We start from the raw sequence: 57,671 nt of genomic DNA on the forward strand, positions 1-57,671 counted from the left end.
CGCCGCTTCCGTGGCGCCGCCGGCCGCCACGACGCGGGCGGTCGGCGCGCAGGCCCGGACCCGCCCCGGCAGGTCGACGGGGATCCAGTCGCCGGAGAGCCAGACCTCGCGGAGCGCGTCCAGACCGGGGTGGGCGGCCGTGGCCGCGCCGTCGGGGTTCCCCAGGTGCTCGACGAGCATCCGCATCAGCGCGGGGACCGAGTTCCACAGGGTGACCCGGTGCTCGGCCATCAACTCCAGCCAGCGGGCGGGGTCTCCGAGCGCCTGCGGCTCCGGGAGCACCAGTGCGCCTCCGCCACCCAGCACGGCGAAGATGTCGGCGACGGAGAGGTCGAAGCCGAGGGCGGAGAGGCCCAGGGCGCGGTCCCCGGGTGTCACCGCGCAACGCTCGGCGAAGTCGGCGACGGTGTTCAGCACCGCCCGGTGGGACTCCGCGACGCCCTTCGGCGTGCCGGTGGACCCCGAAGTGTACAGCACGTAGGCCAGGTCGGCCGGGTCCTGTACGGGGGCCAGCGGCGCGTCGTCGCCGTCGGCGTCCAGATCGACCGCCAGCCCGACCGCACCGGAGGGCCAGGTACGGCTCTGGCCCTCCGGCGGGGTGAGCACGAGCCGGGTGCCGGAGTGCTCGAGCAGCCAGTCCTGCCGGCTCCGCGGCAGGTCCGGATCGAGCGGCAGGTAGGCGGCGCCGGAGAGGTGCACGGCGAGCACCGCGACGATCTGCTCGACGCTCTTCTCCATCGCGATCGCGACCAACTGGTTCGGAACCGCTCCGAGTTCGCGCAGCCGTCGGCCGACCCGGCAGGCGTGCCGGTAGAGGTCGCCGTAGGTGAGGGCACGGCCCGAGGCGATGACGGCCGTACGGTCGGGACGGGCCAGCGCCTGCTCGACGACGGCGGTGCACAACAGCCCGTCGGGGTTCGGTCCGGCGGTGTCGTTGGCCTCGTCGATGAGCTGCCGCTGCGCTTCCGGCAGCACATCGGCGCTCTCCGGGCCCCAGGCGCTCTCCTCCTCGGCCAGGGCGTGCAGCAGCCGGTCGTAGGCGTCGAACATCTCGTCCATGACGCCGGGCAGGAACATCGCCTCGACCGCGTCCCACTTGTACGTCAGGGCGCCGCGGTCCTCGTACACCTGGTGGTCGAGCAGCACCTGCGGGGTCTGCGACACCGCGTGCACGGTCTCGCCGAGCCAGTTCGCGCCCAGGTCGCCCTGCCGGAACTCCCGGTCACGGCCCTGCTCGCGAGCGCTGGCGAACACGACGGAGGCGAAGGCCGAGGCGGGCAGGCCGCGTTCGCGGGTGATCTCGCGCATGACCTCCACGCCGCTGAAGAACCGGTGGTCGAGGTCCTTCCACAGCTGCTGCTGGATGCGCTCGGCCAGACCGGCGACGCCGCCGCCCGCACGGAGGTCGACCTCGAGCAGCGTCACGGACGTGAAGTCGCCGATGATCCGGTCGATTCCCGGGTGCAGCGGGTGCCGGTTGAACAGCGGTACGTCGATGGTGAAGTGACCGCTCCGGCTCCAGGTGCCGAGGACGGTCGCGTAGGCGGCGAGCTGCACGGCGGAGGGGGTGAGGCCGCGGGCCGCCGCCCACTCCTTGACGCGGGTCCAGCGCTCTGCGTCCAGCCGGGAGTGGCGGCGCCGGCGCAGGGCCTCGGTGCCCGCCGGCAGACCGGTGGCGACCAGCGGCAGCTGAGGGTTCGGGGGCAGCGTGCCGGTCCGCTCCAGCCAGTACGCCCGGGACTTCTCGTACGCCTCCGTGGCGCGGATGCCCTGCGCGGCGATCACATAGTCGCGGAAGGACACCTCCAGCGGGGGCAGTTCGGTGCCCCGGCCCGCGTAGAGGTCGCCGAGCTCGAGGAAGAACAGCCGGATGCCGGCCACATCGGCGACCAGCAGGTCGAGGCTGACGTGGACGCGCGCCCGGGTGTCCCCGACCCGGGTGACCCGGATGTCGAACATCGGCCAGGTGTCCAGTGGCAGCACCTGATGGCCCAACTCCTGGCGGATCTCGCCGAGGTGCGCGTCGAGGCGGCCGGGGGCGGCGGCGCGCAGGTCGTACACGGTGACGGGCACCTCGCCCACGTCGGGCAGGATGCGCTGGCTGCCGTCCGAGGACACCACAGCGCGGAGCATCTCATGGCGCTGCACGAGCGCGTGCAGCGCCCGGCGCAGCTGTTCGAGGTCCAGATCCGGACAGTCGTACTCGGTGTAGAGGTGGATGGAGGTGCCGCCGAGGTCGTACGCGCTGCCACGGCCGACGAGGTACGCGTGCTGGATCTCGGTGAGCGGGAACGGCTCGTGGCGGGCCGCGGGGTCGGCGGTCAGCTCGGGCCAGACCATGCCCTGCGGGCCGTCACCGTCCAGGTCGCGGAGGATGCGGGAGGCCACGTCGGTGACGCTGCCCCGGAGGAATCCGGCCATCGGCAAGGCTACGCCGAAGTCCCGGCCCAGCCCGTAGCGGAGTTCGACCGTGCGCAGCGACTCCAGGCCGAGGGAGATCAGCGGGCGGTCCCCCGGCACGTCGTGCGGGCTGCCGGTGCCGAGGAGGGCGGCGATCCGCCGGCGGACCTCGGCGGCCAGCACCTGCCCGCGCAGCTCCATGGGGAGGGCGAGAACCATGTCGCGCAGGGGGGCGCTGCCCTGCGCGCCGTCCGCCGCTCCTTCGGCCGGGGCGGTGGACGAGACGGGCGCGGAGGGGGCGGCGGGCATGGCGGGCGCTGTGGCGGTGTGCAGCGGGTCGAGCTCTCCGTCGAGGTAGGCCTGCCGGCACGTCGTACGGCGGATCTTGCCACTCCCGGTCATCGGGACGCCGTCGGGTGTCACGAACACCACCGCGTGCGCCTCGACCTCCTGTTCGGTGGTGATGGCGGCCCGGACGTCCGCGGCGAGGGCCGCGAGGTCCAGGCCGGCGGCGTCCTCGACGGACTGGACGAGGACGAGCCGTTCGCCCTCCTCGGCGTCGACGGAGAACGCGGCGGCGGGCGCCGTCGCGAGCGCGGGATGGGCGCGGCGTGCGGCGGCTTCCACGTCCTGGGGGTGGATGTTGCGCCCCCGGATGATGATCAGCTCCTTCAGCCGGCCGCAGACCACCAGCTCGTCGCCGTGCCGGAAGGCCAGGTCTCCGGAGCGCAGGAAGGGGCCCTCGCCGTCCGCCAGCCGTCCGGAGAAGGTCTCCTCGGTCCGGTCCGGGCGCCGCCAGTAGCCCTGGTTGACCACTGCGCCGCCGATCCATATCTCACCGGCCTCGCCCTGGCCGCATTCGGTACGGGACTCGGGGTCGACGACGAGCATCCGGACCCGTGGGTGCGGTACGCCGCAGCCGACCAACTCGGCTGAGCGGTCCGGTAATCCGGGGCCGAGCTGTTCGGCCCTGCCCTGCTCGAGCTCGGCGGCGTCGACCGTGAGCACCAGGGGGTCGGGGCCGCGGCGGCCGCTGACGCCGAGCGTGACCTCGGTGAGCCCGTACCCCGGGAACCACGCTTCACGGCGGAAGCCGTGCGGTTCGAAGGTGCGGGTGAACGCGTCGATGGTACGGCGCTGGATGCGCTCAGCGGCGTTGAAGGCGGAGTGCCACGTACTGAGATCGAGCCGTTCCCGCTGCTCGGGGGTGACGCGCTCGACGCATCGGTCGTACGCGAAGTTGGGCCCGCAGCTGAACACCGGGGCGGTGGCGTCGGAGATCGCCTTGAGCCAGCGGAAGGGTTCGGCGACGAAGTCGTCCGGCGTCAGCAGGGTGCACCGGCCGCCGATGAACTGCGACATGGTCACCGTCCCGGCGATGCCGAGCGCGTGGTAGACGGGCATCCATGTGACGACCTCGGCCCCGTCGGGGAGTTCGGCCAGATCGCGGAACACCTGGAGCTGCTCCAGCAGGTTGTCCTGGGAGACCATGACCCCCTTGGGGAGGCCGGTGGATCCGGAGGTGTACTGCATGAGCGCGAGGTCGCGGCCCTCGGTCCTGGGCGGCACCCACAGATCCGCCGGCGCCGTCCCGCCGTCGATCTCGATCCAGGCCGCCTCGGGGGCGCCGCCGTCGGTCCAGGCCCGGCGCAGCTCCGCCGACTGCTCGCTGTGGCCGATGACAGCGGCGACTTCGGCGTCCAGACCGATCTGCACGAACCGTTCGCCCTGTCCGGCGGGCCCGGCCTCGGGCGGGGCGCAGGCCACCACGCACGCGCCCGCGTAGAAGCAGCCGAACAGCGCCGCGACGAAGTCCGGTCCTGGCGGAAGCAGGAGCAGGACCCGCTGGTTTCCCGCGCCGTGCCCCTGCAGGGTCGCGGCCACTGCGCGGGCCCGGCCGTCGAGCTCCTCGCGGGTGAGGTGGCCGGGGGGCAGTTCCAGGCCGGTGCGCTGGTCGAAGGAGGGGAAGGTGAAAGCGGTCGCGCTCGGATCCCGTTCGACCCGTTCCCGCAGGATCTCCCAGAGCCTCGCGTGCAGCCCGGTGCCGCGCAGAGCGCTGACGGTCATGTCGGTGATCCCCTGTCTGATGGTCTCGGGAACGGCTCGTCAGGACGGATCGCACCGTCACTCCCCCTTTCGATCATCAGTTCTGGGGACGGCACCGCCACAGCCCCGCCCGAGGGGGCCGAATGGTGATCCGGGGGGTACCCGTACGGGCACTGCGATCCGCCAGGAACCCCGCTCGGTGGTGCGGGCACCGTCCTCGTGCGCGCGAGGCGACGGGCGCGGTGTTCGTCGCGGACCCTCCTCCCCGGCACGGCTGTCCACGAGGGCGCGCCTGTGCCGCCCGCGCTCGCCACCGCTGCGCTCAGCGGCCGAATCCGGCCCCGGGGGCAGCTCCCGGGCCTGCGTTCGCCGTTGCAGTGCGCCGCACCGGTGCTGCCGCGGCGCCGGGTGGAAAGCCGTACGGGGGTGGCCGAACGGGCACCCCCGCCCTGGCCCAACTGCCATGCACTTCGAGGCTGCCCCGGTGCTCGAGGCTCCTCGAACCTGGGGAGGCACCACCGCCGGTGTCCACGGCGGTTCCGGCACCGGGGCCGCGGTGTCGAACAGCCCACGGCGATACGTCCTCGCTCGGGACCCGAACCTGAACTCGGCCCACGGTCCACGGACTACGGGCCGCGGACTGCGGCCCCGGGCCCGGACCCGCGCCGCCCGGACCCCGGCCCGCGCGCCAGAAGGGAAGACCCGATCATGCCGCCTGAGGCGAGCACCTTCGTCACCCCGGAGCAGATCATCGACGATCTGTGGGCTCCACGGGCGACCCAAGTCCTGCTCACTGCGGTGGAGTTGGGACTCTTCTCACATCTCGCGACCGGAGCTCGCACCGCCGCCGACATCGCCGAGGCCGCCGGTGCGGCGCCGCGCGGTGTCCTGCGGGTCCTCGACGCCCTGGTCGCCCTCGGGTACCTGGAGAAGGACGGCGGGGAGTACGAACTCACGGCGGTGTCACGGCGGTTCCTGGTCCGGGATTCGCCGTCCTACCTCGGCGACATGTGCCGCGAGACCCGGCTGCTGTGGCCGTCCTGGTCGCGCCTGACCGATGTGGTGCGCACCGGAGAACCGACCGCCCTGTGGGAGGAGGAGAGCGCAGGCCGCGAACACTTCCCGCAGCTCGTATCGGCCTGGTTCCCGATGAGCTTCGGCGCGGCGCGGGCCGCGGTCGGCGCGCTGCCGGAGCGCACCCGCGCGGGCATCCGCCGGGTCCTGGACGTGGCGGCCGGCTCCGGGGCCTGGTCCCTCGCCTTCGCACTGGAGCTCCCCGAGGCACGGGTGACCACGGTCGACCACCCCGAAGTCACCGCGATCACACGGAAGTTCACCGAGCGCTTCGGCGTCGCCGACCGCTACGAGCACATCTCGGGGAATCTGCGTGAAGTGCCCTTCGGGGACGGGTACGACCTGGTGACGCTCGGATACATCGTTCACACCGAAGGGCCCGAGTGGGGCCGCAGGCTGATCGAGAAGGCGTACGCGGCTCTCCGGGACGGCGGAACGCTGCTGATCGGAGACATGATCCCGGACGACGACCGCACCGGCCCGGACATCCCGCTGGTCTTCGCGGCGACGGATCTGCTGCTCTTCTCCCGGCACGGAGACGTCTTCACCATGCGGGACTACCGGGCCTGGCTGACCGATGCCGGTTTCCGCTCCGTCGAGGCAGTCGACGTACTCGCCCCGTCGCCGCTCCTGGTCGCGACGAAGTGATCCTCGCGACCGCGACCCTGACCGAGATCACGACCACGACCGCGACCGGAACCCCGCCCGCGCCGGCCCCACCGACCGCCGAGGGAGGCCCCCTTGTACGTGACGCCCACGCCGTACATCTGGCTGGACGGCCGCTATGTGTCATCGGAGCAGGCCACGGTGCATGTGCTCACCCTGCTCTACGGCTGGGGGGTGTTCGAGGGCATCCCGCGCCTACCCCTCCCCCACCGGCCCGCAGGTGTTTTCCGGACCCCACCTCATGGCTCACCGAGGCGTTCAGCATCCAGGACCACTCACCCTGACGACATCGCCGCCCCCGGCGGCAGGCTCAGCTCCGGGGGCGGCGGCAGGCTCACCGCCGGCGGGCACAGCCGGGTCAACTGCCGATCCCCGCGCGGTGGGTTTCGTCGATGATGCCCTCCCGCAGGGCCAGGGCGACGGCCAGGGTGCGGTTGGGGCAGTTGAGTTTGGCGATGACGTTCGCGACGTGGCGCTTGGCACCGTGCTCCGAGATCTCCAGGCTCTTGGCGATCTGTTTGTTGCTCATGCCCTGGGCGAGCAGGCAGAGGGTCTGGTGCTCACGCGGCGTGAGGAGATAGGGGCGGCTGGGGCGCTGCGGTGCCCGGCTGCGGAGCCGCCGGAACATCCACTGCGCGAGGGTCGCGGGCAGTGGCATCTCCCCACGGACGAGCCGGGTCAGCGCGTCCTCCAGGGACACCACGGTGAGATCGGTCGTCAGCAGGAATCCATCGGCGGAGATCTCGGACGCCACCGCGAAGTGCGGCTCGTCGGTTCCCTCCAGGAGACACAGTGTCCTGGTACGGCGCTCGTGGCCCGCCGCTGTACGGCGCTCGTGGCCCGCCGCTGCGAGGCGCCGCATGGTGTCGTCGCCCGCGCAGGGGAAGACGATCACATCGACGCGCGCCGACTCGAGTCGGCGGCGCGCGGCGTCGGGGTCGCCGAAGTCGTCCACCCGGGCCACACTGCCGAGCTCATCCATCATGGCCGCGAGTCCGCGCCGGATCATCTCGTGCGGATGCACGACGAAGACCCGCAGGCCGCTCGTCTGCCGGGACACTCCATCGGCATCCTTCCCGCCCACCAGTCCCGGCTCCTTCGGGCCCGGCCCGCCTAACGCACTCATGCTCTTGGGCGACGACTCGCTGAGGTAGTGCATCGGTTTTCCCCTCCCCCAACCTGCAAACTCCCGCGGACTTGTCACCCGCAGTCACCAGCGGGATACGGAACTCCCCAGCACTGTTCACACAGTGCGTTCGAAAAGTGGTCAACGGGGCTGCCGGCGGTTGCGGCGCGCAAACGAACCCCGACCCCTTTTTACAGGCCGGGGTTCACGGCCCCGGGAGCGGGCCGGGGTTCATCACGGAGAGTCGAGAGGAGATTCGTCCGCGGTGCGTCCCTCCCGGGCGACCAGAGCGAAGGGGTGTCCGGCAGGGTCGGAGTAGAGCCGTACGTCCCGCGGGCCGCCGTTGTGCTTGGTGTCCAGTGGTCTGCCGCCGAGGCCGATCACTTCGCGTTCCGCTTCATCCATGTCGTGCTGCGAGACGAGGAGGTGGAGGTGTGCCTGCTGCGAGTCGTCCGGGCGCGGCCAGCTCGGCGGCGCGAGGCTGTGATCCCGGCGGATCGCGATGCTCACACCGCCCTGGCCGACGACTTCGAGGAAGTCGGGATGCATGCCCATCCGTACCTCCGCGCCGAGGAGTTCGGCGTAGAAGTCCGCCAGAGCCTCGGGCTCCGCACAGTCGAGCACCAGCACACTCGTCTTCGTTACCGCCATCGCAGCATCCCCTCGTCCCCGCCCGCAGTCCCGCGGACCGCATCACAGGAGTCCCTACCCCCGAAGCGACTCCGCACGCCGACGGGCCGGGGGCGGGACGTCGTCCTACGAGGCGGCCCTGCGCAGCAGCAGCGCCGCGACCCAGCCACCGAGGAAGACCGCGACCACGCCGACCAGTTGGGCGGCGCCGACTCCGGAGGCGAAGGCGTCCGCGACGGCTGTCCGGTCGGCATCCGTACGGGCCGCTGCCGACGCGGCCGGCAGCGAGCCCGTACCCGCGAGGGCGGCGGGGAGCAGGGCGCCGAAGCGGGAGCCCAGGACCGCGCCCAGGACGGCGACTGCCACGTGACGTCAGCCGGTCTTCTTTGCGTCCGACACGGCCTTGGCGAGGTTTTCCAGGAGCGGGGCGGCGCCCGCGTACGAGAAGCGGGGCACGGCGTCCCAGGGCGCGACCTGGCCCGCCTTGACGGCGGGAAGCTTCGACCAGGAGGGCTTGGAGGTCAGGTCCTTCGGCTGCAGCGCGGAGGTGCGCTGGTCCAGCAGGATCAGGTCTGCCTCGTACTTGTCGGCGTTCTCCCAGCTGAGGCTCTCGAAGTAGCCGCCCTTGTCGAGCTTTTCGGGGACGACGAGGTCGACGCCGAGCTCACGGAAGTACATCAGGTCGGTGTTGTTCTTCGGATTCGAGACATAGAAAAGGTCGGCGCTTCCGGAGGCGGCCATGACCTTGAGACCGCCGTTGGCCTTGGCCGCCTTGCGCAGCGTCTCGGCGGCGGCCCCGAACCGGGCCTTGGCGTCGGTGACCTTCTTGGCCTTGAGGTCGGCGCCGAGGGACTCGGCGAGCTCCGCGTAGCGCCTGATGGGCTCGGGCAGCGGGACGCGGGCGGCGGTGATGGCCACGCTGGGCGCAAGCTTCAGGATCTTCTTGCTGCTCTCCTCGGGCAGGTACCAGAGGGCGTCCGGGTCGTACATGTGCGTGACGAGCAGCTCGGGGCGCAGGGCCGCGTACTTCTCGATGTTGAACTCGCCCCAGACATTGCCGAGGATCTCCACCTTGCGGATGTCGAGATTCCCGGCCTGCGGGTCCGGCTTGCCGTTCTTCAGCTCGGTCTCGCCGAAGACGCCGACGATCTGATCGTCGAGCCCGAAGTCGTGCAGGGCGGCGGCCGTTCCGGTGAAGGCGACGACGCGCTTCGGGGTGCTCTTGGCGGTGACCTTCTTCTCGCGGTCGTCGGTGAACGCCCAGGCGCCCGCCGCGCCGCCGCCGTTGGCCGCGTCCGAGCCGCCGCTGTCGCCGCAAGCGGCGAGCAGGGCGCCGAGGCCGGCGGCGCCGCCGGCGGCGAGCAGGCCGCGGCGGGAGAGGTTCGCGGTTCTGGCGTGAGGCATGGCTGTGTCTTCTCTCGTACGCAGGGGGCCGTGGGGATTAAAAGTTAGGTTAACCTAACCTAAGTAGATATCCAGCGGCCGGATGGCTCCGGCTTTCCGCCCGCAACCGGAGCGCGCACGTGTCCTTCACCAAGTCACCGCAGACGACAGCGGATTCGGCGGCGCCGTTGCCGCCCCGCACCCGGTCACCCGGCGGGCGCCAAGCGCTGCGCGCCGCCGGACTGCTCGCTTCCGCGCTGCTTCTGCTGGCCGTCCTCTGCCTCAGCATCGCGGTCGGCGCGAAGCAGCTCTCCCCGGGCGAGGTGTGGCAAGGGCTCTTCGACAGCGGCTCCGACGGATACACCGTGGTCCACGAAATGCGGCTTCCGCGCACGGTGCTGGGGCTGCTGGCCGGGGCCGCGCTGGGGCTCGCCGGCGGCGTGATGCAGGTGCTGACCCGCAATCCGCTGGCCGACCCCGGACTGCTAGGCATCAACGCGGGCGCCTCGGCGGCCGTGGTCTCGGCCGTCTCCCTGCTGGGAGTGGGCTCTTTCAACAGCTATGTGTGGTTTGCCTTTCTGGGAGCCGCGGCCGTCTCGCTCCTGGTGTACGCCGTGGGCGGCGGGCGCGGAGCGACTCCCGCGCGGCTGGCACTCGCCGGCGCCGCGCTCAACGCCACGCTCTACTCCTATGTGAGCGCGGTCATGCTGCTGGACACGGCCTCGCTGGACAGGATGCGCTTCTGGACGGTCGGTTCGCTGGCCACCGCGCAGGCCGGGACGGTGGCGAAGCTGGTCCCCTTCATGGGCGCCGGCCTGCTGCTCGCCCTGGCACTGGCCCGCCCGCTGGGCGCCCTGGCGCTGGGCGACGATTCGGCGCGGGCGCTCGGCGCGCGCCCGGCCCGTATCCGCGCTGCCGCCATGGTGGCGGTGACGCTGCTGTGCGGTGCGGCCACCGCCGCCTGCGGGCCGATCGTCTTCGTCGGGCTGATGGTTCCGCATCTGGTGCGGGCGCTGACCGGGCCCGATCCCCGCTGGCTGCTGCCCTATTGCGCGGTGCTCGCGCCCGTACTGCTGCTCGGCGCGGATGTGCTGGGACGGATGCTGGCGCGCCCCGGCGAGCTTCAGGTGGGGATCATCACGGCCGTGCTGGGCGGGCCGTTCTTTCTTTACTTCGTACGGCATCGGAAGGTGGCACGGGCGTGAGCGTCATACGTACTTCCGGCGGGCTCTCGCTACGCTTCGCGCCGCGCGCGCCGGCCATGGGCGTGGGATGCGCACTGCTGGCGCTCGCCGCGGGGGTGCTCGCGATCGGCAGCGGGGACTACCCGATGAGCCCGGCCGACGTGCTCCGTACGCTCGCCGGCGAGGGCGCCCCGGCGGACGCCTTCATCGTCAACGAGGTGCGGCTGCCGAGGGTGGTCACCGCCCTGCTGGCCGGCGGCGCGCTGGCACTGGCGGGAGCGGTCTTCCAGTCCCTGGTGCGCAATCCCCTGGGCAGCCCCGATGTCCTCGGCTTCACCCAGGGTGCGGCGACCGGGGCGCTCACCGCGATCGTGGTCATCGGGGGCGGCAGCCTGGCACTCGCGGGCGGCGCCGTGATCGGCGCACTGCTCACCGGCGCGCTGATCCACGCCCTGGCGTGGCGGCACGGCGGGCACGGAAACCGCCTCGTGCTGGTCGGCATCGGCGTCGCGGCGATCCTCACCGGCGTCAACGGCTATCTGCTGACCAGGGCTCAGATCATGGACGCGGCACGGGCCGTGATGTGGCTGACGGGCAGCCTGGACGGGCGCGGCTGGGGCGACGCCCTGCCGCTGCTGGCCGTCATGGCCGTGCTGGTGCCGGTGGTGCTCCTCGGCTGCGGACGGGCGCTGCGCATGCTGGAGATGGGCGACGAAGCGGCGATCTCCCTGGGCGTACGGGTGGCGCGGATCCGTGTCGCGCTGCTGGTGGCGGCGGTGCTGCTGGTCTCCTTCGCGGCGGCCGCGACCGGTCCGGTGTCCTTTGTGGCGCTCACCGCACCCCAGTTGGCGCGGCGGCTGACCAAGGCGCCGGGCCCGAACCTGTTTCCCTCGCTGTGCGTGGGCGCGACCCTGCTGGTCGGCGCCGACCTGGCCGCGCAGCGCCTCATCGCCGGGCAGCAACTGCCGGTCGGTGTGGTGACGGGTGTGCTGGGCGGCGGCTATCTGGTGTGGCTGCTCGCCACGGAGCGCAGGGCGGGACGGATATGAGGGACGAGATCCAGAGACAGATCCGGAGCGAGGACGGTGTACGGGACATGGGCCACGGCGCAGCGCGGCTGAGCGGGAGCGAGCTGACCCTCGCCTACGAACGGCGGACGATCGCCGAGGGGCTGACCGTCGCCGTGCCAGACCGGTCCTTCACGGTCGTCGTCGGTCCGAACGCCTGCGGCAAGTCCACGCTGCTGCGAGCGCTGTCGCGGGTGCTGAAGCCGGCATCCGGCACCGTGCTGCTGGACGGGCAGGACATCGCCACGCTCTCCGCGAAGAAGGTGGCGCGGACGCTGGGTCTGCTGCCGCAGTCGTCCATCGCGCCGGACGGAATCACGGCCGCCGATCTGGTCGCCCGCGGCCGGTATCCGCACCAGGGGCTGCTGCGGCAGTGGTCGCGGGAGGACGAGCGGATCGTCGACGACTCGATGGCGGCGACCGGGGTCGCGGACCTGGCGGACCGTCCGGTCGACGAGCTCTCCGGCGGGCAGCGGCAGCGGGTGTGGATCGCGATGGCCCTCGCGCAGCAGACGCCGCTGCTCCTGCTGGACGAGCCGACGACGTATCTCGACATCGCCCACCAGATCGAGGTGCTCGACCTGTGCGCGCGGCTGCACGAGCAGGAAGGGCGCACCCTGGTGGCCGTACTGCACGATCTGAACCACGCGGCCCGCTATGCCACGCATCTGATCGCCATGCGGGACGGGGAGGTGGTGGCGGAGGGAGTGCCGGGCGAGATCGTGACGGCGGAGCTGGTGGAGGAGGTGTTCGGGCTGCCGTGCCGGGTGATCGACGACCCGGAGACGGGGTCGCCTCTGGTGGTCCCCGCGGCTCGGCGGCGCGACGGCGCCCGGCTTCCGGACCCGGCAGGACAGGTGATGTGAAGCGGGGCTCTACGGTGCTCCGCGGCCACGGAGGCGTTCCAGTTCGCGTCGGTCGCGCTTCGTCGGGCGCCCCGCGCCGCGGTCGCGGTCCCCTACCGCGGCGATCTCCTCGCGGGGCGGTGGCGGCGGACTCTTGTCGATGTAGCACTCCGCGGCGACGGGGGCTCCCACCCGCTTCCGGACAATGCGTGAGACTTCAACGATCCAGTCGCGTCCGGCGTGGCGGAGCCGTACTTCATCCCCGGCCCTGACCGCGTGGGCCGGTTTGACGCGTTCGCCGTTGACGCGGACGTGGCCGGCACGGCAGGCCGAGGCCGCCATCGAACGGGTCTTCGTGAGCCGCACGGACCAGATCCAACTGTCGATCCGTACGGTGCCCTCATCCGCAGCCATGCCCCCACTGTAAGGCCCGGACTTCGTGTCTCCGCGCGGCGCTGCCGAGCCGGACGCCGACGGTCCCCCTCACCGTCGGCGCCCCGCTCGCGGCACCCGGGACCCTCATCCCGGGGGGTACGGGTGGAACCCACGACCGCTCTTGCGGCCCAGCAGTCCGGCCTCGACCATGCGCTGGAGCAGCGGGGGCGGCGCGTAGAGCGGTTCCTTGAACTCCTGGTAGAGCGACTCCGCGATGGAGGCGACGGTGTCGAGACCGATGAGGTCGGCCGGCTTCAGCGGCCCCATGGGGTGGGCGCAGCCCAGTTCCATGCCCGCGTCGATGTCCTGAGCGGTGGCGAAGCCGGATTCCGCCATCCGGATCGCGGACAGCAGGTACGGGACCAGCAGGGCGTTCACGACGAAGCCGGCGCGGTCCTTCGACCGTACGACGGTGCGGCTGAGGGCCGTTTCGGCGAACTCCTCGATGACACGGAGCGTTTTGGGCGCGGTGTGCAGCGAGGAGACCACCCAGGTCGCCGCCATGCCCGACGGGCAGCGCTATCTGTGGACGGCGCGGACGGTCACCCGCAACCGTGGCGGCTGGGGCGAGCCGGGCAAGACCTTCGCCCTCGGACTGGGCTGCGAACTGCGCCACGCGTCACGGCTCGTCTACTCCGCGGGCCTCGATCTGGACGACGAGCGCGCGGCGACCCCCATCGGCATGGGCTGCAAGGTGTGCGAGCGTCTGGGCTGCCCCCAGCGCGCGGTCCCTCCGCTCGGCCTGCGGCTGGCCATCGACGAGAACAGCTCGTCCTTCGTGCCCTACCCGGTCACGTCCTGACCCGGGCGCCGGCCCGCCGTACCGCAGGCGCGCGCCCGGTCCGGGAGCCCACGAACCGCGCCTGCCCGCTGATGCGTTGGTCACGGGCCGGGCTCAGCCGCCGTAGGGATTGCCCTGCTGCGGGATCCCGTAGTTGCCCGGCTGCTGGGGCGGCGCACCGTACGGGCTGGGCTGCTGCTGCGGAGCCGCCTGAGCCGGATGTCCGTACGGACCGGGCTGCGGCGGGCCCTGCTGGTAGCCCCGCTGGTGGACGGTCCAAAGGGAGGGATGGCGACGGCGCGCATGATCTCCTCCATGCGCCGCAGGTGAGCGTCGGTAAAGACCTTGTGCCAACTCGGGCCAACCATGATCATATGACTGTTTCTGCACCTGGATAGCCGTATGGGGGCGGGGGTAGGGCTGTGCCGATCGATGCGGTACCGATCGTTCCGATGCCCAACGATGACGTCGCATCAGAGAGGCAGCCTGGGATGGGCCGAGAAGGGCAGCAGGCCACCCCGCCCGCCGTCATCGTTTCGACCGGAACGACCGGAACGACCGGAACGTCCCAGGACAGTTCGACGAGCAGAGATAGGTCGGGCAAGCGTGACACAGCCTTTTGAAATGCCGGACTTCTACATGCCGTACCCGGCGCGACTCAACCCCCATGTCGAGGAGGCCCGGGAGCACTCCAGGAAGTGGGCCCGCGAGATGGGGATGCTGGAGGGTTCCGGCATCTGGGACCAGCACGACCTCGACTCCCACGACTACGCCCTGCTGTGCGGCTACACCCATCCCGAGACCTCCGGCCCGGAGCTCTCGCTGGTCACCGACTGGTATGTGTGGGTGTTCTTCTTCGACGACCACTTCCTGGAGATCTTCAAGCGCACGCAGGACAGGGAGGGCGGCAAGGAGTATCTGGACAGGCTGCCGGCCTTCATGCCGATGGATCTGAGCGCGGGAACTCCCGTACCGGGAAATCCTGTTGAGGCAGGTCTGGCGGACTTGTGGGCCCGAACCGTACCCAGCATGTCCATGGACTGGCGGGCACGGTTCGCCGAAAGCACCGAGAACCTGCTGAACGAGTCGCTCTGGGAGCTCTCCAACATCAACGCTCACCGGATCCCCAACCCGGTGGAGTACATCGAGATGCGCCGCAAGGTCGGCGGGGCACCTTGGTCGGCCGGTCTGGTGGAGCACGCGGTGGGTGCCGAGGTTCCCGCGGCGATCGCCGGCACTCGGCCGATGAGGGTCCTCAAGGACACGTTCGCCGACGGCGTGCACCTGCGGAACGACCTGTTCTCGTATCAGCGGGAGACCGAGGAGGAGGGCGAGCTCAGCAACGGCGTCCTCGTCCTGGAGACGTTTCTCGACTGCACCACCCAGCAGGCCGCGGACGCCGTCAACGACCTTCTCACCTCCCGGCTCCAGCAGTTCGAGAACACGGCTCTCACCGAACTCGGCCCCGTTTTCGCCGAGAAGAGCCTGGATCCGCAGTCCTGCGCCGACGCCCTGGCGTACGTCAGAGGGCTCCAGGACTGGCAGTCGGGCGGCCACGAGTGGCACCTGCGCTCGAGCCGCTATATGAATGGCGGCGCGGACTCAGCCCCTTCGGCCGGCCGGTTCCTCTTCACCGCCGGCGGACTGGGCACGTCGGCGGCCGACATCAAGCAGGCCGCCGGGCTGATCGGCGCGGGCAGGGTCCGCAGCTTCACCCACATCCCGTACCAACGGGTCGGCCCGTCGCAGCTTCCCGACTTCTTCATGCCCTTCACCACCACGCTCAGCCCGCACCTGGCCGCCTCCCGCCGGAATGTGGTCGAGTGGGCGGCCCGGATGGGAATGCTCGAGCCTCAGCCGGGCATCCCCTGCTCCGGCATCTGGGACGAGCGCAAGGTCGAGGACTTCGATTTCCCCCTGTGCGCCGCGGGCATCCACCCGGACGCCTCCCTCGAGGAACTCGACCTGACGTCGGGGTGGCTGACCTGGGGCACCTACGGGGACGACTACTTCCCGGTCGTCTTCGGCCGCACCCGGGACATGGCCGGGGCGAAGCTGTGCAACGAGCGGCTGTCGGCGTTCATGCCCGTGGATTCCGCCGTCACCCCCGTGCCGGCGAACGCACTCGAACGGGGCCTGGGCGATCTGTGGTCCCGTACGGCGGGCCCGATGACGTCGAACGCTCGCCGCCAGTTCCGCACTGCCATCGAGAACATGACCTCCAGCTGGCTCTGGGAACTCGCGAACCAGGCGCAGAACCGCATCCCCGACCCGGTCGACTACATCGAGATGCGCCGGATGACCTTCGGCTCCGATCTCACCATGAGTCTGTGCCGGCTGGCTCACGGCCGGGAGGTGCCGCCCGAGATCTACCGCAGCGGGCCGTTGAGATCCCTGGAGAACGCCGCCTCCGACTACGCCTGCCTGATGAACGACGTCTTCTCCTACCAGAAGGAGGTCGAGTTCGAGGGTGAGGTGCACAACGGCGTCCTCGTCGTCCAGAACTTCTTCGACTGCGACTACCCGACCGCACTCGCCATCGTCAACGATCTGATGACCTCCCGGATGCGCCAGTTCCAGCACGTCGCCGCGAACGAGCTGCCGGTGCTGTACGACGACTTCGATCTGGGGCAGGACGCCCGCCGGATCCTGGACGGATACGTGCGTGAGCTCCAGAACTGGCTCTCCGGGATCCTGATCTGGCACCAGGGCTGCCACCGGTACGCGGAGGCCGACCTGCGGCGCAGCGCCGGAGCGGAGCGAGGGGCGGCAGTCGCCCTGGACGGCCCCACCGGGCTGGGGACTTCGTCGGCGCGGATCATCGTGCCCGCCGGATGGCACCGGTAGCGCCGCTCCGGCCGAGCCGTCTGCGCGTCGGTTGCAGGTTGCCGCCCGCGCGGCGACCTGCAGCCGGCGCGGCAAGCCGCACTCCGCTCCTCCTGCCCGGCAAGCCGCACTCCGCCCAGCCCGGCCGCTCGCCCCCTCCGGTCCGCCGCCGACGCTCTCACCAGGGCCTTCGTCCGCTCTCGTCCCGCCTCCGGCTCCGCACGGCCGGACACAGGAGGCAAGCATCCCCGGCTCCGGGCCAAGGGAAGGTCAAGGTGCCCGCCGGCCGCAGCGACGCACTGGTCGAAGCCGTGCGTGGTGCCAACTTCCCGCCGGGCTCGGTGTTCGGCTGGCTCGCCGGTGAGTCGGGGGCGGTTCGGGCTCTGCGCCGGCACCTCGTCGAAGAGCGCGGCGTGGACAAGCGGTCCGTCGAGTTCAGTGGGTACTGGCGGTTCAAGCTCACTCAGGACGACGCCCCGACCGAGGAGGATCTCGCCGAGGCGCAGGAACGGCTGGCGGACGGCGTACTCCCCCAGGAGAACGGCTGAACACCGCGCTTCCGACCGTCGCCGGGAAAGGGCCTGATCGTGGTGGGCCTCCTGCGGGCGGACGTGGCAAGTGCTTCACCCCGCCCGGCGAGGCGGGCCCGGCGCACACGCTATGTGTATCCGCCGGCTGTCGCGCGGGGCGTGGTCGGCAGGGCCTCGCGGCCCACGAAAGAGGTGAGCCGGGCGCGGAGGTTGCCGGGCGCGGGGCGTCCGCTTCGGCCGGGGCTTCCCGTACCGGGACAGGTGTTGGCGCTGCGTGGGGCCGGCGCCGGTGCGACGCCCTCTACCAGCAACTCGGCGTACAGGAATTGCAGTTCACTCCCCGGATCGACGCCGAGCCGCTCGGCCAGCCGCTGACGCACGTCCTCGTACGCCTGGAGCGCCTCGGCCCGCCGCCCCGCCGCCCGCAGTGCCCGGATCCGCAGCGCCTGCAACGGTTCGTCCAGCGGCTCCTCCGCGGCCAGCCCCGCCAGCTCGGCCAGAGAGCCCTCCGGCCGGCCCAGCGCCACCTCGGCCGCCAGCCGGGTCCGGCGCGCTTCCACGTGCAGTCGATCGGCCCGTACGGCCAGTGGATCCCCGTCAAACCGTCCCGGCAAATCCGCCGGCACGGGACCGCGCCACTGCGCGAGCGCCTCGTCCAGCAGCACTGCCGCCTTCCCGGCGTCGCCGTCGCCGAGCGCGGCGGCGCCCTGCGCCGCCAGCCGCTCGAAGCGGAAGAGGTCGATGTCGTCCCGCTCCACCGCCAGCCGGTAACCCCCGGGCACCGAAGCCACCGCTTCCCTGCCCAGCGTCCGCCGTAGCCGCCCGACCAACGCCTGCAGCGCCGCCGTCTCGTCGGCGGGGGGAACATCGTCCTCGTCCCATACCCGGGCGATCAGTTGCCCCGTCGGCACCGGCCGCCCGCCACCCATGGCCAGCGCGACCAGCAGCGCCCGAAGCCGTGCCCCGCCGAGTGACACCTCGGTGCCGTCCGGGCGGAGCGCCTGCGTGGCACCGAGTACGCGGTAGCGGTAGGTCACCTGCCCATTGTCCTCAACGCTGTCCGTGTACACCGCCCATCCCAACGGCGTGACCCGCCGGTACGTTTTCGAAGGTCCGGCGCAAGACGACGTGGCCTGGGGTCACCGTCAGCGCAGGCTCCGCGCGTGGCGGTACTCGCGACGGCCGTTCGGCAGCATATCCGCGCGGCGAGGGGCGCGCGGGGCCGGGGGCGGCCGGCCGGCCACCTGCGTCGGCTATCCGCTCGCGGCCCAACAACCGCTGTACCGCGGGCTCCTGCCCCTCCCGCGAGGCATGGGGCAGGAGCCCGAAGCCGAACCAAGGCGTCAGAATGTCGGCCCGTCTGAACGGCGGCGTCAGAACGTCGACCCCGTCCGAACGGCAAGGCGTCAGAACCTCGACCCCATCCGAACGGCAAGGCGTCAGGGCGTCCGGACGTCGGACGAGAGGTCGTCAGGGCGCCGGAGAAGGTCGTCAGCCGTCAGTCGGCGTAGATCCTTCCGTCCTCGAGGCGGTACTGCTCCGCGGCCGAGCAGCCGATCGACGGCGTGATCAGCAGGCTCACCGAGATCGGCGCGGGGTCGGTGCTCGCCGTGGAGAACTCGCACACCGCGCCGCTGCCGGTCAGCGGGAACCAGAACCAGCCCTCCACCTCCCCGACCGTGACCCGGTCCGTCTCCTTCCACGCACCGCCGCTGTAGGCGTAGACCTGCATGCGTACGGAGGCGGCGTACTGGTCGTTCTCGGATCGCAGCGCGGTCAGCGTGATCTTCTGGTCCCGGCCGAGGACGGAGGACGCGATCTGCTTGGTCTGCACCGTCGACGCCGCCCGGCTGTCGGTGGCCTGAGCACCGGCGGCGCTCACTGGGGTGACAGCTGCCGCCGCCGCGACCAGCGCCGCGCCCCGCCGTACGAGCGTCCGGTTGTTCATCCGCTTCATGTCTTCCCCCATGGGTGTTACGGCGGAGAAGGGGAAGGAAGTCCGACACTCCCGCATCAATCCCTCCATCCACGCAAGGAAGTAGACACACCACCCAGCCCAGAGGTTGTAGGGCAGATTGCGCGGGCCGCACCCCGGGAACACTTACGGACAGATGGGGCAAGCGGCGATCGTTCGTCGACCGGCGACTCGCCACGGCCGCTCCGCTCGACGACCATGCGTCGACCGCCGGGTGTGGGAGCCGGCTGACCGGCCGGCCGCGAGGCGTGAGGTGGTCTGAGGGACCGCCGTCCCATAGACGCTCGCCAGGCGGCCGTCTGCCTTGGCCGCAGCCCAAGATGATCACATAGAGTCACACACGTCTTGCTTCCGGCGCAGTGTAAAGGCTTGCCGATCGGGCAGAGGCGTCGTTGGAAGAAAGACAGCCGACACTTACAGAAACGGGGTGTATCACGCATGAACGGCAAGTACATGAGCAGCATTGCAGCCCCGTCGCGGATCGCCGTTGTGGACGGGGACCCCTCCGCCATTGCTCACGCCAGGGACGCCGCCCGCACCTTCACGGAGGGCCTCGCTCCGGCTCCGGACCCCGATGCGGCCGACACCGTCGTGCTCGTGGTCTCCGAGCTCGTCACCAACGCGCATCGGCACGCCGGTGGACAGTGCACCCTCATCCTGTCCGCCCACCCCGAGGCCATCGAGATCGCCGTCTGCGACCACAGCCCCAGGCTCCCCCGCGAGCGGGTGCCCGACCTGAACGGCGGCACCGGGGGCTTCGGCTGGCCCATGGTGCGCCGACTCGCGCACCACGTCACGATCACCCCCGGGCCCGGCGACGGAAAGACGATCCACGCCTACCTGCCGCGGTAGCTTCACGCGCGCCACCGGCCCGCCTCGTCCACCCCCACCGGGCTTTCCGCGGACACCGCTCCATCAGTGCCGCGGGCCCTCGCACCGATTCCGCGCCGGCCACCTGCCCCACCCCCGCCGCCCTGTGCTCCGGACCCCGCTCCCCCTCCGGCTCAGCCGGCCGCCGAACCGCCTCTCCGCCCCAGCTCACCGCCTTCTGTGGCCCGACGGCGCACTCTGCCCGGGTCGGCGGGCTCCATCCGCATCCGCCCGCGGACGGGCCATGTACGGGTTGAGGGCGCCGGGGCTGCTGCGGAACGGCGGGCCCGGGTGACGTCCGAGCCACCGTTTTCGCGATTCGAATCCCCCGCATGCGGCATCCAAGCGGCGATAACGAACGAATCACGCATAGCGTGCAGAGTGCAGAGAGCGAAGGTCGGCATTTTCTCCTTGGAGGGCGAACGGCGATGACAGATACCGGACAGCCGAACCGGCCCGAGACCCGCCGCGGGGAATCCACGGGCGAGCCTGCCGGTAGGACCCTCGGGGGCCGGCGCGGAAGCGATGCGGCCTCCCGTGGGCGGACCACGATCGCCGACGGCGTGGTTGCGAAGATCGCCGGGTTGGCGGCCCGGGATGTCCCCGGCGTACACGCGATGGGCGGCGGTTTCGCCCGCGGCATGGGAGCCATGCGGGAGCGTGTGCCCGGTGTCGGCGGCAAGTCCGTCACCAGCGGGGTGAAGGTCGAGGTCGGCGAGGTACAGACGGCGGTCGATCTGGAGATCGTCGTGGAGTACGGCGTGGTGATCACCGACGTTGCGGGCGCCGTCCGGGAGAACGTGATCACTGCCGTCGAGCGGATGACCGGCCTGGACGTCGTCGAGGTGAACATCGAGGTCAGCGATGTGAAGCTGCCTGACGAGGAAGAGGAAGAAGAGGGACGGCGAGTCGAGTAGCCAGGCCACCGCGAGGGCGCCGCGAGCGCGACGCGAAGCCGCCGGGCAGCTGCCCGGCGGCGGTCGCGCCCCATTGCCCGTTCCCCCTCGTCTCCGGCCGCGCCCCTGTGCAGGAGGATCGACTTCCGACCAGCGGTTCCTCGGGAGTGCGGGTCAGCCGTCGATCGCCTGGTAGGCCAAGGTCTCGAAGTCGACGGCGATGCTCGGTGCCTGCGGCGACTCCCACATCCGCTGGGTGAGCAGGATGCCGGTCAGCTCCTCCGTCGGGTCGGCGAACCACGTGGTGCCCATCCCACCGTCCCAGCCATACCGGCCGGCGCAGGCCAGGCCCTCCCGTTCGGTCCGCACCCCCACGCCGAAGCCCCATCCCCGCGCGTCCCACTCGCCGGGTACGAGGGCGGAGCGAGCCTTCTGCTCCTGGGTCAGGTGATCCATCGTCATGACCTCCACCGACGGGCGCGACAGGATCCGGGCACCTGCGTACGCACCCTTGCCGAGCATCATCCGGGCGAAGGCCAGATAGTCGTCCACCGTCGAGACAAGGTCGGCGCCGCCGTCCGGGAAGGCGGGCGGCTCGGCCCACCGGCTGTTCTCGACGCCGTCATAGAGCACGAGCGAGCGGCTCCCCGGATCGACGGCGTAGCTGGTCGCCAGCCTGTCCCGGCTCTTCGGTGGGACGCTGAAGCCGGTGTCCTTCATACCGAGCGGAGCGAACACGCGCTCCCGCAGGAAGTCCTCCAGCGGCCGGCCGCAAGCCCTGGCGATCAGGATGCCCAGGACAGCCGACCCGATGTGGTACATCCACGACTCTCCCGGCTGGTGCATCAGCGGCAGTTCCCCGAAGCCGCGGAGCCACTCGTTCGGTTCGGGGAGCGTCGCCATCCTCGGCGGTCCGGCGGCGAGCCCCCGCTCGGCGGCGGCCCGCACGATCGGGTACGTATCCGGCGCCATCAGCATGCCGAAGCCGAGACGGAACGTCAGGAGGTCGCGCAGGGTGATCGGACGGTTGGCCGGAACCGTCTCGTCGAGCGGACCGTCCAGCCGCTTGAGAACCCGGCGGCCGGCCAGCTCGGGCAGGAATCCGTCCACCGGATCGTCCAGCCGCAACACGCACTCCTCCACCAGGATCATCGCGGCCACCGCGGTGATCGGTTTGCTCATCGAGGAGATCCGGAAGATGGTGTCGCGGTGCATCGGGACGGCGCCGCCGAGCTCCTTGCTCCCCATCACCTCGATGTGCGTCTCACCCCGCCGGCTCACCGCGGACACCAGGCCGGGCACGACGCCGTCCTCCACGTACCTGGCCAGCACGTCATGCATGCGGTTGAGACTCTCCTTGGACAGCTGCCCCTTGCTCATGCCGGGATTCCTCTCTCCGGATCGGCTCGGACTGACGGGCCGTCGGCCGCCGGGCCTGCCACACCCTGCGTCGGTCGCTACCACTGTCCACCGGACCACTGACAATCCGGGGTGAACCGCGCCGTCGGACGCCGCGGAAGCTCCTGGCGCCGGGCGTACGCGGCACGCACGGCGAGCTCCGCGGGTTCGCCGCGGGGGCAGTGATACTCACTGCATTCCTGGGTCGAACCCGGCGGCCGACCCGGCGCGTAGGGGGTGGTGAGAGGCCGGCGCGGGGCGCCGGTTCCACCACCAGAGGGAGCTCGACATGAATGTCATCAGGAACCGTCGTGTGGCCGCCGGGCTCGCCGTCACCGCTGTGACCGCCGCGGTCGGCACGACCCTCGGCATCACCCCGGTCCTGGCCCGGGACGGCGGCCATCACGACGGGTACGGCGCCGCCGTCCGGAAGAGCGGGGGCGCCGACGTGGCGGCCCGGGACGGCGTGGCCGGCGAGCCGGTGTTCTTCGCCGCCGGCCTCAATGGGAGCAACGAGGTACCGGCGCAGGGCGGCCCCGCGGTCGGTGACAAGAACGGCAAGGCCGTGCAGTTCCTGCGGATCCAGGGCAACCAAGTCTCCTTCGCGCTGAAGTGGCAGGGCACCGCCGCGCCCACCGCAGCCCACATCCACCTCGGCAAGTCCGGCACCAACGGGGCCGTGAAGATCCCGTTCTTCGCCGAGAAGGTGCCCGGTGGCCTCAACGCCGTCACCGGTTCGGTCACCGTCGACGATCCCCGGCTGCTGAGAGACCTGGCCGAGAACCCGGCCGGTTTCTACGCCAACCTGCACACCGCGGAGTTCCCCGGCGGAGCCGTCCGCGGGCAGCTCCACCGCCTCAGCAAGCCCGTCGACATCGACAAGGCGCTGTCCAACTTCCAGGCGTCGGTGGTCAAGGGCGAGCAGATCTACGCGTGCACCAAGCAGCCCGACGGCACGTACGCCTTCACCCAGAACAACGTCACTGCCAAGCTCGGCCTGAACATCGACCACTCCTTCGTGAAGCCGAACGCCGGCCCGCCGCAGTGGATCGCCCCTGACGGCTCCGCGGTCACCGGCAAGCTCATCTCCAAGCGGCCGAACGGCGCGAAGAACATCCCTGAGCTGGATCTGGAGGCCACGCAGTCCGGCAAGAAGCACGGCCTGCTGGCGAACAGCGTAGAGATCCTGCGCCTCAACACGGTCGGCGGCGTCGCGCCGGCCGGCGGCTGCGACCCGCACACGCAGCCCAAGGCCGCTGCGCCGTATCAGGCCGATTACCTCTTCATCCAGCGGTGACGCAGCCCTGACCGACGCACCAGAACACCGACCGCCCCGGCCTGTCTCCACTGACCACGACCCCTGACCGCAGCACGCACACCGTGCCCCTCACCGTCCCTCCTGACCGCAGCCCCGAGACCGCGGCCCGCCTGTGATCCCCCCCCAGGCGGGCCGCTTTCGGCGTTGGCGCGCTTCCTGACGCTCCCGCCTCGTACGGCATCCCGCAGAGCCGGGCAGCGCGGGGATGCGGTGCGATTGCGTAACGCCCATTTCGTAACGGAACCCGGCCCGGCGCGGCTCCGCGTAACGCGGAGCCGCATAACTCCTGGTCAGGCCGCCCGTCCGCGCTCAACCACGTCACGCAATGAGGTGTGCGGTTCTGTCCGATGTGCAGACCTACGTGCAGATCGCATGCTTGTTGCATTCGCCAATCGAGAGGGGACCGGGGTCATGGGGGCTTTAACGGAGCAGCGCGCGGTGCCGGGGAACTGGAGCGTCATCGGGTCCACCGGCGCCTCCTGTGACCGGGAGCGGGCGCTGCGCACGCTGTACGACGAGCACGCCGACTCATTGCTGCACTTCGTGATCCGCCAGGTCGGCGGGGACCGGCAGCAGGCCGAGGACATCGTGCAGGAGACGCTGCTGCGCTCCTGGCGCAGGGCGGAGTTCGACGGCACCCGGTCCTTGCGCCCGTGGCTGTTCACCGTGGCGCGCCGGCTGGCCGTCGACACCTACCGCAGGCGCAAGGCCCGCCCCGAGGAAGTCGACGGCAGCGGCCTCGAGGACCAGTTGACGGCCGAGGCGGACGACATCGACCGCATGCTCTCCTCGGTGGTCCTCACGGACGCCCTGGACGCACTGTCACCCGCCCACCGTGCGGTGTTGCAGGAGACGTACTTCCGCGACAGGTCGGTGCAGGAGGCGGCCGATGCGCTCGGCGTCCCGCCGGGCACGGTCAAGTCGCGTATCCACTACGCCCTCCGGGCCCTGCGACTGGCTCTCGACGAGCGGGATGTCAGCACCACCAGGCGGTGACGGGGCCGCGCCGCGCCGCGCGATGGCAGGCCACGGAGTCGCTACGGGGGGCGCCATGGGGGGCGGCCGGCTGCGGAGGCGCTGGGGAGGCGCCGTGGGGCGCCGACGGGGGCCGCCGCGGTTGTGGCGTGTGGCGCAGGACGGCTGCCGCGGGGCCCCGGGCGCTGAGCGGTGTGGTCAGCCCGGAGCGGCGTCCGCGACCCCGACGTCCGTGACCTCGGCCCCCAGATGCCGGGTCGCCCAGGCCGCAAGCTGCGCCCGGGAACGCAGGTCCAGCCGGGTGCGGATGCTCTCCAGGTGCGATTCCACGGTCCGTTGGGACACGTGGATCCGCCGGGCGAGTTGACGGTTGGTCAGTCCGGCCGCGACGAGCCGGGCGATCTCGCGTTCCCGGTCGGTCAGCGGAAGCGCGTCGTCGACCGGCTCCTGCCACACGTCGTGCACCGCGTACTTCAGGGCCTGCGGCAGACTCAGCGCGCTCCCCTCCCGCTCGGCCTCCTGCGCGTCGGCCGGTGAGAGCAGGTCGCGGGCCGCGGCCAGGGCCTGCCGCAGCTCACGTTCCGTGGCCGGGTCGCTGTGCAGCCGGCGGGCCCGCCGCAGACCGGACGTCACCGCGGCGAGCCTCAGGGCGCGGCGCGGACGATCGCGCTGGGCCGCCGCGACCGCAAGGCTCTCCAGTGTGATCACACCGGTGACCGGCAGGATGCCGGAATCCGCTGAGAGCAGGTACGTCTCGAGCCCTTCGCGGAGGTGCTGTTCCGCGGCTTCGGCGTCCTTGCGCGCCAGAGCGTGAGCGCCCGCCGTGTGCAACCACTCGGGGGGCAACGGGTGCGGGGAGTGGCGGCGGTAGAGGGGAAGGCAGCTCTCCATCAGCTCGCCGGCCAGCTCGGTGTTGCCGGACTGCAGCGCCGCCCAGGCCAAGTTGTGCAGACACACCGCGGTGTCCAGGGGGCGGTCGAGTGGCCGTACGAGTTCCAGGCAGCGCGCCGAGGCCGCGTAGGCGTCGGCGTTCCGGTCACAGGACAGATGGACCCGTGCGAGGGTGCCCAGGACGCGGACGAGTGGGATGGGACGGCCCGACTGAAGGGCCAGTTGTTCCGCCTCGCTCACCAGTGCCGCGGCCTCGGTGTGGTCCCCCTGCCCCGCTGCCAGCGCCGCCGCCTGCTCGAGCGCCGCGGCGCGGCCCGGATGGGCCCCGCCGGTGGTCTCCAGCGCGGTCCGCAGGAGTGCGCGGCCCTTGGCGGCGTGGCCGTGGTGCCGCCAGCACCGCCCCAAGGCCGCCGCGAGCGGCAGATAGCGGCTGTCGCCACGCTGCGCGGCCCATTCGACGGCCGCGGTGAGGTTGGCGCGCTCGGTGTCGAGCGGCTCGAGCTCCTGGTAGCAGTGCAACATCTCGTCGCCGACGATCGGTTCGGCCAGCGTCAGCAAGTGACCGGCCAGCCGGTCGAAGGTGGCGTCGGCTTCCCCGGCGATGGTCAGCTGTTCGCGCCCGTACAGCCTGATGGACTCCAGTTGGCGGAACCGGCCGGCCACCGCCCCGCGTTCCGGCACGATCAGTGAGCGCGCCTCCAGTCCGGCGAGCAGGTCGATCATGTCCTCCGCCAGGACGGTCCGACCGTCGGCGCAGGCGGCCGTCGCGGTCGTCAGGCCGAAGCCGCCCACCAGCACCGACAGTCGTCGTAACACCGCCTGCTCGGACGGCTCCAGCAGGTCATGGCTCCACTCGATGGTGGTGCGGAGGTCCCGGTGCCGGCCGGCGGCGGTCCGCGCGCCGTTGGTGAGCAGCCGGAAACGGTCGTCGAGACGGGCGTTGATCTCCGCCACCGGCAGCAGCCGCACGCGGCGCGCGGCCAGCTCGATGGCCAGGGGTATGCCGTCCAGCCGGGTGCACAGGGCGGCAACGTCGGACACGTTGCCGTCGGTGAGCCGGAAGTCCGGGGCGGCGGCGCGGGCCCGCTCCACGAAGAGGCGTATCGCGGCGGAGGTGAGCAGTTGGGCCCGTGTGCGGTTCGGCCGGAGCTCGGGAAGCGGCAGCTCGCCCACCCGTACGACGGTCTCCCCGGATACGTCGAGCGGTTCCCGGCTCGTGGCCAGCACCCGCAGGGACGGACAGTGACGCAGCAGCGCCTCGACGAGCTGCGCGGCCGGCAGCACCAGGTGTTCGCAGTTGTCGAGCACCAGCAGGGTCCGGTGCTGGGAGAGAGTGTCGGTGAGTGTGTGCAGAACCGGCCGGCCCGCCTCCTCCCGGATACCGAGGCAGTCCGCCACGGTCTGTACGAGCAGAGCGGCGTCGGTGAGGGAGGCCAGCTCCACGAGCCACACACCGTCCGGGTAGCGGGGCTGCACCCGCAGGCCCAGCTCGACCGCGAGCCGCGTCTTGCCCGCTCCGCCGGGTCCGGTCAGCGTGACGAGCCGGTGGCGGCCCAGCAGGGACTGGAGTTCGACCAGTTCGCCGTCGCGGCCCACAAAGCTGTCCAGCGGCAGGGGCAGTCGGCCGACGGTCCTGGGGACCGGCCCCGCGGCCGGGGCAGCGGGCGCCGGTGCGGAGGTGTGCGCCTGTACGCCCCGGGACGCGGGTGCGGCCGCGGGGGCACGTACGGCCCGGGGCGCGGATGCGTTCTCCGGCATCCGTTGCGCCGGACCAGCCGCAGCGGTGTCCCCGGTCCGGTCCACGGCGGTGCGCCGCCGGTATGCCCGCTGCCGGCATGCGCTGGAGCAGTATCTGGCGGGCCGGCCCACGCGGCCGCCGGTTCTCCCGGGCTGGGCGTCCAAGCCCTCACCACAGATGGCACAACGACCGGTCGCGGAAGGCACAGGCCCTACTCTCCGTGAGGCGCTACGGTCGGAATTCAGTCGGCGGCCCCCGCCCAATGCCCCTGAATCCCCTCATGGTTGTTCAAGTCGTCACTCTAGCGGGCGCGTCGAAATCAGCGGTACGGCGCCCGACGAGTACCGGCCGGACGCCGGCCGTCGAATGGTCGGCGAAATGGCGGCGAAATGGCCGCGGACGGCCCGGCTGACAGCGCCCGGCCACCGACGCCGCCGGCCCGCAGCGCCCACCGCCACCGACGACACCCGCCCACAGTGCGCGGGCAAAGACGACACCCGCGCCACAGCGCACGGCCCGCCACGCCGCCCCCGGCCCGCAGTGCCCCGTCACAATGGCCCTCATGCCCCGACGTACGCCACGCGCGCAGCAGTCCCGCCACACCCCGACGGCCTGCCCCTGCGGGCTCCCCGCGACGTACGACGCCTGCTGCGGCCGGCTGCACCGGGGCGAGGCCCGCGCCGCCACGCCCGCGCAGTTGATGCGCTCCCGCTTCAGCGCCTTCGCCGTCCACGACGCGGCGTATCTGCTCCGGAGTTGGCACCCGTCGACCAGGCCTGCGGGGATCGACTTCGATCCCGCGATGCGCTGGCAGCGCCTGGACATCGTCGGCGGCACTGGCGGCGGCCCGTTCGGCAGCGAGGGGACTGTCGAGTTCCGCGCTCACTACACCCGGCACGGCCACGCGGGCGAGCTCCACGAGATCAGCCGGTTCGTACGCCACGACGGTGCCTGGGTCTATCTGGACGGCGTCGTCAGCGACTGAACGGATACCGCGGACGCACGCATCCGTGGAACCGCCACCGGGCAACGGCGCGTCAGTAACCGGGCACGGATGGCGAGATGCCGGGGCGATAACCGTGCACGGGGGGCGAGATGCCGGGCGATCCAGGGGCAGCGCCACCGAGTGCTGCCCGCCTCACCCCTCCACGCGGTGCACGCCGAAGGCACACAGCAGCGTCACCGGATCGCGCTTCGCCCGGGCGTCCGCCGAGCCTTAAATGCAGACATGTCCGATCGGGATAACGGCGGGATCTGCACAGGGGAATTGACCACCGGAATGGTGTGAAGAAGTCGTCACGATCCGGTGCCCAATACTGCACGCGAAAGTACCGAAACGCTGACCTAAAAACCCCGCGGCCTGGGTGGACGTGTGGTCGGGCAGCATGGTTTGATCTTGCGGGGTTCGCAGTTACAGATTCTCGGTTTTCCGGGCATCAGGCGACCGTTGAACGGCCGATCGGCTTCGCTGTCGAGCGGCCGACAGAAGTAAGAAACATTCATGAACTAAGGAAGGCCCCCCTCATGCGTAACGACTCCACCCCCCAGGTCGAGACCCGCGAGATTGCCGACAGCGACCTGGACAACGTCTCCGGCGGCGTCCTCGGCGTGGCGGTTGGTCAGACCGTGTCCACGGCCGAGTCCCTTCTGCCGGTCTCGCAGGTCAACGGCATCGCCTCGGAGGCCACCGGCATCAACACCGCTGGCGTCACCGGTCTCGCCGGCCTCTGAGGCGACGTCGCCGCAAGGCGTCACAGCCTGGAGCATTATGCAACCTACCGGTGCATCCGAATCACAGTAGGAATCCCAGTAGAGTTGCCCATGGACCCCGGAACAGTTCCGTTCCGGGGTCCATGGATGCGTCGGTCGACAACTGTCGGACGCTATTTGTTAACCTCGGTTCTGCTTTACACTCACGCACTGCTGGGCTGGTCGTGCACGGGTGTGCTCCGACCGCGACGAATGTAGTTGAAGGAATAGTTCCGTGCAGTTCCGGCAAAAGGCGCTTTCCAAGCTGCAATCGCCTGAAGAGCTCGACGTACCGGTGCGTTTCGCCCGGCCGCAGGGCGGGCTCGTGCTGACCGTCACGGTCCTCGTCATGGCCGCCGCGTGTTTCTGGGCGGTGACCGGCTCCGTCTCGTCCAAGCTGAACGCGCCCGGCATCCTCACCCATGCCGAGGGCAGTTATGTATTGCAGAGCCCGGTCTCGGGACAAGTCACCGCGGTCCGCGCCAAGGAGGGCGACAGGTTGCCCCAGGGGGCGCCGTTGCTGGACGTACGCACGAAGCGGGGCGTCCAGGCCGTACGTACGGTGGCCGCGGGGCGGGTGACCTCCATGGTGGCCAAGATCGGCGCGGTGGTCACGACCGGAGCCGATGTGGCGACCGTGGAGCGCATCGACGACCCCGATGACCCGCTGGTGGCGATGGTGTACGTGTCGGGCGGCAGCGGATCGACGGTCCCGGTGGGCGCTCGCGTGGACCTGACCGTCCAGTCGGTGCCGGCGCAGCAGTTCGGTGTGCTGCGCGGCCGTGTCAAGGCCGTCGGCCGGGTGCCCCAGACCCGGCAGCAGATCACCGGTTTCCTCGGCGACAGCCAGTTGGGCGAGCAGTTCTCGGCGCAGGGCAAACCGGTGGCGGTCCTGGTGCAGCTGGACCGGTCGAGCGGCACGACGTCGGGGTACACCTGGTCGTCGAAGAGCGGACCGCCGTACGCGATCGATTCCACGACGTTGGTCAGTGGCGCCATCCACGTGGCGGCGCAGCGCCCGGTCGACTGGCTCCTCCCGTGACCGCGCGGAACGACCCCGCCACGACGCGGAGCGACCCCGCCACGACACAGCCGATACCGGTCGCAGGGCGCGGGAAGCACCGTCCGGGCCCGGCGAACGGCGGTCGGCACCGCCCGAACCGGGCGAGGCCCGAGCCGGTGCCGAAGGGGAAGAAGCAGAAGACCGTCCGCAGTCCGACCGTTCTGCAGATGGAAGCGGTGGAGTGCGGTGCCGCTTCGCTGGCCATGGTGCTCGGCCACTACGGCCGGCATGTGCCCCTCGAGGAACTGCGGATCGCCTGCGGGGTGTCCCGTGACGGATCCCGTGCCAGCAACCTGCTGAAGGCGGCGCGCAGTTACGGCCTCACAGCCAAGGGCATGCAGATGGAACCCGCCGCGCTGGCGGAGGTGCGGGCGCCGGCCATCCTGTTCTGGGAGTTCAACCACTACGTCGTCTTCGACGGCATGGGGCGGCGCTTCGGCCGCCGCGTGGTGCACATCAACGACCCGGGCCGGGGCCGCCGGTTCGTCTCGATGGAGGACTTCGACTCCAGCTTCACCGGCGTCGTACTCACCTTCGAGCCCGGCGAGGAGTTCCGCCGGGGCGGCCGGAAGCCGGGGATCATGCGCGCCATGCCGGCGCGGCTGCGCGGCACCACGGGCACGATGCTCGCCGCGCTGATCGCCAGCTTCCTGCTCGTCGTCGTCGGCGCGTCCGTACCTGCCCTGAGCCGTACGTACATCGACATGTTCCTGCTCGGCAACCAGACGTCGCTTCTGGGCGTGCTCTTCGCGTCGATGGCCGCCATGGTGGTGCTGACCGCCGTACTGACCGCTCTGCAGCAGTCGAATCTACTGCGCGGCCGCATCATCTCGTCCACGCTGAGCAGCGCCCGCTTCCTGCGGCATCTGATCAGACTGCCGGTCACCTTCTACGCCCAGCGCAACCCGGCCGACCTCGTCCAGCGCCTGCAGTCCAACGACACGGTGGCCGAGACCCTGGCGAGGGACCTCGCCGCCGCCGGCGTGGACGCCGTGGTCGTGATCCTCTACGCGTTCCTGCTGTGGAGCTACGACCCGCAACTGACGGTCGTGGGCGTGCTGATCGCGCTGCTCAATGTGGTGGCGATGCGGGTGGTGATCCGGCTGCGGGCCACCGGTACGCAGAAGCTGCGCGCGGACAGCGCGCGGCTGACCAACACCTCCTACAGCGGGCTCCAGCTCATCGAGACGATGAAGGCGACCGGAGGCGAGAACGGGTACTTCCGCCGCTGGGCCGGCCAGCACGCGACGACGCTGGACGGACAGCAGCGGCTCGGTGTGCCGAGCGCGGCGCTGGCCGTCGTCGCGCCCAGCCTCGCCGCGCTCAACAGCGCGCTGATCCTTCTGATCGGCGGGCTGCGGGCGGTGGAAGGCCATATCTCCATCGGCCTGCTCGTCGCCTTCCAGGCGCTGGTGACCAGCTTCACCGCACCGATCACCCGGTTGAACGGGGTGGCCGGCCGGCTTCAGGACTTCGCGGCGGATGTGGCCCGGCTCAAGGACGTCGAGAGCTTCCCGGTGGACACGCTGTACTCGCGGCGCGAGCCGGCCGCGAGCACCCGCAGGCTGCGCGGTCACGTGACGCTGGACAACATCACGTTCGGATACAGCCCGCTGGACAAACCGCTGCTCACCGACTTCTCGCTGTCGGTCGGACCGGGCCAGCAGGTCGCGCTCGTCGGCGGCTCCGGCAGTGGCAAGTCCACCGTATCCCGGCTGATATCGGGTCTCTACCGTCCGTGGGAAGGCGCGATCCGCATCGACGACCGGCGGCTGGAGGACATCCCCCGCAGTGCGCTGTCCGCCTCGGTGTCCTTCGTCGACCAGGACGTCTTCCTCTTCGAGGGCACCGTCCGCGACAACGTGGCGCTGTGGGATCCGTCGATCACGGACGAGGCCGTCGTCTCCGCACTCCAGGACGCCGCCATCCACGACACGGTCGCCCGGCGCCCCGGCGGCATCCACAGCCGGGTGGAGCAGGACGGCCGCAACTTCTCCGGCGGCCAGCGGCAGCGGCTCGAGATCGCCCGGGCGCTGGTCCGCCGGCCCAGCATCATGGTCCTCGACGAGGTGACCAGTGCCCTGGACGCGGAGACCGAGCAGCTGATCATCGACAATCTGCGGCGGCGTGGCTGTGCCTGTGTCGTCATCGCGCACCGGTTGAGCACGGTGCGCGACAGCGACGAGATCGTCGTGCTGGACCACGGGACGGTCGTGGAGCGCGGGCGGCACGAGGACCTGGTCGTCGCCGGGGGGCCGTACGCCGAGCTGGTCAAGGAGCACTGACGTGACATCCGTTCACCACCCCGTGGTCACCGGCACCGGGCCCGGAGACGTGGTGGTCGGTGCCCTGGGCGGTCTGGGCGAGCCGGTCGACTGCGCCGGCACCCGCAGCCTGTCGCTCGAGGGGCCCCATGTGCTGTGGCTGGTCGCTGACGGGGCGTTGGACCTGTTCGCGGTCGACGCCGCCTCGCAGGGGCACTGGCACTTCCTCGGCCGGCTCACCACGGGAACTCTGCTCCTCGGGCCCGTCGAAGGCCCGCAGCACACCCTCGTCGGCCGGCCCCTTCAGGGCTGCGTACTGCGCCGGATCCAGCTCCGGGAGCTGTTCCGGCCCGAGCCCGGGTACGGCGACCAGTGGTCGTACTACGACCCCGCCGCGATGCCCAGCACGCTGGAGGACGCGCTGGCCCGCGGTGTGGGACGCAGCCTGCGTGTCCTGTTCGAGGCGCCCGTGGACGGCCAACCGGGCATGAACGTCGGTCAGTCGGTGCCCGGCGACGAGACCGAACAGGGAACGGTGGCGTCGGCCGCCGCGTACGAAGCCTCCGACGACAACATCCTGTGGATGTCCGTGGCCCCCGGCAGCGTGCAGTACGGCGCCGCGTACAGCATGGAAATGGCCGCCGACCTGCTCATCGATGGCGCGGTGTGGCAGGGCATGGTCAACCAGCAGTCCCGGCTGCTGTTCGCGCTGGACCGCTGGATCGAACAGCTCGAGCGTGCTCACGAGGACCGGACCGCGGCCGGCATCAAGGCCGGGGAGTCCGTACGCGCCCAGGCAGACCAGGCGCTGCTGGCCTCGATCGGCACATCGGGGAAGGCCCCGTCCCGTACGGCCCAGGAGACCGACGACGCGACACTCGCGGCCTGCCGCAGAGTCGCCGGCGCCGTCGGGATGCCGGTCACCGCGCCCACGGAGGGCGGCGCGCTGAACGACCGGATGAATCCGGTCGAGCGCGTCGCGCTGAGTTCACGGTTCCGTACCCGCGTGGTCAAGCTCACCGGCCGCTGGTGGCGGGAGAACAGCGGTCCCCTGGTGGGTCACCGGGCCGGGACCGGAGCCCCGGTCGCGCTGCTGTGGCGCCGCGGCCGGTACGAGGCGGTGGAGCCCGTCAGCGGCGAGCGGTCGAGCATCGGCAGGGCGAACGCGGCCGACTTCGAATCCCGCGCCGTCATGTTCTACCGTCCGCTGCCCGAACAGCCGATGGCCACCTGGCGGCTGCTCCGCTTCAGCCTGCGCGGCACCCGCACGGACGTGCGGAACCTGATCCTGGGCGGTCTGGTCGCGGTCGGTCTCGGCGCCCTGGTGCCGCTCGGCACCGGACAGGTCCTCGGTGTCTACGTACCGAACGCCGAGAACAGCCTGATCGTCCAGACCTCGCTGGCACTCGTGGTCACCACCGTCGTCTCCGCCGCGTTCATGCTGCTCCAGAACACCTCCATCCTGCGTATGGAAGGGCGTATCGAAGGCACGCTCCAGCCGGCTGTCTGGGACCGGCTGCTGCGCCTGCCGACGAAGTTCTTCACCGAGCGCTCCACCGGAGAGCTGGCCAGCGCTGCCATGGGCATCAGCACCATTCGCCGCGTGATGTCGGGCATCAGCTCGGTGGCGGTACAGGCCGGCACGGTCGGTACGGTGAACCTCGTTCTGCTGCTGGTCTTCAGCGTCCCGCTGGCGCTGACGGCGATCGGCATGCTGCTCGTCATCGCCTCGCTGTTCCTCGGTATGGGCCTATGGCAGCTGCGGTGGCAACGCCGGCTGATCGAGCTCAACAACAAGCTCAACAACCAGGCGTTCCAGACCCTGCGCGGACTGCCCAAACTGCGCGTCGCCGCTGCGGAGAGCTTCGCCTACGCCGCCTGGGCACGCGAGTTCGCCCGCAGTCGCGAGCTGCAGCAGCGGGTGGGCCGGATGAAGAACCTGATCACGGTCCTCAACGCGGTCTATCTGCCGCTCTGCACGCTCATCATGTTCATGCTCCTCGCCGGCCCGGCCCGCGGGAGTCTGTCGGCGAGCGAGTTCCTCACCTTCAACACCGCCGTGACGATGATGCTGAGCTCGGTGACCCAGCTCACCGGTGCGCTCATCTCGGCCGCCTCCGTCCTGCCGCTGTTCGAACAGATCAAGCCGGTGCTCGAAGAGGTCCCCGAGGTGCGCGGAGGCAGCACACAGCCCGGCACCCTGTCCGGCGGTATCGAGGCCAGGCAGCTGTCCTTCCGATACTCCGAGGACGGGCCGATGGTGCTCGACAACGTGTCGTTCCGGATACGGCCCGGCGAGTTCGTGGCCATCGTCGGGGCCAGCGGCTGCGGCAAGTCGACTCTGCTCCGGCTGCTCATCGGCTTCGACCAGCCGGTCTCCGGCAGCGTCCTCTACGACGGCCAGGACCTCGCGGCCCTCGACCAGGCAGCCGTACGCCGTCAGTGCGGAGTGGTCCTGCAGAACTCCCAGCCGTTCAGCGGCTCGATTCTGGACTGCATCTGCGGCGCCGAGATGTTCTCCCAGGAAGAGGCGCTGGAGGCCGCCGAGATGGCAGGTCTGGCCGAGGACATCAAACGCATGCCGATGGGCCTGCACACCGTGCTCTCCGATGGCGGGGGCACCGTCTCCGGCGGGCAGCGACAGCGTCTGATGATCGCCCAGGCCCTGATCCGGCGCCCGCGCATCCTGTTCTTCGACGAGGCCACCAGCGCGCTGGACAACGAGACCCAGCGCATCGTGATCGAGAGCACCCGCAAGCTGCGCGCCACCCGCATCGTGATCGCCCACCGGCTGTCCACCGTCATGGACGCCGACCGGGTGATCGTCATGTCGGAGGGCAAGGTCCTCCAGCAGGGAGCGCCCGCGGATCTACTCGCCGATACGAGCGGCCTGTTCCATGAACTGGTCCGCCGCCAGATCAGCTGACCCGCCGCGCAGCGAGGTGCCTTCCCTCGGGTGCCCATCGCTCCGCGTCGGGGCGGAGTCAGGCCGGGTGCAGCCACCGACCACCTGCTCCCACCCCAAGCGGCCCGCCAGCAGGTCGGATCGCTCCTCCTTGGGCAGCCACGTCAGACCAAACCTCCGCGACGCCGCAGGGGTCGGCACCGTCGCCGAGGATCTCGCTCAGTTCCGTCTTCGTATACCGCGTGAGCCGCACAATGGCTGCCGACGCGGAAGGCCCGTTCCCGGTCATCTGTGAATGATGCTGTCCAGACCGACTACCGCCAACTGCGCCGACCCTTGCAAGGACTCCTTGCGCCTGGTGCTGTGAACGGCAGCCGGTGCAGGGTCGGTTGAAGGCTGTTTGTAGGGTTCACGTCATGGGGATGTGGAACGGGGTGGCCTCCGGCCCAGCTGCGGCGCAGGGGTACGGGCCGGACGCAGGGGCGGCGCAGATACCGCCATGGCAGGCGCCGACAGATGTCGAACACGGGTTGTACGAGGCCAAGATGCGCGGCGACTGGGCCACGTACTTCGACGTCCTCGCCGGTACGAGGCTCTACCACGCGATGTCCCGGCTCCGGGCCGACGCCGACCTGAGCAAGGTCTCGTACTCTCCGTACTGGAACCCCGGAACCCGCACACACTGTCTCGCAGTCCTGACCTCCGGAGTGCTGCCCGCACCCGCACCCGATCCGGTCTTCTTCAGCGACAGCCTGCACACGCTCGCCCGGGACTGGCCCTGGGACGACCACTGGCTGGCCGTCAACCCCGGCACACCCTGCGAGGCGTACTTTCCCGCCACCCCGGCTCATCGAGCGGTGTGGCAGCAGCATGCCCAGCGGGTGCCGACGAACTCCGAGGGAGCTCTTCGCACACTGTGGGTCGGCGGTCCGCTGCACGGGCCCGTGGCGCACGGGCTCGCTTGCGGAGCGCTGCTGTCGGTGAACAACCGCGCCCTGTGGAACACCGTCGGCTGGCACGGGGGCGGCTACCAGAGCGAGCGGGACCTCCTGCTCGAGTGGTGGGGCATCGGCACCAGGGAGAAGTGGCTCGAATCTCAGGAAGCCCTGCTCCACGGCAGCATGGTCAGCGCTGTCTGGGAATTCGTGCTGGAAGTACGGCAGTCGATCGCCCGCGAGTACGGCGGCGCGGTCGACCTCGCGCACTGGCGGCAGGTCACCGAGCGGGTCATGCGCCACCGGCTCGACCAGGCGGCCCGTGCCGAACCGGGTGAGGAGGAGCCCGGTCGCAGCGTGGATGTCGAAGCCGAGATCCGCAGAGTGCAGCAGCTCATAGGCCGTATCACCCGTTACGAGAGCCGCTTCCGCGCCGACGGGCTCCTCGGTGAGGGCAGGCAGGTGCGCTCAGTTCTGGCCTGGGACTACGGACGGGCGTCGAACATGGCTCGCTGGGGCCTCGGGGCCCGCTTCTGCGACCTCGCGGAGACAGAGCAGGCCGTCGTCCGTGCCGGACGGATCAGTCAGGTGACGTACAAGTCCTGGGAGGACTTCTCAGCCGGGTTCGTCCTGGGCCGCTGCCTCCACTTCGACGAGGAGGAGTTCGGCAACTGGTACGAGGAGATGCTTCATGCGCACCGCGTTCTGACGACCGACCCGCACAGCCCCTGGCTCAGCATCCCCTGGAAGTGACCATCGGACGCGGGCGAACGCCCGTGCCCGGCCCGGGAGTTCTCGATGGACGGGGCAGGCCGCCCACTGACAAAATGGCAGGTCTATGACATCACCGAATTCGACCCGGAAGGAAGCGGCGAGCATTTCGCGGGGCGCCCCCGTTTCCGCTCTTTGGTCGCGGAGTTTCCTTTTCTTCTTTCTGGCGCGAGCCGTCGCCAAACTCGGCGACATGATGCTGCCCATCGCGCTGGCCACCGGTCTCATCCGATATGGACACGGAGCCGGGGCCGTCGGGGCCGCGATGGCGTCTTACACGGCTTGTTTCGCGGGCTTTGTCATTTTCGGTGGCGTCGTCGCGGATCGCATCAGTACGCGCGTCCTGATGGTCGGGGCCGACCTGATCCGCGTGGGCACCCAGTCGCTGGCCGCGGCCATGTTCTTCACGGGCCATGTCGTGCTGTGGCAACTGTGCGCCATCGGCGCGGTGAACGGCGTCTGCGCCGCGCTCTTTCAGCCCGGTGTCGCAAGCACGATTCCCCGGATCGCGGACGATGTGCAGGGCGCGAACGGGGCCGTCCGTACCGCGGAATCCCTCATGGCCGTTCTGGGCCCCGCGCTGGCCGGTGTGCTGGTCGGTCTGACATCGGTCGGTGGCGTATTCGCCGCCCATGCCGTCACCTATCTCGTCAGCGCCCTCTGCCTGACGTTGATGAGACTGCCCGCCGCCTCCGCCCACGAGGCGGTGCCGACCACCAGGACGTCCACGTCCCGGACCTTCCGTGCCGATCTCGTCGAGGGATGGCGTGAATTCCGTTCCCGTACGTGGATGTGGGGCGTCATCGTCATATGGATGGTCCTCATGATCGCCGTGTGGGGGCCGACCGTACCGCTGGCCGCCACTGAGATCATCACCGAGCACGGCGAAGGCGCGTACGGCATCGTCAACTCCGCGCTCGGGGTGGGCATGGCCGCCGGCGGGCTGCTCGCCATGCGCATCCGCCCGAGGCACCCCCTGCGCGCGGGGGCCATCGCCCTGTTCGGCTTCTGCCTGCAGTCCTTTGCCCCCGGAGCTCATCTGCCCGTACCGCTGATCGCCGGAGGGTTCGCGGTGGCCGGTGCGGCCATGGCCTTCTGGAGCGTGATGTGGGCGACCAGCATTCAGACCCAGGTGCCGGGCCGCGTCCTCAACCGCATCCACGCCTACGAGGTCGCCGGCTCCGTGGCCATGCTGCCCGTCGGACAGGCGCTCGCGGGCCCCGCCTCGGGGCTGTTCGGGATCCGGGAAGTGCTGCTCACCAGCGGCGTGATGGCGGTCGTGGTGTGCGTAGCACTGCTGGGTGTACCCGCCATCCGCAACCTGCACAGGGTCGACGGCGCCCCGGTGAAGTCCGGCTGAGTGGCTCAGGGCTGTTGGGCTTGTCTCCGGCGGCCGGTGTCCCCAGAGACACCGATGGCACGGCCCCCGGAGACACGGACGCCCCCCGGAGACACCCGGCCGCCTCCCGACGGCCCGGACAACCTCTACGCGGCAGGGGCCCGGAGAACCTCTACGCCGCAGGCTCCCGGCCGTCTCCCGACCGCAGAACCGGCCGGCCGAGCCACTGTTCGGCCGCCGCCGGCTCGGCAGGAGCCCCGTCGCAGAGCACGTACCGCGCGGGGGCCATGGCCCCGTCGAACTCCGACAGCGCTGCCACGCATGCCGTGTGCAGCGCGTGAGGGGTCAACGAAGCGCCGCCGGCGTCGACGTAGGCCACCAGCTCCGGGGCGCCCGCGCTCTCCGGCACGACGGGGAGGACGGCCGACGTACGGCCCCCCGCGGCCTTCTCCACCAGGTTTCCGGTGGCGGCGAGGTCGATCAGCGAAGAGTCGATCTCCACCCATTCGGGGCCCCGCACCACGGGGACGATCCCGGAGACCGCTCCGACCCGCTCCAGCGGCAGGTCCTCGTCCGCGGCGGCGACAAGAAGCGACTCGACCCCGGTGAGGAAGGCGCGCAGGTCCGGCTCGGGCAGGTAGTGCGAGTCGGTCCACAGCGAGAACTCGGCGACACCGACGCTGCGGACGACCTTGAAGTAGAAGCGCACGGGCATGAACGTGGCCGGATCGACCAGCAGGCCCGTCCGCCCGGCTCCCTCGGGCACGGGAGCGGCATCTCCGGACCCGCTGCGGTCGTTGTACACGCAGTCCCGGGCGAACCGGATGCCACGCCGGAATCCGATCCGGTCGATCAGGTCCCACAGGCGTAGCGGGTCGACCTGGCTGTGCTGGTACGCGGCGAGGCTCCCGGCCCAGGCCCGGCGCACCAGCGCGTCGAACGTACCGCTCCCGGCGGTGAGAACGACGAGGGCGTCCTGCGCGATGGTGCCGACGTACCGCTCCGTGTGCGGGGTGTTGCGGTTCGCGGCGATCGAGGTGAGCGCGCAGCGGTCGTTGCCGGCCCGGTGCGCGAGTACGGCCGCGGTGGCGGCCAGCAGTACCGCGGACCTGCTGGCCTTGGTGCGGGCAGCGAGCACCTGGAGCGCGTCGGCGGCCGTACGGGAGCGGAGGACTCCGCACAGGTACCGGGGGGAGCTGTCGGGGCGGGTGCCCGCGGGCACGGCGAGCACGGACTGCGGGACCCTTGCCAGAGCCCGGCCCCAGTGGCGCAAGGCGGCTTCATTGCGCTCCTGCCAAGCCGCCGACTGCTGCTCCGTGCCGACGTCCAGCGGCTGGTGCGCGGCGCCGGACGGCAGCGGCCCGCTCACCCCCGCCAGAGCGTTCTCCAGGTCCTCGCCGAGGATGCGCAGGGCCTCGCCGTCCACCGCGATGTGCGAGTGAACGACGACGAGCTTCCTCGGCGTGCCGTGCGGCGCCACCACGGCGACACGCAGCGGGAGTTCCCGGGCGAAGTCGAACGGGCGCTCCGTCATGGATTCCAGGACGTTCGAGAGCGTCGTCCCGTCGTCCGGGGCGTCGTGGACCCGCACCGGAAGCTCGCCCTCCCCGACGACCCGCTGCCGCAGCCCGTCGACGTCGGGGTAGAGAGTCCGCAGCGATTCGTGGGCCACCAGCAGGGAGCGCAACGCCGCGACGACCCGCGGGATGTCCGACTCCGGCGGCAGCTCGGTGATCTGCGTCAGGAAGGCACTGTTGCGGTCGCCCGGATACTTGGCGCGCCGCCGGTACGTCTTGGTCTGGGCCCAGCTGGACGGGCCCTCCTTGTCCGGCCCGGCGGAGAACGAAACCGTCACATCGGGGGACGGACGCATCTCATCGATCCTCTCTGCGCAGTCCGGGAAGCCCGACGGGCGCGGCGGCGGACCGCAGCAACTCCGGCCAGTCCCGGGGGTCGTCGCCGAGGTGGCCGTGCAACCACCGCGCCCACCGGTCGAGGCCGAACCCGATGCAGGCGGAGTAGGCCGGCGCCCCGTCCGGGAGGGCGATCCCGAACTGCGACCCGAAGTGCTGGTTGTGCAGGTTCACGGACGTGACGGCGACCGGCGCGGTGCCGTCCGCCATCCGGCCCTTCAACTCGTGCTTCAGATCGAACGCGGACTGGTAGCCGAGAAGTTCTTCGCGCTCCGAGGTGAAGAACGGGTCATTGGCGGCGGCGAGCGTGCAGGGCAGTCCGAGGAGGCGCGCGAGATCGGCCACCGCGTCCAGCATCGTGTCGCGGAACGTCCTGGTGGCGGCCCGGTCGCCGAGGAAGACGACCTCCCGCATGTCGAACGACCAGAGCCGGGTCGGCGTCCGGTCGGCCCCCGCTTCGTACCGTCCGCACATCCCGCGGGCGGTCATGGTGACCGGTCCCGCCAGCGGCCGGTCCGCCAGCGCCGCGAACAGGTTCATGCACACCGCCGGCGCCAGGACCACCTCGGCGGGGGTGAGCTCCGCCGACGCCGAGACGAGATCGGCCGAACCCGCGAAGCGGTCCAGCGCCCGCAGGTCCGGCCCGACGACGCTGCAAGCCGTCAGATGCTGGGGGAAGTTGCGGGTGTAGCCGGCTCTGTGGATGGTGTCCCAGGAGACCAGGTGCGGCACCGCGTGCTCCGCGGCGCCGGCCTCCTGCGCCAGACCGAGGAAGACCGTGTCCAGGGCCCGTGTCAGGCGGGCCAACCCGGGCCCCGCGACCTGCAGTCCCGGCCCCACCCATGTCGCGTCCGCCGCCGGGCGGGGCACCGCCGGAGCGTCTCCCAGGTCCAGCAGTTCCTTCGGCTCGCGCGCGGTTGCCAGCGACGCGCGGGCGTGAGCCTCCTCCAGCAGGGCAACGGCCGTGTCAGCAGCATCGTTCGGTGGCTCGGCGTAGCGTACGAGGGTGTCCGACTCCCGGTGCTCGCACCGGACCTCCGACCCTTCGGGCAGGCAGTACGACAGCAGGTCCTCGAAGGTCCGCCGCTGGGCGGGAGCCAGCGCTTTCGGCGAGGTCCAGGTCACCATGGTGTTCACGATTGAGCTCCAGCCCTGTCCTCGGCGTCCCGGAGCGTGACGGTGCACCGGGAACGGCTGACCATGCGGAACGTACGGCCCTGGGCCGTGGGCAGCACGCCGTTGTCCAGGGACATCCGCTCCACGCGGTCGAGCACGGCGTTGAGTACGATCTCCAACTCCCTGTTGGCCAGCCCCATGCCGAGGCAGGCGTGGCGGCCCATGCCGAAGGACAGGGTCGCTCTGCGCTCCCGGGCCGGATCCCAGGCGTGCGGCCGTTCGTAGACGGCCGGATCACGGTTCGCGCTGGCCAGAACCACCTGAAGCGGGGCTCCTTCCGGGATCCGTACGCCGCCCAGGGTCACCTCCTGTGCCGCGAAACGCAGGGTGACGTGCAGTGGTGGTTCATGACGCAGGGTCTCGGCCACTACGGCCGGGATGAGCGACCGCTCCTTTCGGATGCGTTCGAAGACCTCCGGTTCGGCAGCGATCCTGCACAGCAGGTTGGTCAGACCGCCGGTCGTGGTCTCGGTGCCGGCGGCCAGCAGCAGAATGGAGGTGTTGACGAGGTCGGCGTCGCTGAGGGTCCCGGTCTCCGCCAGCGTGCCCAGCAGCCCGCTCTCCGCGGGACAGCCGGTCGTGAAGCCACGGAAGTAGTCGCGCAACGTCCCCCGGTGAGCCACGACTTCGTCCAACGGGACGTCGTCGTGATCGACGTACGCGACCAGCGGGCGCATCGTTTCGTGCAGCCAGTCGGCGTCGCTGTCGGGGAGTCCCATCATCCGGCAGACGACCCGCATGGGCAGCCGCCGCGCCAGCACCTCGATGAAGTCGGCACGGCCGTCCGTCAGCAGCTCGTCGAGCATCTCCCCGGCGAACGGCGAGACGATCCGCTGGGCGAAGTCCGCGGTGGGCCGGGGACGGAACGACCCGGCGGCGGCGGATCTGAGCCGGGTGTGCTCGGCGCCGTCGCTGTCGAGCATGGAGGGCCCGAAGGCACGGCGGCTGGTGCGGAAGGGGTGGAAGGCGGTGAAGTCCGAGGACGTCATCACCTGGCGCACGTGGTCGTAGCCGAAGACGAAGTACGAGTCGTGGACCGGCGACAGATGTACGGGCCGGTGCTCCCGGTACCAGTCGTACAGCGGCCATGGGTCCGTCTGAAAGGCCGCCGAACCGAAGTCGATCTCGGTGCCGGTGCCGGGCTCGGTGCGCGTGCCGGGCTCGGTGCCGCGGTCGCCGTCGCCATCGCGGTCGCCATCGTGGTTGGGCCGCATCACCGGCGGCGGAGGGTCCGTTGTCTGATTGGGCACCTGATGCCCCCCGTGTCTATGGATTGAACTTGAGTTCGCCGGTTCCCGCGATGAAGTCGTCGAGGCCCGTCAGCTCGGCCAGCGTTTTGCCTTCCGACCGCATCGCCTTGCGCAGCCGCTCCTCGCGCTCGCGCAGTACGCTCCCGGCGGCGACGACGGCGGACACGCGGTTCTCCGGCAGGATCAGGAAGCCGTCCGGGTCTCCGAAGATCCAGTCCCCGGGCTCGATGCGGCAGCCGGCGACCTCCAGGGTGTCCGGGACCCGCTCGGCCAGGACATCGGTCGTCCTCGCCGACACGTAGTTGACCTGGGTGGAGAAGACCGGGACGGGGATCGAGGCGATGTCGCTGAGGTCGCGCACCGCTCCGTTCACCACGATCCCGGCCAGCCGCTGGACCTCCGCCGAGGCGGTGTAGATGTCCCCCGCCAGCCCTTCGGACGGCTCGGTCTCGTTGTGGATGAAGATGACCCAGCCGGGCGGGGCGGCGGCCAGCGCCTGGAGACACGGCAGCATGTCGTCCCGGGTCGCCACGGGGAAGACCGGTCCGCAGACCCGGTCGTGGCCGTTGCGCGGCACCAGCGGAATCGGCAGCTGCGTGATGTACTCACCGGCGGCATCGGCCAGTTGCGCACATCCCAGATCGTCGAAGCGACTCCGGAACTGTGCGATCTGCTGCTCGCTGAACTTCGACTCCACGGCGGTCATCGCTTCGCACCTTCTTCCGCCTGAACGAGGCCGTACAGACCCCTCAGGGTGTAGAAATTCTCGATGTCGTGTTCCGCGACATCGATGGAGCAGCCGGTCAGGGACTCGACGAACACGATCATCCGGATGATCGAGAACGAGGTCACCAGGCCCATGTCGAACAGGTTGTCGTCAGGGGCGATCTCCTGTGGAACCGGTTCCTTCGAGTCCGCGTGAAGCGACTTCACGAATTCCCGTATCTCTTTGTAGAAATGTTCCTGTTCCATTGCTGTCTTCCTTGTGAGTGGGTACGTCAGGATCGGACGGCGGCTCGGCGGATCGATCGATGCGTCAAGGGCTGTGAGGGAATTCCGAAGTGGTAGGGCCCGGTCTTCTCAGACGTGGCGTTTCGTGCCGATGATGATTCCACTGGCAACGGGGAGCTCGACGGACGTCAGACGCGGATGGGAAACGATTGCGTCCCGCACTTCGCTGACGGTGGCCCGGTGCTCGCTGCGCTGATAGCGCGTCACATCCATGTCATCGACCACAAGAATTCCGGATGCCTGGAGCGCGGACACGGTCAGGTCCAGTCTCTCCCATTTCCCGCCCTCGGCATCGGCGAAGATCAGGTCGAAACCACCGAGCGTCGGAAGCAGTTCCACGGCGTCCCCGGTCCTCAGTTCCACCCACTCGGGCCAGGGCAGCCGCCGTGCCGGCGCGGAAAGGTCGGGACTGCTCTCCACCGTCACGACCGTCACATCGCTCCGGGACAGGACCCCTTCGACCAGCCATGCGGTTCCGACGCCCACGCCGGTGCCCAATTCGAGAATACGGCCCCCGGGTGGAACCGCGGCGCTGAGCGTGGACAGAAGTCTGCCCACCAAAGGCTCACAGGACAGCGGGAAATCGTGATCAGCCGCCGATTTGAGGGCCTCGGAAACGAGATGAGGCAGCTCGGTCATTCAATGTTCCCTTCACGCACCGACTTACTCGTCGGCCATTGCACGCAAGGAGGATTGTGGTCGCAATCAATGAATGTAATGGGGAAGGCACCCGGCGGAAACCTCTGCGAAGACACTAGCGATCAGCATCTCCCCCGGCAATGGACCATCCATCATTCGAGATGGCCAAATCCCTTGCTATGCCATTGAGTTGGGAGTCAACAAGGACCGGAGCACGCCCGTATCGGACGCCCCGACACGCTGTCATCAGCCGGGTCGGCAATACGCAATGGCGGCGTCGTCGTGCGTCTTGCCCCGGGCCCATCGGATCCCGTCGGGATCCTCCGCTTCGGCCCGGCGGATCCGTTGGATGGCCGCTTCAGGCCCCGCACGGTCCAGGTCGTCGAGCAGCCCGGGCCAGTCGGTGAGCCCGTACCGGTCGACGGCGCACGAGACCCCGTCGGTCATCAGCGCGGCCCGCCGTACCCGGTGCCGGTCGTAGCGGCCCGTCAGGGCGTGCCGAGCCGCTTCGGGCTCGGAGGCCGCCACCCAGTAGCCGCCCCGTCGGTTACGGCGTGCCCGCTTGGCTTCCATGAGGGCCGCGTAAGCCTCCGGTGTGGGATCGGCCAGCACGGCCTTGCGCTCCGGCAGGTGGAGGCGGAGGAGGCGGTCGTCCGTGATCTCCTGCACCGTGCCGGCGATATCCACGACCACCGTGCAGTCGGCCAGGACGAGGTACTCGAGCGCCTCTTCGGTCTCCCGCAGGATGGCGAGGGTCGCCGACGGCGGGTCGGGAAGAGAGAGGTCGCAGCCACCGCCGTGGAGTTCCACGACATCGGTGAGCGCCGCGTGCAGCGCTTCGTCGAGTCCGGCCTCCGGCACGCCGGCTCTGACCAGGATCCGGTCCGCGAGCTGCCGTACGAACCACACCGTGCCGTGCCGGCAGCCGGATCCGTACCCGGGAAGCGTGGTGACGCCGTCGAGCACCACGGCCACCGTGTCCGTGGCGGCGGCGGCGTCCTCGTTGGCCAGGCCGGGTGTCCCAGGCTCGGTCGCCAGACTGATGCGCATGGCAGCGGCGCCCTTTCTGTTCCGTCGTGTTGATGTCGGGGAAGCGGATGCAGCGCTCCCCGTCGAGGGAGTTCCTCTCGGAAACCCCACCGACCGGGGCCGGATGCAGCCTGCCGCGGGGCCGGGGCGAGCCGAGCGGGCGGGGCGGGCGACTGCGGCGAGGACAACGAGGGCCTTCCGCCTGCCGGTTGTGGTTCTCTCGATCCACTCCGGGCCGGAAGGCCCTCGTCACGTTCGCCTACGACTCAAGGCGTCCCGGTCTCGCCTGTCACTGGGGCGGTCCCGGGAGCGCACCTGAGTCACCGGTCACGCCCCTGAGTTCTCCGGGGTCTCGGTGGCGAGCAGATCCTTCAGCTCATGCACCGCTTCGCGCAGCTTGTCGGCGAAGACGGACATCTCGTGGGCCACCGGGAGCGGTGTGCTCAAGTAGACATTGAAGCGGTCAGGAAGCAACACATAGGCGACACCGATGCACCGGCTGCTGGTCGATCCGAAACCGAAGTGCTGGAGGTTGATGGAGGGCGCCGAGCTGGTGCTCAGATAGTCGTCCCTCATCTTGATCCAGCCCGGCGTCTCGTACAGTGCGAGCGGCTCGGTCACCCCCAGCGCCTCGCCGCGCCGCTTCTGAATCAGCTGGAGCTCCCACAGGTGCTGCTCGGGCGCCTGCCCCGCTTGGCACTCCTTCGCGCGCTCCACATGCTTCTGCGCGGCGGCCCGGAACGCCGCCCTGCGGGTCGCCTCATCCGCCTCGGGGTCTTCCATCGCGGCCACGAACCGCACCACTTCGGGCGTGACGACGCGCATCGCCTCCGTACGGCCGCGCCGGTACTGTCGCGTGGCGATCGCCTCGTACGTGGCGCCCACATGTCCCTTGGCGCGCCTGTGGGCGAGTTGGTAGGCCATCTGTACGAACGCATCCGGCGAGATCCGGAGCTGCTTGGCCCGGTTTCCGCCGAAGTCCTCGAACGACAGGGCGGACGTGGCGGTGTTGGCCCCGTACTCCGCGAAGGAGTCGGCAGCCGCCCGCACATCGGCGTGCAGGCCGGCGTCGAGCACGAATTCGATGGGCTCGACGGCAGGCATGCCCTGGGGCCGGGCGCCCGACTCCTGGGAGTGCTCCTCCGCCGAGGCGCCCATCAGACTGTCGACGAAGCTGAGGATCGTGGTCCCGTCCAGGCCGCAGTGCTCGACGTTGATGCCCGCCGTACCGTCCTCGAAGACGATCAGGGACACGGCCTTGTCGAACCACCGATTGCCGCTGTCACCGTGGAGCAGCTGGTCGCACGCCTCGAGGGTGTCCTTGGGTGCGAAGTCCTCCAGACACACGCAGAACAGCGCGGTCTCGACCTCGTCGAGGGCAGCCGCGTTGCCGGGGTGACAGGCGAGCAGCGCGTCCCGGCTGGCTGCCCACTCCGCCCGGGCCTTGGTGGTGAGATGCCCGACCGAGGTGTCCGGCGCGGCCCGCACGGCACCGGTCTTCATGACGGCACGCAGTCCGGCCATGAGGTCGTCCAGCGTGTGGGGCCGGCCGTCCGGGCCGATCACATCCATACGGAACATGTTTCCGCGGAAGAACACCACGATGTGGCGTGCCTGTGACGGGCCCGGCCATTCCTCGGTGTACGGCGTTCGGACGGTGTCCTGCACAGGTCCGGGAATCCGCGTCGTGGAGAACAGGTACTTGTTCTGCTCCATCGTGAGCGGCTGCCCTCGCTGGAGGATCGGCGGAACGCGTTCCTCGTCGAGCTTGAGCTTGTAATTGACGGCCCCGGCGATGAGCCCCGCCAACCGTTCCGCCTGTGGCCGGCCGGAATCCTTGAACAGGAAGAAGAAGTTCGCATTGAGTGCGATGCGGTCGCGCCGGCCCAGATACCGGGACGGCCAGAAGGTGTCGAGCCAGCTGTGTACGCCCTCTTCGGCGTTGTACTGCTCGAGTGCCGCGTGGAGCGTGCGTCCGGGGCCGTCCGGCCGGAGGAACGAGGCCACTTCCGCCTCTGTCGCCGCCAGTTCGTCCGCGGTCAGCAGCGGCGCGCACCAGTCGATGAACCGCTCGCAGCTTTCCTCCAGCGTGGGCAGTGGCACGCGCGGCAGGCTGTCTTCATGGGCGAAGGTAGGGGTGGCCGTTCCCTGACTACTGTTCAATTCATCTCTCGATCCAGGCGGTTGCGCGGTTGCGCTGTTGTTGATGATCCCTTGTGCGTCGCGAGGTCCGCGACTGCGCAACTATTACGTGTCACGCGGCCGGGACAAGTAAAGCTGGGCGTACAACCAGCCGTCGGATTCCAGACCTCGCGAATCCACTCCGACGGACGACAGCGTCTCCAGGACGAGCGACTGCTCCTCCGGAGAGGCGAACCGCCGCTGTTTGAACAAACCCTCCACCTGTACGGTCTCGTATCCGGCCCCGGCCAGGCTCTCCTCGACAGGCTCGAAGGGGAACATCCGCAGGACGAAATGCGCCATCCACGGCTTGCGGTCACCGTGTGCGCCGACGACCCGGGAGATGGTCCTGTCGGTGACGTAGCCGAGGCAGCCCGTCGAGATGACGAGGTCCGTTCCGGCGAGCTGCTCGCGCTGCCGCTCCGTCGGCTCGTGCTGTTCGAGGTCGGCGTGGACCGCGCTGTCGAGGAACCCGGCCGAGAGCCCGTACGAGAGGGCGTCCTGCGACGTGTCGAGGCCCACGAACCGGATGCGCTTGACGCTGCGCCGTGAGTCCACGAACGCCCGGTCGCGGGCCAGGAGGGCGCTGCGGGTCCGCGGCTCGGCAGCGCTGCCGCCGTAGCGCTCGTACAGCTCGTCCATGGTCGCGTCGCATTTCAGCAGAGCCGCGTTGATGCCGTAGGAGCAGCCGATGTCCAGAACGTTGGGAGTCAGGACCTGCTGCGATTCCCGGTATTCCTGGATGAGTTTTGCGAAATAGGGCTTGGCCAACTGAGGGATGCAGTAGTCGAGCTCGCGCAGCGTACTGAAGTAGGCGCGCGGGTCGGGTTGCGTGTAGATGTGATCGAGTGAGACTTTTCCAGTCGTGTCGAAACGCACGGGTGCACTCCTCTGTGGATTGCAGAGCGGGCGATGGGCCGACGGACGGCGGAGTCACATCGCCGACCGGACTCACTAATCCAGTAGTTGGTCGACCCGCACGGCGCGTCCCTCGGCCGCCAGATGCTCGGGCAGCACGCGGCCGAACAGTTGCTTCGTCCGCGCGACGCTGCCGATGACTCCGGGGCGCTCGCTGTAGGCGAATATCGCCGAATGGCGCGCGGTCTCGCCCTGCACGGAACTCACTCGGTGCAGCGAGTAACGACCCTTGAACAGTTGCAGATCACCCGGACGCAGCGTAAGGCGACGGATCAGGCGCCCACCGCGGCCGTCCAGGACATCCCGAACGTCATCGAAATTCTCCGCTTGTGCGGACCTGATGTTCGGGCAGTACTCGAAGACGCCACCGGCCTGCGCCTCCTGCGTGAGCAGGCTGACCGTGAACTCATTCGTGTCGAAATGCCACGGATGCTCCATTCCTGGGTTGACCACGTTGAGGACCAGCCCGGACAGCGGGTCCGCGAGCTCATGGAGACGGGGAAGTTCGAAGCAGTCGGCGACAAAGCGCTTGAACAGCTCGCTGGAATAGAGCTGCTGGATGATGAAATCTTCGGGGATGCGATCACGCGCCACGAAAGCGTTGCCGCGCTCGATGGCGATCCGACCCGGATGGTCCTCCGGCAGTGCGGAGTCCACGGCGATGTTGTAGGCATTGACGGTTTCGACATCATAATGCGCGTGAGGGGCGATCTTCGCGCACTCGAGTCGTAGTGCATCGTTCAGGGAGGAACGAAGGAAGTTGGGCAGTACGCTGCATCCATCCGTCTCCAGCGCGCGCCGGGTGCGAGAAATTACGGACTTCCAGTCCGCACCCTCCGGCTCCGACAGGGGATAGCGGGCCGTGTCCACCACCCGCTCAAGCATCCGAGCTGCCGATGTGCTCATGAAGTTCCTCTCCACGCGCAAGCCCACCGCCCCGGCCCCCGGACATCCCGGGCCAATTCGGTGATTCCTGTCTTCGACGCCATGCAGCGTAAGCAACATGATCCACACACTGTCAAGGGCGCCACCGCCCCCAACAAGCCTGCGCCCGCAGTGTCTTACCGCCCTTCTCGCGAACCCCAGACGGGTTTAGCACATTCATTGCTCGCCATTCATGGCTCCGAGGTTGTCTGTGACACGCGACACTGAACGGTCCTCAACAAGACAGACAAAACTGGTATCTGACTGTTAGCCACCCGGACGAGCCGGGGCCGTACGACGATTGAGAGCGGCGCGAAGTGAGCTGCTCCCGGAACGGGAAATGCATCCAGCGCTCGGCACGGAACCGGACGCGGCTAACGGCAGGGACACGTTTCAACGCCCCAGGCCCGGCACACCACGGCACGGCACGGCACGGCAGGTGACGGTCAGCAAGGCCTCGGACAGGTGGGTGCGGTACGGAACGGGACAGATGCCCCCTGCACCACAGACTGCGAGTTGAGTTGACCGACCCGGGAGACCGCGGTTTGTTTCAACGCCCTGCCGGGGACAGGCGCAGATTCCACCGGCCGAGCCGTCCGCTGAGTTCCACCGCTGCCAGCGGTTCGACGTCCAGTCGCCAGAACGTCTGCGGCGGTAGGCCCAGCGCATGTACGAGGGCCGCCCTGATCACGGTCTGGTCGGCCACCACCAGCACCCGGCCCTCCTCGACGGCCGGCCGGCAGTCGAGCCACGACCCCACTCGGTCGCGGAGGGCGAGCAACGATTCTCCGCCGTGCGGGGCGGCAGCGGGGTCGGCGAGCCAGGCCGCGACCGCCTCCTGCTCCTGAGCGGCGACCTCGTCGAGGGTCCGGCCACGCCACCGCCCCATCGAGCAGGCCGCGAGTTCCGGAGCCGTTACCGCGGTCAGCCCCATCGCCTCGGCGGTCTGCCGGCATCTCAACGACGGTGCGGCGTAGGTCTGCCGTACGGCGGGCAAGGACGGGGCCTGCTGCCGCGCCCGGAGCAGGCCGCGCTCGTCGAGAGGGGCGTCGTCCTCGAAGCGCACCTCGCGCCGGGTCGCACCGGCTGCGGCCGCCAGCAGGGTCATCCGTACGGTCATCCCCCCGCCTCTCTTTCCAGCGCACTCCGGCGCATCCCGTTCCGGCGCACTCCGGCGCATCCGGCGCATTTCGCGGAGCGATCGTAGTCACAGTGCCGCCGCTGCGCCCGACGGGGGCTTGGCCGCGCCCCACGCAGGGCGGTACGGTCTGGAGGTTCATGCGACGGGGCGACGGAAGTCCGGTGAGAATCCGGGACGGTCGCGCCACTGTGTGCCGAGCAGCCGAAACACCCTGGATCGGGTGGTACGGCTGCCGGTGAGTCAGACCCCGCCTTGTCGCGCATGCTCCACCGAATGGGACGCGTGTTCCCCAGGGAGGTTCGCTGTGGCTCTGACCACCGCTTCCAGCTCCACGCCCACGACTGTCACAGCGCCTCTGCCGCTCAAGGCGATCGCGCCCTGGGCCCTCTTCTTCGGCGTGCTCATGATGGTTCTGCTCTACTTCGTCGGTGCCGAACAGGGCGCGACGGCCTTGTTCTCCGGCGAGGGTGTCCACGAGTGGGTCCACGACGGACGCCACCTGCTCGGCTTTCCCTGCCACTGATCCGGCGGAGACATGAACCACATCACCGTCAGATCCCTGCTCGTGCGCGGCATGATCGCAGGTGTCGTCGCCGGGCTGCTCGCGTTCGGACTCGCCTATCTGATCGGCGAACCGCACGTGGAGGACGCGATCGCCCTCGAGGGACAGGGCCACCACACCCATGGGGCGGCGGCCGCCACGCATGCGCACGAGGTCGAGGTCGAACTGGTCAGCCGGCCGGTGCAGTCGACTCTCGGCCTGGCCACCGCCGTCCTCGTCTACGGCGTGGCCCTGGGCGGTATCGCCGCCGTCGTCTTCTGCTTCGCGCTGGGCCGCGTGGGCCGCTTCAGCCCTCGGGCCACGGCTGCCCTGGTCGCCGGTGCGGCCTTCGTCACCGTTTCCCTGGTGCCGTTCCTGAAGTACCCCGCCAACCCGCCGGCCGTCGGTGATCCCGGCACCGTCGACCAGCGGACGATCCTGTACGTACTGATGATCGTCCTCAGCATGCTGCTGGGGCTGGGCAGCATCTGGCTGGGCCGGCGCCTGGCCGCTCGGCTCGGCGCCTGGGACGCGTCTCTGGCCGCAGGCGCGGTCTTCGCGCTGACCGTCGGTGCCGCATTCGTGTTCCTGCCGGCGGTCGACGAGGTCAAGTCCGACTTCCCGGCCGACCTGCTGTGGGGCTTCCGCCTCTCATCGCTGGCCATCCAGGCCCTGCTGTGGACGGCGTTCGGCGTTGTCTTCGGCAGGCTCGCCCAACGCGTGCTCAACCCGAGCCCGTCACGCGAAGGCGTCATTCCGCCGTCCGCCGCACCCGTCGGCTGAGGCGACTGACAGACACGACCGAGGACCCGCCGGGAGCACCCGGCGGGTCCTCGCCGTTATGCCCGCCTTCCACACCAGGTCACTCGGCCGGTGGCGATCCTGGTTCCCGCCCGCCTCTCCCGGCGCGCCTCTCCGGCGCGCCTCGTTCATGGCCGCGACCGAGCGCGTCCCCTCAGGAGTCGAGTACGAGCAGTTGGGCCTCGTCCTGTTCCCACCCGACGCACACGTCTGCGTCGAGGTCGCGCGGGGCCCGCGGACCCGCCGAGAGTTCGCGGACCATCAGGTCCTGCCCTCCGGCACGCAGGCGGTGACGGAGGGTGGCGCCGAGGTTGGTGGAGGACACCACCCGGCCGCTCGCGCTGTTCTCCGCGCGTACCGCCGGGATGAACGCCATGTGCTCCGGACGGATGGACACCGCGTACCGTTCGCCTACGGCTCCGCGATCCCTGACCCGGCCCACGCCCAGTTCGCCGAGGTCGACGACGGCCACGTCGTCCGAGCGTTCCATGACAGTGCACGGAAGCAGATTGGTGTCGCCGAGGAAGTTGGCCACCCAGTCGGTCACAGGATGCGCGTACACGTCCTCGGGAGCGCCCTGCTGGACGATCTTCCCGTCCCGCATCACGACGATCCTGTCCGACATGGACATGGCTTCGTCCTGATCATGGGTGACGAACAGGACGGAGATCCCCAGTGACCGCTGGATGGTCTTGATCTCCTCCTGCATCTGCTCGCGCAGCCGTTTGTCCAGCGCCGCCATCGGCTCGTCCAGGAGGAGTGCCGACGGATTGAAGACCAGGGCGCGGGCGAGCGCGACACGCTGTTGCTGTCCTCCGGAGAGCTGGCGCGGGCGGCGGTCGCCCATTTTCGCCAGACCGACACGGTCGAGCGCCTCCTCGGCCCGCTGACGTCGCTCGGCCGGCCGGACCTTGCGCATCCGCAGGGCGAATTCGACGTTCTCCCGGGCGCTCATATGCGGGAAGAGGGCGTAACTCTGGAACACCACACCGAGGTTGCGATCCTTCGGAGGGAGTCTGTCGACGGGTTGGCCGTTGATCAGCACCATGCCGGAGGTGAGGTCCTCGAATCCCGCGACCATCATCATGGTCGTGGTCTTGCCCGAGCCGCTGGGGCCGAGCAAGGTGACGAACTCGCCGGGACGGACGGTGAGATCGAGATCGTCGACCGCGGTGACGTCGCCGTAGACCTTACGGACCTGGCGCAGTTCGATGGAACCGTCTTCCTGGCTCCCGGTCGGCAGGGCAGTTGTCTGGAGCGGAGCTGAGGTTGTCATGAACTCACCCTGTCTGGTCGGGGGCCACAGTCGTCAGTGGCAGCATCCGGGCGATGGAACGGCGTCGGAGCATGAAGAAGATCTGCACGAGCAGTCCGAGAGTGGCGATCGTGACCAACATGGCCGAGGAAACCGCGATTTCCGGCGTCAGGTTGTACTGGATATCGGTGAACATCTTGACCGGCAGCGTCGTCGCGCTCGGCGACTGCAGGAACAGCGAGATCACCGTTTCGTCGATGGAGACCGCGAATGCGAAGAGCGCGCCCGCGATAAGACCGGGCCGGATGACGGGCAGATACACGAAGCGAGCCACGGACACCACTCCCGCTCCCAGGCTCTGTGCCGAGCGCACCAGCGCCGGGTTCAATCCGGAAAGGCTGGCCCGGACCGTGAGGAAGGTGTACGGGGTGGCGATGACGGCGTGCGCGAGGCCGATCGGAAGGATCGTACCGACGAGTCCGACGGAGTTGAAGAACTGGTAGAAACCCAGCGCCAGGACGATGGGAGGCACGATCATCGGAGCGAGGATCACCCCGGACGCCGCGGACAGTCCCGGAAAACGTCGTCCGTGCAGGGCCACGGCCGCACTACCGCCCAACAATACGGCGAGCGTCACGGCGATACCGGCGGCCTGCAGGCTTGCCAGCACGGCTGATGTCCAGCCCGGATCGCCGAGGAATCCCGTTACTGCGTCGAAGGAGAAGTTGTCCGGCGGGAAGGTGATGTACCGGCTCTGATTGAGTGCCATCGGCACCACGATCGCCGTCGGGACAACGAGAAAGACGAAGACCGGTACGGCGGCGAGCAGCGTCGGTGAAAGTCGAGAACTAGCCGACCTCATGTGTACCCCCTGCACGAAGGATCCGCTGATACAGCGCTACGAGCACACTCACGATGAGGGTCAGAATGAGGGCCAGTGCCGAAGCGCCGGGGAAGTCGGTCAACTCCAGTGCGTAGAAATTGATCTGATTGGCGATCATCATGTCTCCTGGTCCGCCGAGCACGACCGGAGTGATGAAGAACCCGATACAGATGATGAACACCAGCAGCCCCGCCGCTGAAACGCCCGGCACGGTGAGAGGAAGGATGATCCGCCGGAAGACCGACTTCTCGCTCGCGCCCAGGGACCGCGCAGCCAGCTCCAGCCGGTTGTCGATCGCCGCCAGTGCGGCGAAGATCGGGAAAACGGCGTACGGGAGGAGGTAGTGCACCATCCCGAGAACGACGGCGAACCGGTTGTGCAGCAGCGCCAGTGGATGGTCGATGAGTCCGATTCCTTGCAAGGCGCCGTTCACCAGCCCGTTGTCCTGCAGGAGGACCGCCCACGCGAAGTTCTTCACCAGGACTCCGGTCCAGAACGGCAGCAGCACCAGTGCGAAGAGAACGATCCGCATGAGGGGGCCGCGACGCCAGATCGCCACCGCCAGCAGGTAGCCGATCACCAGCGTGGCGAGCGTGGACACCGCGCTGATCTGCAGGGTGTTCACCATTGATTTGATCACCAATGGATCCTGCAACACCCGTTCGTAGGCCCGGTCCTCCGTACTGGAGGCGACGAGTGTGCCCAGCGGGGTCAGAAAGAAAACGGCGTTGAATACGGCGATCGGGGCCAGAAGGAGCGGCCACGCCTTACGGACGCGCAGGGTGCGTCCGCGGGGCGTGGCGGCGCCCGCCTCGACGGGAACCGTGGCGGCGAGGGGCATCGTCAGCTACCCGCCTGCCACTGCTTGAACTTCTGCTCCGTCGCCTTGATGTTGTCGGCCCACCATGTGTCGTCCCGCTCCAGAATGCTGCTCGCCAGCTTCGGGCTCGTGGGAAGGGTGTCGGCGACGTCGGCGGGCAGCTTGGACAGCGCGGCGGTGTTGGCCAGCGTGAGTTGCGTCGTCCGGTCGAAGTCGGCACCGGCGTCGGCGTTGTTGCTCATGAAGTCCATCAGCCGGAACGCCGCCTCCTTGTTCCTCGCGCCCTTCGGAACGACGAAGTAGTCGCCGGCGAGGATGCCGTTGCGGGAGGAGAAGTTGAGTTTGGCGCCGTCCTTGCGAGCGGCGTTGATCCTGTTGTTGAAGCTGGTCGACAGCGAGACCTCTCCCGAGGTCAGCTGCTGGATCGGCTCCTGATTGGCGGTGTGGTAAAGGAGCTTGTCGCGGCCGGGGTGCTGCGCGAGGTATCGCAGTGCGGCGTCCACGTCCAGGGGGTAGATCTCGTCGAACGGCACGCCCTCGGCCAACCGCGCCGCTTCGAGCACGGAACTGTCCGACAGCTGCCCGTACACGGAACGCTTGGTGGAGTATCTTCCCTGATCGAAGAACTGGGCCCAGTTCTTGGGCGCCCGCGCGTCCGAGATATGGGCCTGATCCCAGGCCATGACGAACAGGAAACTCAGGTACTTGATGCCGTAGTCGGCCTTCGCGTAGGCCGGCAGACCTTTGTCGTTGATGATGCCGTAGTCGAACTTCTCGAGCAGTCCTTCGTTGACGGCCTGGACGTACTCCGGTGCCGTGAGCTCGACGAGATCCCACCGCACATCGCCGGAGCGCACCTGGAGCTTGAGGGCGGCCAGACTCGTATTGGCAAGCAGCTTCGGGCGAATACCTGTCTTCTTCTGAAAGGGCGTCAGGATCGTCTTGGTCAACTGGTCGTTGTAGGAGCCACCGTACGAGGTGACGGTGACGGTTTTGTTCGCAGGCCCGGAGTCGGCGGACTTGCTGCTGCAAGCCGTGAGGAGGCTTCCGGCGAACGGTGTCGCGAGCGCCGTAAGGGCTCCCGTCTTCAGAAGTGACCGTCGGCTCAAAGGTGTTGTTGGTTGCTCAGTCATTCTTGGCACGGCCTCTCTTGCTCTTTCCAGGCATGCGGGATCGGGGAGGCAGCGACGTCTGCCTTTTCCACGGCATGTGGGATCGGCGGTGACATCTGCGGAGTGAACGTGGAGATTTCCGCCAGAAGTTGGCGAAGTCGCGTACGCGTTTTCACGCGGCTGTCGCCAATCGCTGGGGCTTTGCGGGTTTCGCCTGTGCCTTCGCGTCCCGGACCAGTGGATATTGGACGATTCATTGCTCGTGAGGTCCGTGTCGCCGACCGCGTGCCGCAAACCATAGGGAGCACTTGTCTAAGCGTCAACGATTGTTTTCGAGGAGCTATCCGAGGTACACGCGGGCGTGAGCGCGCCGCGCGCCGCACGCACGGACCGGACGCGTGCCGCACGCACGGGACCGGCAGCCCGTCGATTCGGGCGCGGTATCGGGATTACTTCGCGGTCGACCGACGCGATCGACCGACCGAGGCAGTGGCACAGGCCATGGCGCACCATGCCGAGGTGTACAAGACATCCACTGGCTTGTCAGCGAGTGGATGAAACGCACACTCCCCCTCCCCTGGTGCCTGGTTCTAGGTTCGTACCGCGAGACGGCAGCGCCGTTCCGGCCCTGGGCACACCCCGCCTGGGCCGCACGGCACCGCCCCCGCGCCGGTCGCTTCCCGGTACGAACCCGGGTCTGCCGTCAGGCGCTGCCCTGGAACCCCGCTCCACCGCGCCGCCGCCCCCGCTGCGACGACAGCACCCCAAGGCACCCGGCCCCGCGCGGCGGCAGACTGGATCGGAGGACTGCATGGCAGGCCACCACGGCGACGACGAAGGTGACGGTGAGGCGGTGACGACCGCCCACAGTCCGTCGCTGATCTCGCAAGGCTTCGGCCGCGCCGATCCGGCGCCCCCACACACGTTGTGCGACGTAGCTCCGAGCGGTACCGATCACCACGTCGATCACCACGTTCCCATACGGAGTGCGCGCCGCCGTCCGGCTGCTCGTTCTTGTTGAGGGTTCGGGGTCACGCCCGCGACAGCGGCCGTGGCGAGCACCCAGTCGGCCGCGATCAGCAGGTAGGCAAGCCGCTGGCGCCGCTGTCCGTCCAGTACCAGCCAGTGCGCCGGCCAGGACCACCGATCGGAATCAGCAGGTCGAGGGTGTAGACGAAGGACTGGAATGGCACGCCTTCCCCCCCGCTTCACCGGGGTCGGAGAGTGGGCCCCGAGGACCGGAGTGCCGAGCGGGGTCAGCGCGATGAGCCAGATCCCGGCAAGCCACGCCCGGAAGCCGTATCCGACGGTGGCATCCAGCGCATGCCCCCACACGCGTCCGGCCGGGCGCTGCGTACGACGCCAAGGGCGCTGCTTCGCCAGGAGCACCGGGCGATCGGCGTGGGATGCAGCTGCCGTCCTCACTCCGTAAGCTCGTATACGGGAGTGCCCGCCGATGGACCGAGTTCCACCGGGCGCACGATGCCGCTCGCCTCCAGCTCCCTTGAGGCGCAGGAGTAAAGCGATGGACGCACTGCTTGAGCGTGTGCTCGAAGCCCACGGCGGGCTGGACCGCTGGAGGGACGTCTCGACCCTCAGCGCACGGATCACTTACGGCGGCCCGTCCTGGGAATTCAAGCGTCACGCCGACTTCACAGCGCCCTACGGCGGAGAGTGGCTCGCGACAGACGCCGAGGTGCAGCTCCTCGAAGGAGCACGGCCGGGCTCGGTGGCCCTGCTCGGGCTCCCCGATATGGCGAAGGCGAAGGCGTGGTACAGCTCGTCCGGGGACCGGAGGATCCGGGCGGCCTCCGGCGGCCAGGGTTGATCGAGCTCTCGTGCTGACATGGAGCCACACATGACCACACCGCGGGACCTGTTGATCGTTGCGACGGACATGGCGTCCAGTCGTCCTGTGGAGCGAGGCGCTCTGTCGCTTGCGCTCGCGGGAGCCGAGGCGATCGACCTCCTGGATGCCCAGGCCATCGGACTGGACG

General features: G+C 69.8%; 44 protein-coding genes, 4 pseudogenes and 1 riboswitch (1 of these 49 running past the window's edge). Of the genes and pseudogenes, 22 read left to right on the forward strand and 26 right to left on the reverse strand.

All coding sequences use genetic code 11. The annotated features are described in order from the left end of the window. The coding region (locus ABZW18_RS21930) for an AMP-binding protein (protein ID WP_356189837.1) at positions 1-4,467 on the reverse strand (4,467 nt) is incomplete at its 3' end. A 687-nt stretch (positions 4,468-5,154) separates the two neighbouring features. Here ABZW18_RS21930 and ABZW18_RS21935 point away from each other — a divergent pair. After that, a complete protein-coding gene (locus tag ABZW18_RS21935; RefSeq protein WP_356189839.1) occupies positions 5,155-6,168 on the forward strand; it encodes a class I SAM-dependent methyltransferase in 1,014 nt (337 codons plus the stop codon). A gap of 376 nt (positions 6,169-6,544) precedes the next feature. Here ABZW18_RS21935 and ABZW18_RS21940 read toward each other — a convergent pair whose 3' ends face one another. The 4 genes from ABZW18_RS21940 to ABZW18_RS21955 form a co-directional block, all read right to left on the reverse strand. Continuing rightward, positions 6,545-7,270, reverse strand: a complete 726-nt coding sequence (locus ABZW18_RS21940; protein WP_356189841.1) for a response regulator transcription factor — start codon at positions 7,268-7,270, stop codon at positions 6,545-6,547. Between the two features lie 276 nt (positions 7,271-7,546). Continuing rightward, entirely contained in the window at positions 7,547-7,963 is a 417-nt protein-coding gene (locus ABZW18_RS21945; RefSeq protein WP_356189843.1) for a VOC family protein, read from the reverse strand. Positions 7,964-8,068: 105 nt separating this feature from the next. Further along, a complete protein-coding gene (locus ABZW18_RS21950; RefSeq protein ID WP_356189845.1) occupies positions 8,069-8,308 on the reverse strand; it encodes a hypothetical protein in 240 nt (79 codons plus the stop codon). A 6-nt stretch (positions 8,309-8,314) separates the two neighbouring features. Then, a complete protein-coding gene (locus ABZW18_RS21955; protein ID WP_356189847.1) occupies positions 8,315-9,346 on the reverse strand; it encodes an ABC transporter substrate-binding protein in 1,032 nt (343 codons plus the stop codon). Positions 9,347-9,513: 167 nt separating this feature from the next. Between ABZW18_RS21955 and ABZW18_RS21960 the strand changes: the two genes are divergently transcribed. From ABZW18_RS21960 to ABZW18_RS21970, 3 genes are read left to right on the forward strand one after another with little or no spacing between them, the layout of a single operon-like run. Then, complete coding sequence (locus ABZW18_RS21960) at positions 9,514-10,530, forward strand: iron ABC transporter permease (RefSeq protein ID WP_356189916.1); 1,017 nt, start codon at positions 9,514-9,516, stop codon at positions 10,528-10,530. Between the two features lie 56 nt (positions 10,531-10,586). Continuing rightward, positions 10,587-11,558, forward strand: a complete 972-nt coding sequence (locus ABZW18_RS21965) for an iron chelate uptake ABC transporter family permease subunit (RefSeq protein ID WP_356189918.1) — start codon at positions 10,587-10,589, stop codon at positions 11,556-11,558. Between the two features lie 47 nt (positions 11,559-11,605). Next, positions 11,606-12,442 carry an ABC transporter ATP-binding protein gene (locus ABZW18_RS21970; protein WP_356189920.1) on the forward strand — a complete coding sequence of 279 codons (837 nt, stop codon included), beginning with the start codon at positions 11,606-11,608 and terminating at the stop codon, positions 12,440-12,442. Between the two features lie 9 nt (positions 12,443-12,451). On the opposite strand, the gene ABZW18_RS21975 is transcribed toward ABZW18_RS21970, so the two are convergent. Both ABZW18_RS21975 and ABZW18_RS21980 read right to left on the reverse strand, forming a co-directional pair. Further along, positions 12,452-12,835 (reverse strand): RNA-binding S4 domain-containing protein, encoded by a 384-nt coding sequence (locus ABZW18_RS21975; RefSeq protein WP_356189849.1) that lies wholly within the window; start codon positions 12,833-12,835, stop codon positions 12,452-12,454. 105 nt (positions 12,836-12,940) lie between these two features. Next, a pseudogene (locus ABZW18_RS21980) lies at positions 12,941-13,345 on the reverse strand (3-hydroxyacyl-CoA dehydrogenase family protein); the annotation flags it as partial. 1 nt (position 13,346) lies between these two features. On the opposite strand from ABZW18_RS21980, the pseudogene ABZW18_RS21985 reads away from it, so the two are divergent. The 3 genes and pseudogenes from ABZW18_RS21985 to ABZW18_RS21995 form a co-directional block, all read left to right on the forward strand. Continuing rightward, positions 13,347-13,658, forward strand: a pseudogene (locus ABZW18_RS21985) (short-chain fatty acyl-CoA regulator family protein); the annotation flags it as partial. 585 nt (positions 13,659-14,243) lie between these two features. Beyond that, positions 14,244-16,484 (forward strand): family 2 encapsulin nanocompartment cargo protein terpene cyclase, encoded by a 2,241-nt coding sequence (locus ABZW18_RS21990; RefSeq protein WP_356189851.1) that lies wholly within the window; start codon positions 14,244-14,246, stop codon positions 16,482-16,484. Positions 16,485-16,738: 254 nt separating this feature from the next. Further along, positions 16,739-17,011, forward strand: a pseudogene (locus ABZW18_RS21995) (SIP domain-containing protein); the annotation flags it as partial. Between the two features lie 110 nt (positions 17,012-17,121). Here the strand turns inward: ABZW18_RS21995 and ABZW18_RS22000 are convergent. Next, positions 17,122-18,030, reverse strand: a complete 909-nt coding sequence (locus ABZW18_RS22000) for a BTAD domain-containing putative transcriptional regulator (protein ID WP_356189853.1) — start codon at positions 18,028-18,030, stop codon at positions 17,122-17,124. 461 nt (positions 18,031-18,491) lie between these two features. Continuing rightward, positions 18,492-18,962, reverse strand: coding sequence for a hypothetical protein (locus tag ABZW18_RS22005; protein WP_356189855.1), 471 nt, complete (start codon positions 18,960-18,962; stop codon positions 18,492-18,494). Positions 18,963-19,421: 459 nt separating this feature from the next. Between ABZW18_RS22005 and ABZW18_RS22010 the strand changes: the two genes are divergently transcribed. After that, positions 19,422-19,820 carry an ATP-binding protein gene (locus tag ABZW18_RS22010; RefSeq protein ID WP_356189922.1) on the forward strand — a complete coding sequence of 133 codons (399 nt, stop codon included), beginning with the start codon at positions 19,422-19,424 and terminating at the stop codon, positions 19,818-19,820. A gap of 446 nt (positions 19,821-20,266) precedes the next feature. Then, positions 20,267-20,755: an Asp23/Gls24 family envelope stress response protein gene (locus tag ABZW18_RS22015; protein ID WP_356189857.1), complete on the forward strand. Its 489-nt coding sequence runs from the start codon at positions 20,267-20,269 to the stop codon at positions 20,753-20,755. A 153-nt stretch (positions 20,756-20,908) separates the two neighbouring features. On the opposite strand, the gene ABZW18_RS22020 is transcribed toward ABZW18_RS22015, so the two are convergent. Beyond that, positions 20,909-22,114, reverse strand: a complete 1,206-nt coding sequence (locus ABZW18_RS22020) for a serine hydrolase domain-containing protein (protein WP_356189859.1) — start codon at positions 22,112-22,114, stop codon at positions 20,909-20,911. A gap of 307 nt (positions 22,115-22,421) precedes the next feature. Between ABZW18_RS22020 and ABZW18_RS22025 the strand changes: the two genes are divergently transcribed. Both ABZW18_RS22025 and ABZW18_RS22030 read left to right on the forward strand, forming a co-directional pair. Next, on the forward strand, positions 22,422-23,429 hold the full coding sequence (locus ABZW18_RS22025; protein WP_356189861.1) for a CHRD domain-containing protein: 1,008 nt from the start codon (positions 22,422-22,424) through the stop codon (positions 23,427-23,429). 432 nt (positions 23,430-23,861) lie between these two features. Then, positions 23,862-24,446 carry a sigma-70 family RNA polymerase sigma factor gene (locus tag ABZW18_RS22030; RefSeq protein WP_356189863.1) on the forward strand — a complete coding sequence of 195 codons (585 nt, stop codon included), beginning with the start codon at positions 23,862-23,864 and terminating at the stop codon, positions 24,444-24,446. Between the two features lie 177 nt (positions 24,447-24,623). Here the strand turns inward: ABZW18_RS22030 and ABZW18_RS22035 are convergent, their stop codons facing one another. After that, entirely contained in the window at positions 24,624-27,074 is a 2,451-nt protein-coding gene (locus tag ABZW18_RS22035) for a LuxR C-terminal-related transcriptional regulator (RefSeq protein ID WP_356189865.1), read from the reverse strand. A gap of 542 nt (positions 27,075-27,616) precedes the next feature. Here ABZW18_RS22035 and ABZW18_RS22040 point away from each other — a divergent pair. The 7 genes from ABZW18_RS22040 (at position 27,617) to ABZW18_RS22070 (ending at position 38,101) form a co-directional block, all read left to right on the forward strand. Beyond that, positions 27,617-28,039: a YchJ family metal-binding protein gene (locus ABZW18_RS22040; protein ID WP_356189867.1), complete on the forward strand. Its 423-nt coding sequence runs from the start codon at positions 27,617-27,619 to the stop codon at positions 28,037-28,039. A 539-nt stretch (positions 28,040-28,578) separates the two neighbouring features. Further along, positions 28,579-28,785 carry a type A2 lantipeptide gene (locus ABZW18_RS22045; protein WP_356189869.1) on the forward strand — a complete coding sequence of 69 codons (207 nt, stop codon included), beginning with the start codon at positions 28,579-28,581 and terminating at the stop codon, positions 28,783-28,785. A gap of 253 nt (positions 28,786-29,038) precedes the next feature. Further along, positions 29,039-29,845 (forward strand): HlyD family efflux transporter periplasmic adaptor subunit, encoded by an 807-nt coding sequence (locus ABZW18_RS22050; RefSeq protein ID WP_356189871.1) that lies wholly within the window; start codon positions 29,039-29,041, stop codon positions 29,843-29,845. Positions 29,846-29,982: 137 nt separating this feature from the next. Further along, on the forward strand, positions 29,983-32,151 hold the full coding sequence (locus ABZW18_RS22055) for an NHLP family bacteriocin export ABC transporter peptidase/permease/ATPase subunit (protein WP_356189873.1): 2,169 nt from the start codon (positions 29,983-29,985) through the stop codon (positions 32,149-32,151). Position 32,152: 1 nt separating this feature from the next. Next, complete coding sequence (locus ABZW18_RS22060; protein WP_356189875.1) at positions 32,153-35,056, forward strand: NHLP bacteriocin export ABC transporter permease/ATPase subunit; 2,904 nt, start codon at positions 32,153-32,155, stop codon at positions 35,054-35,056. Between the two features lie 395 nt (positions 35,057-35,451). Then, complete coding sequence (locus tag ABZW18_RS22065) at positions 35,452-36,723, forward strand: DUF1266 domain-containing protein (protein ID WP_356189877.1); 1,272 nt, start codon at positions 35,452-35,454, stop codon at positions 36,721-36,723. Between the two features lie 85 nt (positions 36,724-36,808). Then, positions 36,809-38,101 carry an MFS transporter gene (locus ABZW18_RS22070; RefSeq protein WP_356189879.1) on the forward strand — a complete coding sequence of 431 codons (1,293 nt, stop codon included), beginning with the start codon at positions 36,809-36,811 and terminating at the stop codon, positions 38,099-38,101. A gap of 151 nt (positions 38,102-38,252) precedes the next feature. On the opposite strand, the gene ABZW18_RS22075 is transcribed toward ABZW18_RS22070, so the two are convergent. The 11 genes from ABZW18_RS22075 to ABZW18_RS22125 form a co-directional block, all read right to left on the reverse strand. After that, on the reverse strand, positions 38,253-39,953 hold the full coding sequence (locus ABZW18_RS22075; RefSeq protein WP_356189881.1) for a condensation domain-containing protein: 1,701 nt from the start codon (positions 39,951-39,953) through the stop codon (positions 38,253-38,255). Between the two features lies 1 nt (position 39,954). Further along, positions 39,955-41,130 carry a hypothetical protein gene (locus ABZW18_RS22080; RefSeq protein ID WP_356189883.1) on the reverse strand — a complete coding sequence of 392 codons (1,176 nt, stop codon included), beginning with the start codon at positions 41,128-41,130 and terminating at the stop codon, positions 39,955-39,957. After that, a complete protein-coding gene (locus ABZW18_RS22085) occupies positions 41,127-42,419 on the reverse strand; it encodes a cytochrome P450 (RefSeq protein ID WP_356189885.1) in 1,293 nt (430 codons plus the stop codon). Before ABZW18_RS22085 ends, ABZW18_RS22080 begins: the two co-directional genes overlap by 4 nt. 16 nt (positions 42,420-42,435) lie before the next feature. Then, positions 42,436-43,125: an RraA family protein gene (locus tag ABZW18_RS22090; protein ID WP_356189887.1), complete on the reverse strand. Its 690-nt coding sequence runs from the start codon at positions 43,123-43,125 to the stop codon at positions 42,436-42,438. Then, on the reverse strand, positions 43,122-43,391 hold the full coding sequence (locus ABZW18_RS22095; protein ID WP_356189889.1) for an acyl carrier protein: 270 nt from the start codon (positions 43,389-43,391) through the stop codon (positions 43,122-43,124). The genes ABZW18_RS22090 and ABZW18_RS22095 overlap by 4 nt, the downstream gene beginning before the upstream one ends. 108 nt (positions 43,392-43,499) lie before the next feature. Next, the gene (locus ABZW18_RS22100) at positions 43,500-44,069 is read right to left on the reverse strand and encodes a class I SAM-dependent methyltransferase (protein ID WP_356189891.1); all 570 of its coding nucleotides are present in this window, start codon (positions 44,067-44,069) and stop codon (positions 43,500-43,502) included. Between the two features lie 246 nt (positions 44,070-44,315). Continuing rightward, a complete protein-coding gene (locus ABZW18_RS22105; RefSeq protein ID WP_356189893.1) occupies positions 44,316-45,119 on the reverse strand; it encodes a protein phosphatase 2C domain-containing protein in 804 nt (267 codons plus the stop codon). A gap of 306 nt (positions 45,120-45,425) precedes the next feature. Continuing rightward, entirely contained in the window at positions 45,426-47,201 is a 1,776-nt protein-coding gene (locus ABZW18_RS22110; RefSeq protein ID WP_356189895.1) for a choline/carnitine O-acyltransferase, read from the reverse strand. A gap of 144 nt (positions 47,202-47,345) precedes the next feature. After that, complete coding sequence (locus ABZW18_RS22115) at positions 47,346-48,158, reverse strand: class I SAM-dependent methyltransferase (RefSeq protein WP_356189897.1); 813 nt, start codon at positions 48,156-48,158, stop codon at positions 47,346-47,348. Between the two features lie 75 nt (positions 48,159-48,233). After that, positions 48,234-49,103, reverse strand: a complete 870-nt coding sequence (locus ABZW18_RS22120; RefSeq protein ID WP_356189899.1) for an arpA protein — start codon at positions 49,101-49,103, stop codon at positions 48,234-48,236. A 568-nt stretch (positions 49,104-49,671) separates the two neighbouring features. Next, positions 49,672-50,241, reverse strand: coding sequence for a histidine phosphatase family protein (locus ABZW18_RS22125; RefSeq protein WP_356189901.1), 570 nt, complete (start codon positions 50,239-50,241; stop codon positions 49,672-49,674). Positions 50,242-50,376: 135 nt separating this feature from the next. After that, positions 50,377-50,532: riboswitch (cobalamin riboswitch) on the forward strand. A gap of 85 nt (positions 50,533-50,617) precedes the next feature. On the opposite strand from ABZW18_RS22125, the gene ABZW18_RS22130 reads away from it, so the two are divergent. Together ABZW18_RS22130 and ABZW18_RS22135 are read left to right on the forward strand one after the other, a co-directional pair. Beyond that, positions 50,618-50,785 carry a CbtB-domain containing protein gene (locus tag ABZW18_RS22130; RefSeq protein WP_356189924.1) on the forward strand — a complete coding sequence of 56 codons (168 nt, stop codon included), beginning with the start codon at positions 50,618-50,620 and terminating at the stop codon, positions 50,783-50,785. Positions 50,786-50,797: 12 nt separating this feature from the next. After that, positions 50,798-51,586 carry a CbtA family protein gene (locus ABZW18_RS22135; RefSeq protein WP_356189903.1) on the forward strand — a complete coding sequence of 263 codons (789 nt, stop codon included), beginning with the start codon at positions 50,798-50,800 and terminating at the stop codon, positions 51,584-51,586. A gap of 172 nt (positions 51,587-51,758) precedes the next feature. On the opposite strand, the gene ABZW18_RS22140 is transcribed toward ABZW18_RS22135, so the two are convergent. Genes ABZW18_RS22140 through ABZW18_RS22155 form a run of 4 tightly spaced genes read right to left on the reverse strand, consistent with a single transcriptional unit; the run spans position 51,759 to position 55,512 of the window. Beyond that, entirely contained in the window at positions 51,759-52,880 is a 1,122-nt protein-coding gene (locus ABZW18_RS22140) for an ABC transporter ATP-binding protein (RefSeq protein WP_356189905.1), read from the reverse strand. Positions 52,881-52,884: 4 nt separating this feature from the next. Further along, complete coding sequence (locus ABZW18_RS22145) at positions 52,885-53,721, reverse strand: ABC transporter permease (protein WP_356189906.1); 837 nt, start codon at positions 53,719-53,721, stop codon at positions 52,885-52,887. Then, positions 53,708-54,583 carry an ABC transporter permease gene (locus ABZW18_RS22150; RefSeq protein ID WP_356189908.1) on the reverse strand — a complete coding sequence of 292 codons (876 nt, stop codon included), beginning with the start codon at positions 54,581-54,583 and terminating at the stop codon, positions 53,708-53,710. The genes ABZW18_RS22145 and ABZW18_RS22150 overlap by 14 nt, the downstream gene beginning before the upstream one ends. 2 nt (positions 54,584-54,585) lie before the next feature. Further along, positions 54,586-55,512: an extracellular solute-binding protein gene (locus tag ABZW18_RS22155; protein ID WP_356189912.1), complete on the reverse strand. Its 927-nt coding sequence runs from the start codon at positions 55,510-55,512 to the stop codon at positions 54,586-54,588. Positions 55,513-57,199: 1,687 nt separating this feature from the next. Between ABZW18_RS22155 and ABZW18_RS22160 the strand changes: the two genes are divergently transcribed. Then, positions 57,200-57,502 (forward strand): DUF1330 domain-containing protein, encoded by a 303-nt coding sequence (locus ABZW18_RS22160; protein ID WP_356189914.1) that lies wholly within the window; start codon positions 57,200-57,202, stop codon positions 57,500-57,502. Positions 57,503-57,532: 30 nt separating this feature from the next. After that, positions 57,533-57,671 (forward strand): annotated as a pseudogene (locus ABZW18_RS22165) (GPP34 family phosphoprotein) (its annotated part continues 22 nt past the right edge of the window); the annotation flags it as partial.

Origin of the sequence: Streptomyces sp. NPDC004647 (genome assembly GCF_040609575.1) — a bacterium.
GTDB lineage: Bacteria > Actinomycetota > Actinomycetes > Streptomycetales > Streptomycetaceae > Streptomyces.

What these genes read in the sequence shown, in the direction of transcription:
- ABZW18_RS21935 (WP_356189839.1), top strand. Translation starts at nt 5,155, where the DNA reads ATGCCGCCTGAGGCGAGCACCTTCGTCACCCCGGAGCAGATCATCGAC.
- ABZW18_RS21945 (WP_356189843.1), bottom strand. Translation starts at nt 7,963, where the DNA reads ATGGCGGTAACGAAGACGAGTGTGCTGGTGCTCGACTGTGCGGAGCCC.
- ABZW18_RS22090 (WP_356189887.1), bottom strand. Translation starts at nt 43,125, where the DNA reads ATGACCGCCGTGGAGTCGAAGTTCAGCGAGCAGCAGATCGCACAGTTC.
- ABZW18_RS22025 (WP_356189861.1), top strand. Translation starts at nt 22,422, where the DNA reads ATGAATGTCATCAGGAACCGTCGTGTGGCCGCCGGGCTCGCCGTCACC.
- ABZW18_RS22035 (WP_356189865.1), bottom strand. Translation starts at nt 27,074, where the DNA reads ATGCCGGAGAACGCATCCGCGCCCCGGGCCGTACGTGCCCCCGCGGCC.
- ABZW18_RS22015 (WP_356189857.1), top strand. Translation starts at nt 20,267, where the DNA reads ATGACAGATACCGGACAGCCGAACCGGCCCGAGACCCGCCGCGGGGAA.
- ABZW18_RS22075 (WP_356189881.1), bottom strand. Translation starts at nt 39,953, where the DNA reads ATGCGTCCGTCCCCCGATGTGACGGTTTCGTTCTCCGCCGGGCCGGAC.
- ABZW18_RS21965 (WP_356189918.1), top strand. Translation starts at nt 10,587, where the DNA reads ATGGGCGTGGGATGCGCACTGCTGGCGCTCGCCGCGGGGGTGCTCGCG.
- ABZW18_RS22125 (WP_356189901.1), bottom strand. Translation starts at nt 50,241, where the DNA reads ATGACCGTACGGATGACCCTGCTGGCGGCCGCAGCCGGTGCGACCCGG.
- ABZW18_RS22100 (WP_356189891.1), bottom strand. Translation starts at nt 44,069, where the DNA reads ATGACCGAGCTGCCTCATCTCGTTTCCGAGGCCCTCAAATCGGCGGCT.
- ABZW18_RS21970 (WP_356189920.1), top strand. Translation starts at nt 11,606, where the DNA reads ATGGGCCACGGCGCAGCGCGGCTGAGCGGGAGCGAGCTGACCCTCGCC.
- ABZW18_RS22045 (WP_356189869.1), top strand. Translation starts at nt 28,579, where the DNA reads ATGCGTAACGACTCCACCCCCCAGGTCGAGACCCGCGAGATTGCCGAC.
- ABZW18_RS22030 (WP_356189863.1), top strand. Translation starts at nt 23,862, where the DNA reads ATGGGGGCTTTAACGGAGCAGCGCGCGGTGCCGGGGAACTGGAGCGTC.
- ABZW18_RS22065 (WP_356189877.1), top strand. Translation starts at nt 35,452, where the DNA reads ATGGGGATGTGGAACGGGGTGGCCTCCGGCCCAGCTGCGGCGCAGGGG.
- ABZW18_RS22105 (WP_356189893.1), bottom strand. Translation starts at nt 45,119, where the DNA reads ATGCGCATCAGTCTGGCGACCGAGCCTGGGACACCCGGCCTGGCCAAC.
- ABZW18_RS22070 (WP_356189879.1), top strand. Translation starts at nt 36,809, where the DNA reads ATGACATCACCGAATTCGACCCGGAAGGAAGCGGCGAGCATTTCGCGG.
- ABZW18_RS22135 (WP_356189903.1), top strand. Translation starts at nt 50,798, where the DNA reads ATGAACCACATCACCGTCAGATCCCTGCTCGTGCGCGGCATGATCGCA.
- ABZW18_RS21975 (WP_356189849.1), bottom strand. Translation starts at nt 12,835, where the DNA reads ATGGCTGCGGATGAGGGCACCGTACGGATCGACAGTTGGATCTGGTCC.
- ABZW18_RS22005 (WP_356189855.1), bottom strand. Translation starts at nt 18,962, where the DNA reads ATGGGGGAAGACATGAAGCGGATGAACAACCGGACGCTCGTACGGCGG.
- ABZW18_RS22095 (WP_356189889.1), bottom strand. Translation starts at nt 43,391, where the DNA reads ATGGAACAGGAACATTTCTACAAAGAGATACGGGAATTCGTGAAGTCG.
- ABZW18_RS22160 (WP_356189914.1), top strand. Translation starts at nt 57,200, where the DNA reads ATGGACGCACTGCTTGAGCGTGTGCTCGAAGCCCACGGCGGGCTGGAC.
- ABZW18_RS22150 (WP_356189908.1), bottom strand. Translation starts at nt 54,583, where the DNA reads ATGCCCCTCGCCGCCACGGTTCCCGTCGAGGCGGGCGCCGCCACGCCC.
- ABZW18_RS22010 (WP_356189922.1), top strand. Translation starts at nt 19,422, where the DNA reads ATGAGCAGCATTGCAGCCCCGTCGCGGATCGCCGTTGTGGACGGGGAC.
- ABZW18_RS21955 (WP_356189847.1), bottom strand. Translation starts at nt 9,346, where the DNA reads ATGCCTCACGCCAGAACCGCGAACCTCTCCCGCCGCGGCCTGCTCGCC.
- ABZW18_RS22145 (WP_356189906.1), bottom strand. Translation starts at nt 53,721, where the DNA reads ATGAGGTCGGCTAGTTCTCGACTTTCACCGACGCTGCTCGCCGCCGTA.
- ABZW18_RS22120 (WP_356189899.1), bottom strand. Translation starts at nt 49,103, where the DNA reads ATGAGCACATCGGCAGCTCGGATGCTTGAGCGGGTGGTGGACACGGCC.
- ABZW18_RS22140 (WP_356189905.1), bottom strand. Translation starts at nt 52,880, where the DNA reads ATGACAACCTCAGCTCCGCTCCAGACAACTGCCCTGCCGACCGGGAGC.
- ABZW18_RS22040 (WP_356189867.1), top strand. Translation starts at nt 27,617, where the DNA reads ATGCCCCGACGTACGCCACGCGCGCAGCAGTCCCGCCACACCCCGACG.
- ABZW18_RS22020 (WP_356189859.1), bottom strand. Translation starts at nt 22,114, where the DNA reads ATGAGCAAGGGGCAGCTGTCCAAGGAGAGTCTCAACCGCATGCATGAC.